Below are 57671 nucleotides of genomic sequence, written 5' to 3'. Positions count from 1 at the left end.
ACTGAATAAAAAGCAAAAAAAAGCCGGATGATGAATCCGGCCACAAAAGAGTGTGTGTGAGCAATGTCGTGCTTGCAAACTCAGGAGCACTTTAACAACGTCAGATTACCAGTCATCCGTGTTAAAGATGAGTTTTGGAACGCAAGTTAACGATAATCATTCTCAATTAGGTTTGCAAGCTATTTCTCGCAAAAAATGCACATTTTTATGTAAATCGCTTTTAAGCAGTCGCAATCGACTTGCTTAAATGCAGTTTATGGTCGATCAGGCTTTGCGGATCAGCCTTCAGTTCAGTAATCAAATACTGGTTTCTAATCAAAAGATTGAGCATGGCTGGGAAGCGATTCATGGTTTTTACTTGGATCAGCTTGTAGCCTTGGCGGCTCGCCCAGGTTTCTTGGTATTCCAATAGGCTTTGTGCCAGACCTAAACGTCTAAAGTCGGTCGCAACACCGCCTAACCAACTGTAAAACACGGCATCAGCCTGCTCGTATCCCAGTTTAAAGCCTGCCAATTCACCTTCCACATAGGCTAAGAGAATCAAGCAAGTCTTATCCGAGAGACGTTCTGCCAGTGTTTCGCTGGTCAGCGGACGGTCGAGTTCAGGGATTTGCTTGCTCAGTTCGATAAGCTGTGTGGTCAACTCAGGTGTCAGAGCTGTCAGTGCTTTGATTTCAATTGAATACATAATTTTCTCTCACAGAAAATCAGCCCCAAATGCGCATAAACACAGTGGGGCTGAACTAAAAACTGCTCAAATTATAACAGGTCTGGCCAGTTGAGTTAATCAGGAAAATGATTTTTGTGGACTGGTTTGCAAGATCTTGTCTTGTAAGACCTTCAGCAGGACGCCGTAGGCGGGCAGGAATAACCCTAAGCTCACGAGTAATTTGAAGCTGTAATCCACGGCCGCGATTTCGGGCCAGTTGGCCGCCATAAAGCTGTCTGTTGAGGCATAAAAAGCGACACTGAAGAACACTAAGGTGTCGACTAAGTTACCGACAATGGTCGATGCCGCAGGCGCGACCCACCAAGAACGGCTCTGGCGTAGGCGAGCAAAGACTGTGATATCCATCAGTTGACCAATCAAATACGCCGCGAAGCTGGCGAAGGCGATGCGAAACACAAAAGTGTTCCATTGGCTTAAGGAATCAATCCCTTGGAAGCTGCCTTGATGGAATACCACACCCATGACATAGGAAATCATCAACGCGGGCACCATGGCTTTGAGAATGATGCTACGGGCAGGTGTTTGTCCAAAGATGCGCACGGTGAGATCGGTCGCCAGATAGACAAAGGGAAAACTAAACGCGCCCCAAGTGGTGTGAAAACCAAACAATTGAAACGGTAGTTGTACCAAGTAGTTGCTGACGCAAATAATCAGTATGTGAAATCCCACTAATAGCAGGAGTGCGCGGCGAAGCTGCGCAGGGGTTAACATTAACATATGTGGCCTTTTTAGTTGTGTAGGGCGGGGTGAGGGAACCCGCTAAATGATCTGTTGTTATTTTACCCAATATCAGCGTGCTGAAATCGGGGTCGCCATTATAGTGACCAGGTTCGAAGATGCAAGCTTACTGTTTATATTCCAAGCAATTTAGCCCTGAGTTTCGAAGAGGAGTGGTCGATAAGGTCACAGCACAGGCAGGGAAATTATCCTACACTGTTAAGAAATGGGAGGAGAACGCGATGCGATCATTTCTTGCGGCCTTGTGTTTTAGTTTATTGAGTGTGTGTTCCTACGCGACACCGGCTAAACCCGTGGTAATTCATCTGGTCACCGCTTCGTGGCTAGGTTTCTCCAATCCCGACGAAACGGGTTATTACTTCGATATTCTCCGCAAGGCGTTTCCTGCTCCCGATTGGCAACTCGATGTGCAGTTTATGCCCTTTGCCCGCACGCTTTATATGGTTGAAACTAGCAGAGTGGATATGATCCTCAGTGTTTACAAGGGGGATGTGAAAAACAGCCTACTGAGTGAAAACCCCGTTGAACTTGATTCTATCGATGCCGCAGTTACCCCACAAATTGCGGCGACTTGGTCGGGGATGGAGAGCTTATCTCACAAGAAAGTGCAGGCCATGCTGGCCTATCGCTATAACATGCTGACGACGATCCCGATGTTTTATGAGGAAGGCAGCGACATCTTAAGCATGCTAAATAGTGTGAATGCGGGACGAACCGATGCCGTGCTGGATTACAGGAAGAATATGGAGACTCTCGTCCCTCAATTGAAGGCGCCGCAGCAGTTTGTGATTATTCCTGGAGTGCTCACCGCCGAAACCTATTTCGCCTTTGCCAATACGGAAAAAGGGCGGATGCTAAAGCAACATTTTGATATTGAGCATAAAAAGCTGATTGATTCCGGTGAGCAAGAACGACTTTATGCAGAGACAAAAGCAAAAGGATTTTAGGGTTTATCAGTAGCTTATAGCTCAATCAGAATAGACATAATCGTTGCTAGTTTATTTTCCAGCTCTTGCCATTCTGCCTCAGGGTCAGAGCCAGCAATAATCCCCGCGCCAGCAAACAGATTGATCTTGCCGGGTTCAATCAAGGCGCTGCGAATCGCCACCGAAAATTCACTCTCAAACTTATTAAAATAGCCACAGGCTCCAGCGTACCAGCCGCGCATATAGCCTTCGCGTTCGCGAATAAAGCGCATCGCCGACTCGCGGGGAAGGCCGCCAACTGCTGGGGTTGGGTGCAGTGCCTGTAGCAACTGGAAGTCATTCACGCCCTGCTTTAACTCGGCGCGAATGGCGCGGTGCAAGTGTTGAATATGATTCAACTTAAAAATTGTAGCTGCTTCTTCTGCGCCCACATGTTGGCTCAAGGGGGAGAGCATACTGACGATATGACGGCGAACCAGCTGGTTCTCTACGCTATTTTTATTGTCCTCGAGCAGTGCGTTGGCTAGCGCCGTGTCTTCCTCTTGGTTTAAGCCACGTACTGTGGTGCCGGCAAGTGCCTCGGTAAACAGTTCCTGCTGGCGACGGCGAAATAACCGCTCTGGCGAGCAGGAGATATAAGTGCGATCTGGGCTAAATTGGAAGCCAAACTGAAAACTATTGGGATTACGCCCCTGCCAGCAGGCCAATACCATCCAAGGGTCAACCTGCGCATTAACCTCAAGCTCAGTGTGGCGCGATAGCACCACCTTGGGCGTCTCTTGATTAAACTTCGGCTCAACCACTTGTTCGACTAAGGTTTTCCAGCGTGGAAAGTCGGGAGTATCGTTGCGACTCAACAGGGTGAGTTTATTCGGTGGTGCTAAAGGCCTCGCAGGCATCACGGCTTCAATCGCGGCAATGGCGAGATCGATTTCCTCTTCGGGATGCCTATCGGCAAAGTTCAGATTCACCCGTAAACTGAACTGATTGTCGCTGCGCCTAAATTCGATACGCGGTAACACAAAACGACTGTTACCAAACTCGGGCCAAGATTCGATGCTGCGGTCAAACGCCACGCCGCCGTAGTAGCGGATCTCAGGATTGCTGGATAAGGTGCGCTGCTGTTCGTAGACGTTCGCTAATGTTTTATCATCGACACCGGTTTCAAACTTAAAGTCTTTACAGGCGCCAATCGCCGCGACTTCTTCAACCTTGTCACGTCCATGCCAGTAAATGCGTGGATATTGGTTTTGGGATGCCAACCACGAAATCAAAGGGATAGAGACAGTTGTTAAGGATAACTGCACTATCGGCTCCGTCGGTGGAACCTGCTTCAATTGAATGAGTTTGTCGATGAGAGACTTAAGGTCTTCAGACAGGGCGTGAGCGGGCAAATAAAACTCCAAAGGTAACGAGATGAAGGTGGTGGCTGAAGTTCCGGCAGTCAGCGGTAAGTTAATCCATTCTTTTTAAAGTCATTTACACTAAGTGGCCGAGAACGTGTAAATAAGAATCTTTCGCTCAAATTAAAGGCCGAGGCCGCGAGTGTCAAGATGCAACCCACGAGTGTGTGACTTTTGCCATAGTCTCATTTTGAGGTGCAAAAAAATGTGACCTATATGGGTCTTTTTGTCGATACCGTAGTCTGTGTTGGACATTTTGTCTATTTGTGACAGAAGGCGTTTTCCATTTGTTGCAATTTATCGATCTGAGTTGGTTTTTGATTGTTTTTCAGTTGAGGCAAAAGTTACTCAGACCACAATAGGATACACATCCTAAACCTTCTGTATGACAACAATAAAATGATTACCAGAAATACCTATTTTAGAGTGTTGTCTTCTGCGCTTGGGCCGAATTTTAAACCAAGCGCCGATGAAATCGCCCGCTATCCCCTGCTAAATATGCCGCAACTACTTGTTGTCCGTGGCGACCAATTGGCTTGCAGGGATTGGCGCGGACACAACGCTAAAATTAGTATTTCAGCTTGGTGGTCATTTCTTTGTGCAAACTGGCATATTTAAGATGAAATTACTCGAGCTCGAAGGCGTCAGTTTTAATTATGGTAGCCAATTTACCCCCGTATTGCAGGAGATCGGGCTAAGCATTCGCACAGGCCAATGTCACTGTGTTAGCGGGCCGACGGGTTCGGGTAAATCGAGTCTATTAAACCTGCTTGCGGGCGTACAGAATCGCCCGCATGAGGGAGATATTTGGCGTCATCCCGAGTTGATCACTGGCTTAGTGATGCAGGATCCTCAAACTCAGTTACTGAGGCAAACCGTGGGCGGTGAAGTCGCCTTCGCTTTAGAGGAACGTGGAATTTCCGCCGAGAATATGTTGCCTAAAGTGCAGTTAGCGCTGCGACACGTCGGGTTGTTTCTGCGGCTCGATACCCCAGTCAGTACTCTTTCCCTTGGCCAAAAATACCGTTTGATGATCGCCGCTCAGTTGGTGTGCGAGCCGCACTTATTGCTGCTCGATGAGCCATGGGCGCAGCTCGATGATCAGGGTGTGGCTGAGCTATTGGTGGTGCTGCGCAATCTTATTGCCGAAGGCATGGCATTGGTGCTGGTGGAGCATAATGCGGCGGCGTTTGCCGAGATTATCCAGCATTATTGGCAATTGGAGGCTGGCCGTTTATCCACAGGTATCTACACAGTTAGCGATACTCAACCGATTGATACGCCAGTTAAACCTTGGGGTTCTGCTCATGTTGGTAAAGTGCTGGTCAGTGCCGAGGCGTTTGATTTCTGTTTCGACGGTAGTCAGCCATTATTTAGCTGTCCGCAGGGATTTCAGTTACATGCGGGTGAGATAGTGACTCTGGTCGGGGATAATGGCTCCGGTAAAACTAGCCTACTAAAATCCTTAGCCGGGATGCTCAACCTAAAGCTGCGTTTGCCGCTTAAAGTCTTAGGTCGTAAACCTAAATTGGGCATCTATGGTGCCGAGTTAGGATTATTAATCCAAAGACCGAGTCGACAACTGTTTGAAACCAGCGTGCTAGCCGAGATGCAGTTTAGCTTGAATCGTTTTGGACTCCCTAAAGAGCGTGCCGAGCAAATGCTCGTTGAACTTGAATTAATGGAGCTTGCCAATCAATCTCCCCATAAATTGTCCTACGGGCAGCAGCATTTGGTTGCTTTGGCATCCTTGGCCTGCTTGCAGCCTAAGGTACTGCTACTTGATGACCCGCTAGCAGGCATGGATAAGCACTATTACCGAAAAGTGTGGTTCTTGCTCAAGCGTCTTAGGGCGCAGGGCTGTGCGATTCTAATGAGCAGTCACAGAGTGGTGGAGCATAGTGCCGTATCTAGGCAACTGAGTTTACACAATGGCTTGCTGACGGAAGACACCGTGGGGATGGAGGAGCGCTATGTGAGTTAGGTGCCATTGTTAGGGGGCAATGGCTTAGAAACCAAGTAAGGCGTGGTATTACTTTTGTTAGTCTTTTTGTCTTATATCGAAATGTGCACTTACACTCGCAACAGGTAATTCTTTTTCCACAAGTACAGGTTTGATAGAACAAACCACATTCGGCCTCAACACACCCTAGAAATATTAACCTCCCAATTTGGTTGGTTTTTTGATCAACTCAGTCTTTGTCACCATATAAGTGTATGGCGAATTTGCGCTTCACGGCTTAGAATGCCAAATGTATATTGTCTATACTACCTAAAGTAAGTTATCGCACAGTGAGCTACATCCGCTGATATGTCGTATGGTGGTAAGGCGTCTATTAAGTCATCCTTGGGGTTGCAGATATGAGTGAGTCGGCAGAATCGGTTGACCTAATCAAATTGCCTGTGTCGAAATTGACACTGGGAATGTTTGTCACGGCAATTGACAAAAAAGATCAAGGTCGGCTTGCTATCGCAAATGCTGGACAAATCAAGCACAAGGATGCGATTTCTAAGTTAACTAATAGTGGGATCAAATTCGTTTGGGTGGATACCGAGCGTTCAGCGGATCATTGTGGTTTTAAACGCAAAGCCAATAATGATGGTTTATCTGATCCCAAGAAAACCTCTGTGACACGTGAGAAACAGCAAGAGCAAGCTCAGATTATTTTGACTGAAGCTAAGGATCTTATCCGTAAAGTTCTCTCCGAAACCTTCGAAGGTAAAGCGATAGAAGTGGCTCCCTTTGAAGCTTTAGCCGATAGCATGATCGAATCAGTGCTCTTGGATGAAGACGCCCTCAAGTGTATGTCAGCACTGCGCACAAAAGATGCTTATTTGTTAGAGCACTCAGTGAATGTCGCCTTCCTGCTGGTGACTTTTGGTAAATACCTTAAACTCGACCGCAATATGCTGAGGGAAATGGCTGTCGGTGGCATTTTGCATGATATCGGCAAGATTAAAGTTGATAACAAAGTCCTGCACAAACCTGGCAAACTCACCCCTGAAGAGTTCGAGCATATGAAGTTGCATCAAGTGTATGCGCTTGAAATTATGAGTGAAACTAAAGGGTTGTCTCAAATAAGTCGTGATGTATGTTTGATGCATCATGAAAAATTAGACGGTCGGGGTTATCCTAGGGGATTAAAGGGAGATGAAATCCCGCTCCATGGACGCATGAGCTGTATTGTCGATATCTTCGATGCCTTAACTGCGACTCGCTGCTATAAAGAGGCAATGAGTCCTGCCGCCGCCTTTAAGATTTTACTGAGCTTGACCCCGTTTCATTTAGACCAGCAGTTAGTCTACGAATTTATCCGTTGTATCGGTGTTTATCCTGTTGGATCTTTAGTAGAGCTGTCTGATGGACGTGTAGGGATCGTTTGGGTTTCAAAGGATAGAGATGCATTAAACCCGATAGTTAAATGTTTTTATTCTTTAAAAGCAAAACGTTATACAGAAGTCGTTATGGTAGATCTGCTCAAATCAGATTTATATATTGAGCGTGGTGTGTCGCCAAGCTCACTCGATATCGATCCGACTCCTTTCTATTGATCGCTTACTGCACTTGATATCCACCGAGATGTCAGGTGCCATTCATTTCCTTCACTGCGTTAAAAGCCGTACACTGGGACAAACTTCCTCTGGGCCTAGTTATGAACAGTGTACGCAATTCTCTTCTTCCCATTCTCGTTATTCTACTGTCTTTGGCGCTGTTAATTCCCGGCGTGACTCAACCCATTTTGAGCCTCAATGGCAGCATAGATAAGGCCAAACTCACCGAACAAGGGATTGAGCAGGTCGCACAAAGTTTCGATGAGGATTCGGGGCGCGACAGTGCCCGCGGCATGTTGAATATGGTCAGTGGCCTGTTGGGGCTGAATAATCTCAAGGGCGAGGTGGAGGTATTACAGCAAACCCGCAGTATTTGGAGCACAGTCACCGAACTATATAATACCGGCAATGGCTTAGTGGCTGGGCTGGTAATGCTGTTTAGCATCGTTATCCCTGCAGTGAAACTCAGTCTGATGTTGGTACAACAAAGCGTGAGTTCGGTTGCGCTGCAGTGGCGCATTCATCATCTAGTGTCTGCGTTGGCGAAATGGTCGATGGCCGATGTGTTTGTGGTGGCCCTGATCATTACCTTTTTGGCGGGCAATGCCTCGGGTGGCATGGGCGAAATGCTCAAGACCAAGGCGCAGTTTGAGAGCGGATTCTACTTCTTTACCGCCTACTGCATTCTCTCAATCGCCAGTGGTTACTTAGTGCGTCGCCCAACACCGATTCTATAGTTAATCAAAGGGCATACAGCAGGTTCCGTATGCCCTTTATCGTTAGGAAAGCGTGCCGTTTTGATAGATGGGCATAATCCAATAACGGCAAGGGTTGTGTTTACAGACCTTTGCTAGTGCTTCAAGCAGGGCGCTTTGCTGGCTTGCAGGGTGCATAATCTCAAACTTACAAAACTCCCGATAACCTTCCACTTGTTCCTTGATATTGAAATGGCTGTGCTCTCGGCTAAATCCGCAAATATTGCCCAGGCTAAAGCCGGATAAAAACTCCAACTCAATCAGAGTATCGACTATATCGTCCTTAATATCGTTTTGGGCGATCAGGACTAGCAGTTGTTCCGTGCTCATCGGCGTTTCTCCAGCCAAAAATACAACATGGGCAGTAAATACAGGGTCGTAATGGTCGATGTGAGCAATCCGCCGATCACCACAATGGCCAAGGGTTTTTGGATTTCAGCACCGGGGCCCGAGGCGAACACTAAGGGGATCAAACCAAACATGGCGGTGGTGGCTGTCATCAGAATGGGTCTGAGTCGCCGGGCGGCACCCTGTTCGACCCGTTCCCTAAGGCTACCGAATAAGTATTTGGTTTGTTCGTAATAACTGACCATCACTACGCCGTTAAGCACGGCGACACCTAGCAGGGCGATAAAACCTACCGAGGCGGGCACCGAGAGGTATTCCCCCGAGAGATACAAGCTGACGATACCGCCCATCATGGCAAACGGGACGTTAGCGAGGATTAATCCCGATTTTGCTAGAGAGCCGAAGGTGGTGAATAAAATCAAAGTGATCAGTGCGATAGCTATGGGGATCACCAGTAACAAATTGCTGGTGGCGCGTTGCTGGTTTTCAAACTCGCCACCGAAGCTGACGCTATAGCCGCTGGGCAGTTTGATTTCATTGGCGATTTTGCTATTAAGCTCCTCCACAAAGCCCACAATATCCCGCCCTTGCACGTTGGTAGTGATCACCGAAAAGCGATTTCCCTGTTCCCGCTCGATCAGGATTGGGCCCTGTTTATAGCTCAATACCGCCACGTCACTTAGGCGTTTTAGGGAATGATCCGGCATCACCAATAGCTGATTTTGCAGTTCGTTGATATTGCTGATCTGCGCCTGATTATTGGCGATAAGCACGGGCGTGCGTTTCTTCCCTTGCAGCACTTCGGTAACAACCACGCCTTCGAGTTGGCTCTTGAGGTAGCGGGCAAACTCCATAGTGCTCATCCCAAACCCTCGGGCCAGCTCATTATCTAAGGTGAGATTAATAAAGGGGCTGCCTTCAATCATCGCCATCTTAACGTCGACGCTGCCCTGAGTGGCGGTGACCAGTTGTTCTATCTCTCCGGTGAGCTTGCCTAAGGTCTCGATATCATTACCGAATACTTTAATCGCGACATCGCCAATACTGCCGGTGAGCATTTCGGAGACGCGCATCTGTATCGGTTGCGTAAAGTTAAAGTTCACGCCGGGATATTTAAGCAGCACAGTGCGGATGGCATCGATAAGCTGCTCTTTGGTTGCAAAACGCCATTCGCTGCGGGGCGCCAGCTCTAAAAACACATCGGTTTCGTTCAGTCCCATGGGATCTAAACCTATCTCATCGGCGCCGGTGCGCGCCACCATCTGCTTGATTTCGGGGATTTGGATTAGCAGGGTTTGTTGGATCTGTTTATCGATAGCGATGGAGGCATCGAGGGAAATCGAAGGGGATTTCTCTAACTGGAGAATGATGTCGCCCTCATCTAAGGTCGGCATAAAGGTTTTCCCCACCAGACTAAACAGGCCGAGACTGATGATCAGCAAGCTAAAGGCGATGAGCATAAAAGGTTTTTGCCAACCAAAGCAGGCCTTTAGGCTGCCAAGATAAAGATGCTTGAGCTTTTCGACGGCCTTAGGTTCTTTCGCGGCCTTCTCATTGACTAGGTACGAGGCAATCACGGGGATCACTGTCAGCGATAGCACCAGCGCCGACAACATGGCAAACACTATGGTGATGGCGACTGGGGTAAAGAGTTTGCCCTCTAAACCACTGAGGGTAAGCAGTGGTGAGAACACTATGATCACGATAACCGTGCCCGAGACCACAGGAATGGCGACGTCTTTGGTGGCGCGAAAGATCAAGTGCAAACGCGGCAAACGCTGTTTAGTGGCGATTAAATTCACCATGTTTTCAACCACGACCACGGAGGAGTCCACCAACATGCCGATGGCGATAACGAGGCCACCGAGGCTCATCAAGTTAGCGGAGAGATTGAAGTGATCCATCATCAAAAAGGTGAACAGTGCGGCCAGCGGCAGCGATAGTGAGACCACTAGCGCGGCGCGCACATTTCCTAAAAACAGCGCCAGCAATACGATGACCAACACAACGGCCTCGAATAGCGCATTGGAAATGGTCTCGATAGCGGTGTTGATCAGGTTGGCGCGGTCGTAAAAGGTATTTATCTGGCTGCCTTCGGGGAGAGTTAGGCTGATTTGCGCCAGCTTTTCCTTAATGTTGTTAACCACTTGTGCCGTATTGGCGTCCTTGAGGGCGATGATTAAGGCTTCGGCGGTTTCGTTGCCATCCTTAGTGACGGCGCCGTAGCGCGCAAGGTGGCCTATCTGGACATCGGCAAGATCCTGCAAGCGGTAGACCTTGGCATTATCGGCTTTGATCACTAGCTGTTTAAGCTCGTCGATATCATCGATGCGTCCCTCGGAGCGCACTATGATGGTGTCTGTACCTATGGTGAGCTTACCTGCACCTTCGTTGTGATTATTCTCCACAATCGCCTGTTGCAGCGTGGCAAAGCTCACGCCCGCAGCCGACATTGCCGCAGGATTGGGGCTGATACTAAAACTCTTGGCATAACCGCCGAGGATATTCACATCGGCAACACCGGGCACTGTGCGCAGCAGCGGCCGAATTTCCCACTCGAGTAATTGACGTCGCTCCAGCAGGGAAAGATTGGGGTTTTCGAGTGAAAACATAAAGATTTCACTGAGCGGCGTGCTCATGGGCGCCACACCGCCACTTACGCCTTCGGGAAAACTGTCCCAGACCGCTGAGAGGCGCTCGCTCACCTGTTGGCGCGCCCAATAGATATCCGTGCCTTCTTCAAAATCGAGGGTGATATCGCTAATGGCGTACTTAGTGGTCGAGCGCAGAATCGATTGCCGCGGAATACCTAAAAGCTCGGTTTCAATCGGGACAGTAATCTGGGCTTCGATTTCCTCCGGCGTCATGCCCGGAGCCTTGAGGATAATCTTCACTTGGGTTGGGGAAATATCCGGAAAGGCATCCAAGGGAATGGCAAACCAAGCCCGTGCACCAGCCAACATGAGGATCAGCGCTACTATCAGCACAAACAGTCGCTGAGTGAGCGAAAAACGGATCACAGAGGTGAGCATCTTATTCGCCTCCTAAACCGAGCATGATGCCTTTCACGGCGGCAACCGACTGGGATAGGACTTGTAGCTGACTCAAGTCTTGATCGCTGGCGACAATATATTGCTCCGGGGTTGAGCCTAAGATATCGACCGTTAGCGCATTGAGCTGGCTATCGGACTTGGTGAACACTTGGCTGTCCTGCTCCCAACTAAACACACTGTTTTTGGGCAGTAAATACACGGCCTTTTGATACTCGGGAACCACAGTCATTTGCTGACCTAACAATAGGTTACATTCCTGCGGCACCGCCGATGACCAAGCCGTAACAAAGGCGCCTTCGGCAATCGCCGACAATGACTCAATCGCGATATGGCATTGATTAATGTTGATGGCCGACAGGGAGTGTGACTGGCCCGTCGGCACATTCACTTTGACGCGGATGCTGTTATTGGGCACCAGAGAAAACAGCTGATCCCCGGCCATATAAGGGCCGCTGATGGCATTGAGTTTAACGATACCGTCAACGGGCGCGGCGACAACTAAGGAGTCGGTAGCCGCATCCGTGCTGTGGACGCGTTCCATAAAGTGCTGCATATGCTCGTATTCGAGGTGGGTCGTGAAATAGTCCTGACTGATCTCACGCCATTTTTCGGCGCTTATACTGCCATTGGCGAGCAAAGGTTTGTTGCGCTCATAACGACTCTTAGCGAGTTGATACAGGCTCGCCGCGGCCTCGACTTGGGCGAGGTAGTGGAATACTTCTGGCCCTGTGAGTTTGACTATCGCTTGGCCTTTACTGACGCGCTGACCTTGGCCGACGAGAAAGTGCACCTGCTGGATATTCTCGGGCGTGCTGATCCAGTAATCATTGCCGGGGAGGATTTCAACCTGCGCCGGCAGTGGGCTGCCCTCATAACTGGCGACCCTTTGTGGTTGGGTGTAACTGAGGTCGAGATTGCCTAAGGCGCTAATGGCTAAGCTTTCGGCCTGCGCCGAACCTACAACACTCGCGGATAAACAGAGAAGGCATGCGCCGTACTTGGCCATCATAATGAAATTCCTAAGGCTTGGAGTTGTTGAGAATGCAGTTGTTGCAAGCTGACGCGGTTGAGCGCCAAGCGGGATTCGGTGTCGAGCGCCTCCATATAGCGGCGCAGCCAGACTTCATAACTCACCTGATCTTGATCTTTTACCTTGGCGAGTTCCTCGGTAATGGTGCGACTGAGGGCGAGTGCTTGGGTGAGTAAGCGCTGTTGCTCGACGAGGTTTGTTTGTTGGCGGACTAATTGATCCCACTGGTTTTTAAGCTCGAGTGCGCTGCGGTCAAGATTGAGACTTTGCTCGGTATTCGCTTGTTGCCATTGGGATAAATCGCTCTGGGACAGCGCCGAGCCCAAGGTTAAGGGCACTGACACGGCTATGCCTAACTGCTGATCATCCACGCCCGTATCCGCGGTATTTTTTGCTGTGAGTGAGACGGTCCAAGGATCGCGCTCACCCGCTTGCTGAGTTTGGATCAGCAGCAGGTGTTGCTGTTGTTGCAGCTTTAGCAATTGCCATAGGGGATGTTGGGCTAAGGTCTCGGCGCCCTTGCCAAGCGGGCGGTCAGTTTCTTCTATAGCGCTCGGCATTTGGTCTTGACCCGTCAGCTGTTGATACAGGGCTAAAGATTGGGCTTGTTGCTGCAGAATGTCGGCGCGGCTTAAGGCGATATCGACACTTTCCCGCTCCAGTAGCAGAGTGTTGGCCAGTGGCAGTTCCCCCGCATCGGTCAGTTGTTTTTGCTGGTGATGGAGTTTATCGAGCAACTGCTGTTTACGCTCAAGCTGCGACAGTTTGACTTCGCTCTGGCGGTAATCCCACAGGCTCTGCCTTAATAATCCCGAGAGATACAAGCCTTGCAGCGCCGTTTGTTGTTGATGAATTTGCTCGGCGAGTTGTTTTATTTGCTTATCGCTGCTGTGTAGCGCGGGCGATTTAAATGGCAAATTGACTGAGAGTTCCTGCTCGTAGCTGTTACTATTATCCAAACTCCCGAGGTGACTTAAGCTAATGCTCGGCAGGCCAGTGAGCCAGGTCGAGCTGGATAAATTTGCCGCTTGGGTATTCGACGAAGTGAGATGAGCCAACCTAGCTTGGCTGCTCGACAGCGCTTGGGAAAGTTCGGCTTCCGCCGCAAGACATAGGAAACTAGTGCCGACTAAGCTGGTCAACAGACATAACTTGATACAAGACGAACTGACAGACATGAGATGATTCTGTGGTATTAAACAATGCTGTCAGTGTAGGGATTGACGGGTGAAAGTCGTCGGGGACCTGTATCATAAATCCGCCTATGGTACATATGTCCCATAAAATAATTGATTGATTTTGCTTTTATTTAGGAGTTTTAAATGAAGGATATTGTCATTATTGGTCTGCTGGCACTGATCATGTGCTTTAAGCTTTTTGACATTAGTTCCGACATTCAATTAGGCATTCCGCAATGGCATTTAGTGCAGGAAGCCATACTCTTAGTGCTCACCGCAGTCGGGGCCATCTACCTCAGTTACGATTTAATTCGCCGCTCACGCGAGGTTAAAGCCTTAGCAAAACGCCTCGAGTACGCCGATAAAAAAATCGACAATATGTCGACCCAAATGCGTTCCGCCAGACAGGAATACAGCCAAGCCGTTGCAAACCAGTTTGATACTTGGGGTTTTACCAAGAGCGAGCAGCAAGTCGCATTTTTATTGCTTAAAGGGCTGAGTTTTAAAGAAATTGCCGAAGTGAGACAGACAAAAGAGAAAACGGTGCGCCAACAGGCGTCGACCATTTATGGCAAGGCCGCCGTTGATGGCCGCCACACCTTTTGTGCTTGGTTTATGGAGGATTTTATTCAAGAACATAACCAAGAACTGGCGGCAAACGAGTCCGATAGCGCTCATAAAGCCGCTTAACCTAAACTCTCTGGCTTAGTTGTTATAGCTATTTGTTATTGAAAATCGATATTGGCTGGCTTTTTGGTTCTAAACAATAATGAGCATCCCCTAATTTTGTCGGAGGATGCAATTGAAAAACTCGTTGCTAATTGTGTTTTGCTTTATTGCCTTGGTTGCATCCACGCAAACCACTGGATTACTCCGCTCGCTGATTGAGTTTTCCGCCTTTTTAGGCGTACTGGGGTTGGCTTGGCGGATTAAACCCAACGCTGAATAGAGCTTCCCGCGTTAGTGCGTCAATCAGAGTCGTTAGACTCAAATCCAATCTATTGAAAATACAGAATATAACCTAAAGACGTTACCCCAATCGCCGCCCACAGGATCACGCCCAGCAGCAAAGGCTTAGGGCCGCTTGCCCGCATTTTTTGCACCGTAATCCCCGCGCCAATCAAGAACAGACACAGAACTAAGGTACGTTTCGATACCATAAAAAGCGTGTCGTAGAGCGGCTGAAACTGCGGCAACCAATGGGCGATTGCAATGGCTAAACAGTAAAATCCGATAAAATACGGTAGGTTAAGCTTACGTTTATTGCCGCCAAAGATCAGCGCACTGACAAGGGCGATAGGGATAATCCATAGTGCGCGCGCCAGTTTAATGGTGGTGGCGGTTTTAAGTGCTTCATCACCATAGGCCGAGGCCGCGCCGACGACTGAGGAGGTGTCGTGAATCGCGATGGCACTCCACACGCCAAAATCGTATTGGCTCATATTGAGCAAATGCCCGAGGGCGGGGAATAAAAACAAAGCCACCGAGTTGAGTACAAATACACAGGCTAATGCGGTAGCGGTTTGGTCTGGTTTGGCATTAATGGCGGGCGATACGGCAGCAATGGCGCTGCCGCCACAGATGGCGGTGCCAGAGGCGATTAAGTGCCCTGTGATCGGGTCAAACTTTAAAGCGCGAGTCACCAAAAAGCCCAAGATCAGCGTAAAAATAATCGAGCCGACAATTAATCCGAGGTTATGGCTGCTGGCCTCAATCGCGGCGTTGAAGTTAATCCCAAAGCCTAAACCAATAATCGAATAGGACAGTAATTTTTTGGTGAGGGCGGCGATATTCCAGTCGTTTGGCACCCAACCTAGGCTGGCCAAGGTAAAACCGAGCACAAGCGCCATAGGGGATGAGATAACAGGCGCGAGACACAGTAGCGCAGCGCAGACAAACACAAGGCGATGGGGTTGCTTAAGTTGCGAGACTATCGATGAAAAATTCATAACGCCTTAGGTTTGCGACTGAGTGTTATCGTTCCAATCTTGGATTGTCGTATTCATCCACATAGGCATGGATACTCGAATAAGCCAATCGAATAAGCATTGGGACGCTGACAAAGACGGGCATTATAACGATTGGGTTTATCTTCAATAAAATCAATTTAATTTATTTTGTAAGTCAATTTTATTGAGTCTTAATGGGCAGGTAGGTTTGAAGCTAAAAAAAGGAGAGCTGCCGACGGCGACTCTCCGGTGAAAATACGCGGAATTTAGAGATTTACGATACGTTGCAGACTGTAGTCGCCACCATCTTTAGCGGTAAACAGCTTGTCTTGAATATCGTTAGCGCTTGGCATTCCCGCATGTAACAGGCTTAACCAGTGGCGCGAGGTGGTGTTGCGTGTCTCAGTGGGTTCGGCGGCTAACTCAACGGGCGCTTCGATTTGCACATCTTCCAAATTCGCTAAATCCCGCGCACCTATCATGCCAGTGCGGTCAAAACACAACTCCACATGGCAGCCTTGGTCCTGTAACACTATGGCGCTTGGCGCATCTTTAGTGCCGTTGAAGGCAACAAACTGCTTGGTTTGGCGTAATCCGCTGTGGCTGCCGTCGGCAAAAAATGCCAGCAGGTGTTGGTAGTAAACTACATAGCTGATCACATCCTGATGCGAACCCGTATCCAGTGGGAAATGACGGTCGAGGAACTGCTTCGCCTGGGCTAGTTTTTCATGCTCGGCCACGTTCACTTGGGCGACGGCAAGCACTTCTTCTGCGATGAAGCTGTTTAGATTCGGTTGGATCTGGTGGCTATTGATAATTGACATATTCATCGCTGTATCCTCTACACATTCAAATTAAAAATTAGGGCCTTGATTTCACTTCTAATGGTTCAACGTTTGTCTTCAATTTGGTTTGTCCGACAGAGTTAATGGTTAAGCAGTGTCAGGTGGATAACCTGCCTCGATTGCTTAATTTGTAGTCTAGTCTTTTTTTGACTACAATTTCACAATAAAAATTTTACAATGTGAATTTTACAAAATGCGCAATGACCAGAGCTTGATGAGAAAGTCACATTTCCTAGGAACAAAAATACGTAACCTACGGAAACGTAACAATTTAACCATGGAAGATTTATCGGCACGTTGCATCCGCGTCGATGCGGGCAGTGCGCCCTCTGTGTCATATTTGTCGATGATCGAGCGTGGAAAACGCGTACCCAGTGCTGAAATGTTGGCCGTGATTGCCACGGTTTTTCAAAAGGACGTTGACTGGTTTTTAGATGACGTGCCCGAGGAAAGTGCCATCACGCCGGACAAAGGCCGTCGTGGTGGGATTAGCGGCATGGCGCTCGAACCCAGCTTTTTGTTTTCAAATGATATTTTGCAAATAGCCATCCCTGAAATGCTATCCCAGACGGGGATTTCGGGTCGACAATTCGCCCACTTATTAATCCGCGCCCATCAGGAACATCATCAAAACCATTTCCCCGATCTTGAACGTGCCGCCGAAGAGGTTGGGTTAAAACGTATACCCTTATCCCTCGAGGAGATGCTGGATATTGCCAAGGGCGTAGGCTTAAAAATCAAATGGATAGATAGTACGCCCCAGGAAGTGATCGACGAGCGCGGCGTAAGCTCGCATCAGTTAGTGACTTCTTTCTTCGAGCCGCCCAGCACCATTTACATCAATAAAGTCCTTAAACATCGCCCCAGTCGACTGAAGTACGATCTCGCCGCCCATATCGGCCATTGTGTGTTGCACAACAAGGATGGGCTTAAGAGTGTGATGATTTCTGGCCGAAAACTTGAGATGGACGAAGAAGTGACGATGCAGTCTAATACCCTGAACGCGCAGGATATTTTGCATGCGTGGCGCGACTTTGAGTCCAGCTTTTTTGCCGGAGCCCTGTTATGTCCTAAGGTGCCGTATCGACAATTGCTCGACCGCCACGGTTACGAAATTGAGGTGCATAAACAGCTACAAGTGTCGGCCTCGGTCGCCATGCGGCGGATGACGGTCGTATCGCCTTATCCCCATTGGCATTATTTTGATGCCTATGCGCCGGGCAAACTCAAGGCCGTATACCGTGGCAATGGCATTCCCCTGCCTTGGGGCAATATGCGGCTGGTGGAAGACCCTTGTCAGCACTGGGCGGTGTTTAGAATGATCAGCGAGCCCAAGGTCGGCACCTCGGCGCAAATTTCGATTTTAAATGTGGGCAATGAACCACGGATTTACTGCTGCGAGTCGATTAAAGTCGAAGACTCGGCGGGCAACCCCCATGTGCTCTGTGCCGGTATCGATTTGAATCCGGCCATCGAAGCCCAAGGCAAAGATGCACTCTCTATCGCCCATGATTTAAAAGCCGCCTGTGTCTCTGGCGGCGGCTCAGTCGCGATTCCCAAGCATATTAAAAGTGATCTAGTAAGCGTGGCTAAGATATTGAATATCAACTGGATTGAACGCGGTATTAAAAATGATGCCCGGCTTATCTGCTCTCGCGGCGCCGTCTGCCCACGGCAACCCAGCTGTTATCAAGCGGGTAAATCCCAGTGTGGTGGGGTGGAGTAAACTATGCCGCGAAGTTTTGCATAGGGTTTAGTAAATGGCTGCGATTAAGCACTCTCACTTCAGTGACACGCCATGAACTCATCCCTGAGGGCTCGACGGCGGCATCCATGCCGCCAACGGTCACTGCCGCGAGAGTGCTTAACTCTGCGAACTCAGTTGTCTGTATTGCTCATTGAGTTGATAGTGCACACATTATGACTTTATTCTGAAGTATGAGTAACTGATTAATAAAAAGGGATTTTATGTCTGATGATATTGTAGATTTTAACTGGAAAGAGCCCGTGTTATGTGCAGAAGGAACTGAATTATTTCCAAGAGATACATTAGATCGCGCTAGATACGCTTCTTTTTTACACAATTATTTGGCGATTAATGCTATCGATGGTGGCTATGTTTTAAACCTAAATGCGAAGTGGGGCTCGGGTAAAACCTACTTTATTAATCGCTGGATTGAGAGCATTAAAGATACGCACCCTGTTGTTTACATTGATGCATGGAAGCAGGATTACTCTGATGATCCTATGCTTACCGTTATTTCATCTTTGATAAATGCTTTAAGTGAGCAACTGCCTCCTGAAAATAAAGCTGTAGTAAATATTGCCAAGAAATCTGCGCGTTTTATCAAGGCCGCAGCACCTGCTTTGCTCAAAGGATTGGTGAAGAAGGCAACTGGTTTGAATCTTGATGATGTTTCAATCGAAGACGAAGATAAAATATCGTCTGAAAATAAAAGTGACGGCAAAGGTTCATCGGATATTTTCGGCGAGTCAGGTGCGGCAATTGCACAATGCTTAGTGAAGGACCACAACGATAAATTGCAGTCAGTCGAATATTTGCGAAACGAAATTAAAGAATTAATTACTGCAGTTATTGCACATAAGCAAGGTGCTTTAAAAGTGCCAGCTTTTATCTTTATTGATGAGCTTGACCGCTGTCGACCTAGCTATGCCGTAGAAATGTTGGAAATTGTTAAACACTTTTTTGAATTAGATAACATTGCCTTTATCGTGGCGACAGATACTGAACAATTACAGCATGCGGTGAAAGCTGTTTATGGTGAAGGCTTTGATGCCCAAACCTATTTAGGTCGCTTCTTTAGGCGACGTTACTCGTTAACTGAGCTTTCACGCTATGAGTTTGTCAGCCATATTGTAGAAAGCAAAGTTACTTACAATCCTAAGTGGAGGGAATTCGTTCCTAGCTTAGCCGAGTTAGATGACTTCACTAATGTGGTTTCTATTGTGGCGGATAGATTTAGGCTTTCTCTAAGAGAAACTGAACAGTTAACGGAAAAATTTATAGCTGTTTTAAGTAATACAACAAAAACATTAAATCCTTATTTGCTGCTTGTTTTGTTTGTAATTAGGGATAAGCACTTCTCTCTTTATAACGAGTGGGTTGAAGCAACTAATAAAGACCATGATTTTTCTCATTCTATATCAAGTATTGGATATTTTATAGACGTTTTTCCTATTTACTATCAGGATGAGGCAGGATTTGTACCTAAGGTAGTAACATTAACGCAAGTCCTTAATTTTGATTTAAGATTAAATGAATTACTAGCTGAAATGAATAAGATGTGTTCTAGTTGGAAGGCAAGAGATAGGATTAGGTTAGAAAATCAATTAGATGATAAATATAGTAACAGTGCATCATATCCTGTGAGAGTAGATTGTAATCGTCAAGAGAAATTGTTAAACCTCTCAGCAAGTAAATCGGATTATAAAAACTGGGTAGAGTTAGCAGTGTCTTTTGATAAATAGAAAGATGCGCTTATCTACACCCATAAATCATCTTAGAGCCAACAATTTATTAAGGTTTGGTGTTAATGTAAAAATTGTAAGCTACAAAAATACACCGAAATTAACGGGATTAAGCACTGGCATGTAAGTGACCGTTGGCGGCATGGATGCCGCCGTCGAGCCTATAGGGATATATTCACGGCGAGTCACTGGAATGCCAGTGCTTAATCATTTATCGGTCTACTATCAGTCTGGTTCTGTGAATAATCGCTAAGCTCTAATTTGCCCTGTGCCTGAAACCAGATATTTTTCAGTGGTTAGGGCTTCGAGTCCCATGGGGCCGTAGGCATGTAGCTTAGTGGTGGCTATGCCGATTTCGGCGCCGAGGCCGAGTTCACTACCATCGGAAAAGCGTGATGAGGCATTCACCATAACGACCGAGGCATCCACTGCGCGTTGAAAGCGGGCGGCGGTGAGTTCATTGTCGGTGCAAATCACCTCGGTATGGTGGCTGCCAAACTTTGCGATATGTTGGGTGGCGACCTCAAAACTGTCGACTTGGCGAATGGCGATTTCTAAGTCCAAGTATTCTTGGCCAAAATCCTCTTCTGCCATATAAGTGCAGGCGTCGAAATACGCGGCGGCCGGAGGACATGCATTGATTTTAACTTGATGCTCGGCTAGTGCTTTGGCGACGCGGGGCAAGAATCGCGGCGCGATATCCTTATGCACTAACAAGCCTTCGAGGGCGTTGCATACGCCTGTGCGTTGGGTTTTACCATTAAGCAGCAAATCCAAGGCGATATCTTGATTGGCGTCTTTATCCACATATAAATGGCACACGCCCTTAAAGTGCTGAATAACCGGAATGCTACTGTTTTCAGTGACGTAATTAATCAGTCCTTCGCCACCGCGGGGGATGATCACATCGATAAATTCCCGCTGCTGCATCAGTTCGAGCATTAGGGCGCGGTCAGGATCGGGGATCACGCTGATAAGTGCTTTAGGCAAGCCATAGGCGGTCAGTACCGCCTGTAAAATGCTGGCGATCACTTGGCTGGTGTGTAGTGCTTCCTTACCGCCACGCAGGATCACCGCATTGCCGGATTTAAAGCACAATGCGCCGGCATCGGCGGTGACATTCGGGCGCGCCTCATAAATCATGCAGACCACGCCGAGTGGCACGCGCATCTTACTGATAGATAAGCCATTGGGGCGCTTACCGATAAAACGCTCACGCCCAACGGGATCGGGCAGGGCGGCGATGGTTTCGATTCCTTGCGCCATTGCCTCAATACGATGCTGGTTCAGCGTGAGGCGATCGACCATAGCTGGGCTTAAGTTATCCTGAGTCGCTCGGTGCACGTCAATTAGGTTCGCGCTTTGGATTTCATAACTTTTTTCCCTTAATGAGCGCGCCATATCCAGTAATACGGTGTTTTTTAACGACTCATCGAGTTGGGCGAGTGTGCGGGCCGCATGGGCGGCATCGGCGGATATTTGTTTAATTAGGTTCATAGTTTCTCCACTCAAATGGATTTAAGAATGGCGATATTCTTATCGGAAATGATGGGGCCAGTTTTTTGTTGGAACTCACTGGCAAACGCCTGATCATCCTGCTCGGTAATAAAACTCAGTAGGCAACTGCTGTAGTTAGATTTGGCTTTCGCCAACTTAGTGCCATCGCCTTTACGCACCAGAATGGTGTCGCCCACTGAGAAATCCCCTTTGACTTCAACCACATCATCGCTAGTTAATTGCTCGCTGTGCTGATCGAGTGCTAGGTCAAAATCATCCTCGACGATCACTTCGCCCTGCGCTTGCGAGGTGTGGGTCATCCAATGCAAATGTTCCTGCATCGGTTTTTCGTAGGGGGTAAAGAGGGTGCCCGGATTTTGCCCCTTTAGCAGTTGGCTAAAGGAATCGGCATTAAAGCCATTGATAATAAAGGTCTCAATGCCGTGGGAGATGGCTTTCTCGGCGGCTTGGATCTTAGTGCGCATGCCTCCGGTGCCAACATCGCTGCTGACGCCTCCCGCCATGGCATAGATATCGGCATTGATTTCAGTGACTTGCTTTATCAACTTGGCATTGGGATGCTCGTGGGGATTTTGATCGTAGAGTCCATCCACATCCGAGCAAATCACTAAGGTGTCGGCATCGGCCGCAGCCGCCACCATGGCCGAGAGATTATCGTTATCGCCAACCTTGAGTTTGTCGGCGGTCACGGCGTCATTCTCATTGATAATCGGCATTAAACCGTGTTCGAGCAGGCTAAAAATAGTGTCTCGAATACTGATATAACGCTCGCGATTACGTAAGTCGCCATGGGTCAGCAGCAGTTGGGCGGTAGGAAAATCAAATAGCTTATTCCACGTCGCCATCATATCCGCCTGACCCGCGGCCGCCATGGCCTTTTTGACCGTGACACTCGGCTGAGCTTGGCCCTCAAAATGATGCCACCCAGCGGCAACCGAGCCGGATGAAACCAATACCACTTGAATACCTTGGACACGGCAATAAGTAATAAACTGCGCGATCCCCAAGAGATAATGACTACTGCAACCTTGCTTGTGGGGCGCGATTAAGGCGCTCCCCACTTTGACGACGATACGTTTACGGGGAGAGTCTGTCATAGCGCCTCCTTAGCTTTCCTCGGCCAATACACGACCGGCCTGATGGAATTGCTTAGTGGTTTTAGCGCACGGGTCGTTATCGAATTTGCTCACCAGATAAATCACTGTGCTGCTGACAACAAAGCCGGGGATCATCTCATACACTAAGCTACTCAATGCCTTACCATCGGAAAGCACGGGGGCGTAAATCCAAAAGAGTACCGTGAGCGCGCCCGAAATAATCCCCGCAATCGCCGCTTTATGGGTGAGGTTAGCTTTATACAAACTAAACAGCACCAGCGGACCGAAGGCGGCACCAAAGCCTGCCCATGCATTACTCACAAGGGAGAGGATGCTGTTAGAGCGATCAAGCGCCAATAGCGTCGCGACAATGGCAACACCTGCGACCCCGTAACGCCCCATTTTAACCATCTCTTGCTCGCTCGCTTGTTTCTTCGACAGCGTGCGATAAATATCTTCGGTCAGCGAACTCGAGGAGACTAATAGCTGCGATGAAATCGTGCTCATAATGGCCGCGAGAATCGCAGCGAGCAGGAAGCCGCTGATTAAGGGGTGGAACAGTAACTCTGAAAACACGATAAAGATGGTTTCAGGATCCGAAAGCTTCATGCCAAATTTATTGGCGTAGGCGATACCGACCAAGCCCGTCGCTAAGGCGCCGATAATGGTTACTGTCATCCAACTGATGCCGATACGGCGTGCGGTTTTAATGTCGGCGACTGAGCGGATCGCCATAAAACGCACAATAATATGCGGCTGGCCGAAATACCCGAGTCCCCATGAGAGGCTGGAGATTAAGCCTAGCAGCGTCACATTTTGCATCGCGTCAGTAAAATGCGGGATCGACTGATAGGCAAAGTTCATCATACGATCTGCGCTGGTAAATTCTTGATATGCCACGAAAGGCACTAAGACCAAGGCGACAAACATAATGCAGCCTTGCACAAAGTCGGTGAGGCTAACGGCTAAAAATCCCCCCAGCAGAGTGTACGACACCACGACGGCTAAGGTGACGACTAGGCCAATATCGTAGTTCAGCCCAAAGGCGGATTCGAACAACTTGCCGCCCGCGACTAATCCCGCCGAGGTATAGAGGGTGAAAAAGATCACTATGATGGCGGCGGCAATAATACGAATGCTGTTATCGGCCTGACCAAAGCGTTTAGCGAAGAACTCAGGAATAGTCAGCGCGTTATCGGCGACCTCGGTGTATACCCGCAATTTAGGGGCGACTACCAGATAATTGATTAGAGCACCAATTAATAATCCGAGGGCGATATACAGGGTTTCAAACCCCACTAGGAACATGGCGCCGGGCAGGCCCATCAGCATCCAGCCACTCATATCCGAGGCGCCAGCCGAGAGTGCCGTGACGTGCGGGCTCACTTGGCGGCCACCCAAAATGTAGCCAGAGACATCATCGGTCGACTTACGATAGGCGAACAAACCAATAGCGAGCATGGCAATAAAGTAAATTGCCAATGAAACGTAAGAGAGGGAATTCATCGATTATTTTCCTCCTAACGCTTTGTTATTTTGAATGAAGCTCGGTTTCAAAATGACAAAGAGATAGGTACTTAGAATGGCGAACAGGCAGAAATATTGTAGTGTTCCATGAAGGCGTTCCCGGGTGGAACGGATGATCTGTGAGATGGGGTTTTCATCTGTAGCATGCTGAGCTGACATAATGCCTCCTTGATTTATTTAAGATGAATAATAGTTAGTGCTATAACTATAATAAGATCTTTATTAGTAAGATATCAAGCTGAAATGCCCAGTTTGCATACTTTCGGTTGGCGTAAAGCAAGGGAAATTGATTTGAATACTGATAAATTTACCTGTGCTTTTAACCGAAAATTGGGGCGAAAGAGTGGGATGTTAAGAGCGGATAAATAGACGGAATGACCTAGCGTAGAACATAAAAAAGCGGCGCTGAGAATATCAGAACCGCTTCGATAAAATGTAACACTCACAGGCTATTGAGCCTGATTTAAGGCTTGAGTCATGCGCTTAGCGCATAGTCACAAATTCTTCAGCCCCTGTGGGGTGGATGGCGACAACGGCATCGAAATCGGCTTTGGTGGCGCCCATTTTCATGGCGACACCAAACCCTTGGAGAATTTCGTCCATACCAAAACCAATGCCATGAATACCCACGACTTTCTCTTCTTTGCCGGCGCAGACCAGCTTCATCTTACACGCCTGACGGTGGCTAGTGACGGCGGTATACATTGAGGTAAAGCCAGAGGTGTAAACCTTCACATTATCATCACCATATTGCGCGCGGGCTTCTGGCTCGGTTAAGCCCATAGTGCCAATCGGAGGATGGCTGAAGACCACGGTTGGGATTTGGCTGTAATCCATTTTGGCATCGCTCATGCCGTTGAATAGGCGCTCAGAGAGTAAACGACCCGCTTTAACCGCAACGGGAGTCAGCTCCACACCGCCCGCCATAATATCGCCCACGCAATAAATGCCTTTGTGGGTGGTATTTTGCTGTGCGTCGGTAATCACATAGCCTTTGCTATCCAGTTGCACATCGGTGTTTTCTAAGCCGATATTACCCGTCGCGGGTGAGCGGCCAATGGCCCAAATCAGGCAATCAACGGTCACGCTTTCGCCATTCTCGAGATTTAGAGTCAGGCTGTCGTCAGCATTTTTAACCACAGATTGTGGGACGCTGTTGGTGTGCAGGGTTGGGCCTTCGGTCTTCATGGCATCGACTAGGGCGTCGATTAGCATAGGATCGAAGTTACGCAGCGGCGCATGTTTACGCACAAACAGGTGAGTCTCACTGCCCAGTGCGTGTAAAACGCCCGCGACTTCGACGGCGATATAGCCGGCACCGACGACTGCGACACGTTTAGGTTGTTCGCGTAGGGCGAAGAAACCATCTGAATCAATACCGTATTCTGCACCAGGAATGTTTGGAATGGTGGGTGCGCCGCCAGTGGCGATCAGGATATGGTCAGCCGTGTAGTGCTCGCCATTTACTTCAATGGTGTTGCCATTAACGAAGCGGCCATAGCCATTCAGCAGGGTGACCTTGTTATTGGTAAAGCCTCGACCGTAGGCCTCGTGAATACGGCCTATATAAGCTTCGCGGCTGTTCACTAAGGTGTTCCAGTCGAATTTGTTGACTGAAACATCAAATCCATAATCTTTGGCGTAGAGGTTCATGGCTTCGGCGATATGCGCACCATACCACATGACTTTTTTGGGTACGCAGCCCACGTTTACGCAGGTGCCGCCGACGTGTTTTGCTTCGATGAGTAGAACTTTAGCGCCACGCATGGCAGCTCGGTTAGCTGAGGCGATACCGCCGCTGCCTGCGCCTAGGCAGATATAGTCAAAATGTTGAGCCATGAGTTTCTCCGTCTAACTCTAAGAATGAGGTGCTTATTAGCAGAAGGTCATTGTAGGTTGGAATGGATTTGCAGACCAGCCCATTAGGTTGCTTTGGTATAGACCTTGTTTTGCCGCCAAAAATCTCAGCAAAGCACCTACTTTATCTTTGGGCGGTTAGCTCAAACTTAACGGCGATATTGGCAGCGATAGTGATCGTCTTGGTTTGGCCCTTCGGCGCCGCATTTGAGACATTGCCACTCCTGCTGACGGGCACTGAGCTCATCGGTCTGATAGCTCGCGGCTTTGTCGGGGCGGTTGCCAATCTGAGTTTCGAGTTGTGACATGCGGGCATTGAGCCAGCGGCAACTAGGGTCGTTAGCGACTTTATCTCGACTGATGAGTTGTTGTTTGCGGCTCTGTTTTTTCTTTTTCGATGACGTCGACTTTGCTTTATTGGTATTTGTTTTCGCAGGCATATTGTCGGTGTCTATCACGGGAGATTGGTAATCTAAGGCGCTTTGCTGAGTCGGGAGCGGAAGCGGTTTCCCTTCACTGTCGAGTAAGGTTCCTAAAGGTAGGGGCTCAGTTGTGGTCGGTTTGGATAATGCTCCTAATTCAGGCTCGGCAGCAAATGATAATAAGCCGTAAAATATCAATAAGATAAATGCGTTAGGCAGCCATTTTATATGATGAGTTAACATTCCCTGTTCCTCGCCCATGCTGAGTCGTTCCATCGACTTCTTGAGTGTAGTTAGGGCGGGAGAGTTTGCAAACGGAGAAGCGTACTTAAAAACTTAGAAACTCATATTAAAGTGGACACCCGCATAGGTTTGATCTTGCGAGCTAAAGTCGCCGTTGGTGGCCGCTTCTTGCTCAATATCGTTCTGGGCAATGCTGTGGCTAATATGGCCACTGAGACTCATATTATCGGCCAGATCATAATTGGCTTCTAAACCAAATTGGAGGTGATTGCGGCCATTGTGGTCTTCTGTTCGATATTTAAAATCAAGTCCTTGGGTAATATAAGGCGCGAGAGTAAAGCCTTCACTCAGTTGCCAATAACTGTGTAGACTCAGCTCGACAAAATAGCCGGCAGCCTCGGTGGAATACACATAACTCACCGAAGGCACTAACCAAGGGGCGGCGGTGTAGGCTAATTCTGCGAACAGTTCGTTATCCTGACAGCGACTGCTGCTATAACCTTCAATCCGCTGATAGCCCAGATTCGCCTCTAAGTGTTCGCTGAGGTTTAACGCGTATTCGAGACCAATGTTCCACTCGGTATAGGCTTGGCTATCGCCGCGTCCGACCAGGGCGTAGGTGGTGAGATTGCCGTATTGGACGCTAGCATTTAGCCAATAAATTCCGCCCTCGGCCAGATTGTTACGTCCTTGGGACACATATTTGCTATCCCAACCTAAGTCTAGATTCGCGGCCCAAGGTGCTGTGGTTGCTGCGGGTAATACGCTGCTTGAGACACCTTCGGTTTGCACTAAGCTCTCGTTCGCCAAGCACGGGTGACTCAAGTAAATGACGCTAATCACGCCGACGGCACTAAGGATGGGATGAAGTGAAGCTGCCATATTTAAGCCAATCTGATAAAAGATGCGGAATATGTGCAGATATTAACTCAGGCGAATATGATCGTTAATGAGAATGGATTCGATTTGCGATCAGCTCGTCAAGATTGAATAAGTAAATTTGGTGTAAATCTTAATTGTGAACTGGTTCGCTTTTTTCTTTGTTGAATACGGCTAGGTGTATCTGCGAAGGGGGCAATCGGTTTTCTCGCCTTGATAAATAGTAGATAAGCCCTTATTTATTAGCTACACAGATTGTAGAGGAACCATTATGAGCAACCCTTTGCTTAACGGCGCAAAATTACCGCTTTTTTCCCAGATTAAACCTGAACACATTCAAGTTGCCGTTGAGCAGGCCATTGCTCAGTGTCGTGCCAAGATTGATGAAGTGCTGCAAACCCCAGGGCCTTTTACCTGGGATAACTTAGTCGCTCCGCTCGAGCAAGTGGATGATGAGTTAAGTCAGATTTGGTCGCCTGTCTCCCATATGAACTCAGTGGTGAGCACAGATGAATGGCGCGCCGCCCATGATGCTTGTTTGCCGCTGTTATCCGAGTACGGCACCTATGTGGGTCAACATCAAGGACTGTATCAGGCCTATAAATCCCTGCGTGCATCGGCAGATTTTGACCAATTAAGCCAAGCACAACAGATGGTGATTGAGCACAGCTTACGGGACTTCGAGCTTTCGGGTATTGGCTTAGATGATGGGCAAAAAGTGCGTTATGGCGAAATCGTTAAACGCCTATCCGAGCTGACGAGCGGCTTTTCAAATCAATTACTCGATGCGACCCAAGCTTGGACTAAGTTAATTACCGACGAGGCAGAATTAGCTGGTTTACCCGATTCAGCCAAGGCGGCCGCCAAAGCGATGGCCGAGGCCCGTGAATTAGAAGGTTGGTTATTTACCTTAGATTTCCCTTCCTATTTACCCGTGATGACCTACAGCGAAAACCGTAGCCTGCGTGAAGAGTGTTATCGCGCCTTCGTGACGCGCGCTTCGGATCAAGGTCCAAATGCGGGCGAATTCGATAATGGTCCCTTGATGGACGAAATCCTTGCGCTGCGCCACGAGTTGGCACAGTTGTTAGGCTTTGATAGTTTTGCCGAAAAATCCCTCGCGACGAAAATGGCCGAAACGCCAGCGCAGGTGATGGCATTCTTAAATGAATTAGCGCTGCGCTCAAAGGATCAAGCCAAGGCCGAATTAGCCGATTTAAAAGCCTTTGCACTGGAGCAGTACGGCGTGAGCGAAATGGCTTCTTGGGATTTGAGTTTCTACGCCGAGAAGTTACAGCAACATAAGTATGAGATTTCTCAAGAGTTGCTGCGCCCTTACTTCCCCGAAGATAAAGTGCTCTCTGGCTTGTTTTACACTGTCTCGCGCCTATTTGGCTTAAAGATTGTCGAGCAAACTGAGTTCGACCGTTGGCATAAAGACGTGCGCTTCTTCGATATTTTCGACGAAACGGGCGAACACAGAGGCAGCTTCTATTTAGACCTATACGCCCGCACGGGTAAACGTGGCGGCGCTTGGATGGATGATTGCCGAGTGCGTCGTCACACGCCTACGGGTCTACAAAAGCCCGTGGCTTATCTCACCTGCAACTTTAATGGCCCAGTAGATGGCAAACCGGCACTCTTCACCCACGATGAAGTGACGACGCTGTTCCACGAATTTGGTCATGGCATTCACCATATGCTAACCAAAATCGACGTGGCCGGCGTGTCAGGAATCAACGGCGTGCCTTGGGATGCGGTCGAATTGCCTAGCCAGTTTATGGAAAACTGGTGCTGGCAAGAAGAAGCCTTAGCGGAGATCTCCGGTCACTACGAAACCGGTGAGCCTTTACCAAAAGCCATGTTAGACAAGATGTTAGCGGCGAAAAACTTCCAATCAGGCATGATGATGTTGCGCCAGCTGGAGTTTTCACTGTTCGATTTTAGATTGCACCACGAATATGACCCCGCCAAAGGGGCGCGTATTCAAGAGACCTTGGACGAAGTCCGTCGTCAGGTAGCCGTGTTAATTCCGCCAGCATTTAACCGTTTCCAACATGGTTTTGCGCATATTTTTGCGGGCGGTTATGCCGCGGGTTACTACAGCTACAAGTGGGCCGAAGTGCTGTCGGCGGATGCGTTTTCTCGCTTCGAAGAGGAGGGCATCTTCAATCCTGACACGGGGCGTAGCTTCCTGCACAACATCCTCGAAATGGGTGGTTCAGCCGAGCCTATGGACTTGTTCAAACAGTTTATGGGTCGCGAGCCGAGTATCGATGCGCTGCTGCGCCACTCTGGGATTGCTGCTTAAGCCAGACTCAATAGGAATGCTTGAGCATAAAAAGGCGCCATTTGGCGCCTTTTTTGTGAGCCAGATCTCGCTTGCCCTCTGGTATGACCTCTGTTAGCCTGTGGCTCTTATTTTTAGGGCGACTGTATATGAATCTGTATTTCCGTTTGTTTTGGTTGTTGTTTTGGCGCACGCGTCACTGCCGTAAGATTGATTTTTTGGGCACGAGCCGTATTACTTACCGGGCATTGCCTAGCGATTGCGATATCAACTTCCACCTGACCAACTCCCGCTATCCGGCGTTTATGGATCTGGCGCGCACTTATATGTTGGCCGAAATGGGGTTGTTGAAGCGTTTCCTCAAATTGAAGTGGATGCCGATTGTTAACGCCGCCGAATTTACCTATATCCGCGATATCAAGCCCCTGAAAAAGTTTGAGATTGAAACCAAGGTCGTGGGCTGGGATGAGAAATATTTTTATATTGAACAACGCTTTGTGAGCGAACGCGGCTTGCACTGCATAGTGCATGTGCGTGGTGTGTTTGTCTGTAAAGGTAAGCAAGTCCCGCTAGATGTGTTAGTCAAAGAGGCGGGTTATACCGATCCTGCTCCTGAGTTGCCGCCAGAAGTCATTAAATGGAAAGCGTTTTTACAGTTGAAGAAAGAACGCAATCGCTAGGGCGTGTTGACGTTTCGAGATTAGATTTTGTTCGTTCTGGCAAGCTCGTGCTCGCGAAACGAGGAATGACGTGTAGTTATTCTACTCAAATGACGAGTGACAAAGAGAACGAGCTTGCTAGACGAACCCTTCGGGCAGCGTTTGGCTGACGTTTCTGCTGCGTTATCGTCCGTTTATGTAGAATAACTACACTGCACGGACTTCGCCTTGCATAAACGCCAGCCAAATTGCTGCAAAAATAACCCTGAAACGTCAACACGCCCTAATGTGTTGGCACTAGGGAATACTCCTAATGCCAGTGTCTTCCTCCATTTCGGCGAGTAGCACTTCTTCAAGCACCAGCATCCAGGCGCCGCGCAGCTGCGCCTGTTGCCAGTAGCGTACTAACTCATCTAAATCCAGCAGGTTTAAATGGGCAAAACTGTAGCTTAAACAGGGAATAAGTGCGCAGTCGGCCAAGGTAAAACTGTCGCCGCATACCCAGTGATTCTGGCTTAAATGGGCATCAAGGCGCTGAAACTGGATAAACATCTGCTTTTCTATCTGCTTGATCTCAAATTCATGCCCTTCGGGTGCATGCTTTAATTTTTCCAATTGAAATAACGGGTTATTGATATCGTTATCAATAATGCGATCGAATAAGCGCACAGCTAAATTGCGCTCGGGTTCGGCGGGCAGTAACTCGGTACCGTTTCGAAAATGCCTGTCTAAGTATTCGATGATGATGCTGGACTCTGGGAGCAGTTGGCCTTCGTGGGTTTTGAGTAACGGCAGTTTCCCGGGAGGATAAAATTGCTGGAATGTTTGGCGAGCAAATGGGTCGCGCAAATCGGTGATCCGCGGGTAAAAGTTCGCTTGTTTTTCATAGAGAGCAATCAACACCTTCTGTGAATAACGTGATAACGGATGATAGAACAGCTCCATAGGTGTCGACCCCACAACCCCTGCATTTGTTGACTCTACGACTTAACTTTAGTCGCTATCAAGGCGCTTGCTGTAGGATTTCCCTTAAAAGTAGTGGAAGTGGCGTAAAAGGGGTTTGCCATGCGGAATGAGCCGCTCGCGCTAAAATTCGGTACTATTAGCTTTAACATCGCAGTGAAATAGAGATAACCAAAGGTAACAGTATGAGCCAGTTAGAAAGTTTCTCATCCATCTATGCCAGAGCGAGTGAGCGCAAGGGCGGTAAAAAGGGGCTCGAAGCATTGTTGCCAAGCTGCCTGACCAGTGCCGAAATTCGCCAGTATGATGATGCCACGCTGCTCTCCGCCATGAGTCGGCAGGTATTTCAGAGTGGCTTTGTCTGGCGTGTGGTCGATAATAAGTGGCCCGCCTATGAGAAGTCTTTCTTTCATTTCGTGCCTGAAAAGGTATTGATGTTGTCGCCCGAGCAGATCCAAACCCGCGCCGCGGATGCGACCTTAATTCGCCATTTAAAGAAGACCCAAGCGATTTATGATAATGCCTTGATGATCCATGATATCGCCCGCGAACATGGCAGCTTGGCTAAGCTGATTGCCGACTGGCCGACCGAAGATATCGTCGGGCTTTGGGCACTCTTAAAGAAACGCGGCGCTCGCCTCGGCGGCAATACTGGACCGTATTTCCTGCGCGGCATTGGTAAGGATACCTTCTTGTTAACCGATGATGTGCAAGGTTATTTTAAGGCGCATAAGTTGGTGGATGCCGGTTTTAGCTCGCAAACGGCGCTAAAGCAGGTGCAGGCCGCTTTCAATCAATGGCAGCAAGAATCGGGTCGGTGTCTTGCGGATATTAGCCGGGTCTTAGCCTGTAGCTTGGGTGATAATCGTATTTAGATAAAAAAGGACCAGCCAAATTGGCTGGTCAAGGCTCGATATTTCAAGCAATTGGAGTACTGCAGGGAAGCAGCGGGATGAACGTATAAGCAAAAAACAGGATTAGAAACTTTTACTGATCCCAATGACGACTCTGTCATCGAAGATTTCAGTCTGTGTGCCATAGACTTTATGGTCACTGTCGACAGTACTGCCGTGGTAGCGCAGGTCGAAGTTGAGGCCGTAATAAGCTTTGCTCAAACCGATGTTCCAGTGGCCCCAACCTTCGGCGCCATCACCGCTGAGGTCTTGATAACCCACAGAGGCTGAGATTTTTACGCCATTGTCAAAGCTATAGCTTGGGTGCAAGGCATAGTTAACCCCGTGCCAGCCATCGACACCAAACCAATCATCAACCGTTGGGGTGACTTCGAGTTGCAGATTTGCGCGGCCAAATTGTTTACCCACTTTTAACCATAACTCGGTGTAGTTGGAGTAGGACGCACCTGGGTAGAGGTATGAAAACAACATCACATCATAGGTAAAACCTGAGTCGCCAAATTCCCCCGCTTTACCAATAAAAGGTGCAGTAACGATTTCTAAGTTAGGGTCGGCAAATTTGATGTTGGAGCTAAATACCCCCGCATACCAACCTTGGTTGTGATTCCAGCTCAGGGTGCCTTGTACGACGGGAATATCGCCGTCTAAGGTTTCTGATTCACCACGAAACACATAGTCGGATGCAAAGTTAAGGTTGCCGTTAATGGTGCCGCCAAAGAGTTGATTATCTTCGGCGCCGTGGGAGCTTGCCGCCAAAGAAAGCAACGCCCCTGTCAGCAAAAATTTAGTACGAGTCTTCATAATCATCATCTCAAAGTATTGGGAATTGTTAGCGCACCTTTATCGTAAAAATAAGTTGTGAATAGCGCTGCAGCTTGGGATGAACCAATGACGAAAAGATATGAATGAATGTGAACAAGCGGCGAAATAACCGAGTTTGCCGGAGATGTGTTTGTGATCTAATTAATAAAAATACGTTTTTTGGGAAGCAGAGTTTCATTAAATGGGGTGTAAAAAGCCATTTCAGATTTGCCCTCAATTAAGCTTGGTCATAAAATGTCGCGTTCAAAGAGTTGAGTGTCACTCATTTCTGCTGATATGTAGATTCAAGCGAATTTACATAAACCATACATCATTACCGTTACATCAATAGAATTAAGCATTCGAGTTTTGTAGCGTCTTGTTTGCATCACCATGAGTGAGAGAGCCATATTGGGCTCGGGCAAACAAGCCAAGCTAAACGACTGATGGTATATGCAAAAATGCTTATTTATTGGCGTAATGTAGTCGGATAAGTGTCATTTATATCGAATAGACTGTTATCAGGGTTTGCTTGATAGCAGCCTGTGGTGTCGAACAGGTTTGCAACATTTTCGATATAGAGTAGGCTGAATAAGTGTTTTGTATCGTACAACGCTAACAAGCTTATCCACTATTAACATATTTCTTAAATAGGATAACAATTCAATCAATAAGGTATTCGCGAAGGTGTGAATATTTTCATTAGTTTACACTTTAGTTTGTTTATCTTTCTTGTTCATCCTTATAGGGTATGCGATAAGTAACAGATTTGATTTTAGTTATAATTACGGCCGTCAGTTCACCTTTGAAAGCGTGAAAAAACGGTAGCGTTAATATTTAAAGGAGTTCTCATGCGGCAGACAATTAAACTTGCCTCAGTAATCAGCGTGGCGTTGTGGATGGCAGCTTGTAGCCCTCAAGAGGATAAGGCAGCTCAAGCAGGCGCTGGGCCGCAGAGTATGGAAGTTGGTGTAATCAACGTGGCGGCCAAGCCTCAGGTTATCCAAGTCGAATTACCCGGCCGCAGCAAGGCGTTCCTCGAAGCCGAAGTGCGTCCTCAAGTCAGCGGTATTGTTACCAAGCGTAGCTTTGTCGAAGGCGGTCATGTGAAGCAGGGCGAGTCCCTCTATCAAATCGATTCCGCGCCTTACAAGGCAGCACTGGTGAGCGCTAACGCCGATTTAGCCAGAGCGAATGCAAGTCTTGCTTCTGCTAAGGCCAAAGCGGCGCGTTATCAACAATTGGTAAAGACTAACGCTATCAGTAAGCAAGATTTCGATGAAGCCGAAGCGGCTTACAAAGAAGCGCTAGCAAGCGTGACAGTCGCTGAAGCGGCAATCAACACCGCCAAAATCAACCTCGAATACACCGAAGTGTTAGCGCCAATTTCTGGCCGTATCGGTAAATCGAGTGTGACTGCGGGTGCGCTGGTCACGGCAAACCAAAGCCAAACGCTGGCAACCATTCAACAGCTTGATCCTATCAATGTGGATATCGCCCAATCGAGTGCCCAATTGCTGCGCCTAAAAGCGAAATTACAGCAAGGCAAGCTGCAAGCGGCTGATAACGCTGACGTGCAGTTAGTGCTTGAAGACGGCACTGTTTATGGCCACAGCGGTAAGCTGCAATTTGCTGAGGTGAGTGTGGATGAAAACACGGGCTCAGTGATCCTGCGTGCTGAATTCCCTAACCCAGATGGCCTCTTACTGCCTGGCATGTATGTTCGCGCCGTGTTGAATACTGGTACCGATCCTCAAGCTATCTTAGTGCCACAAAAAGCCATTAGCCGTAACGCTAAGGGGCAAGCCGTGGCCATGGTGGTGAACGATCAAGGCGTAGTGGAAGCAAAAATTGTTACTACTGCTGAAGTTATCGACAATCAATGGCGTATTACTGCCGGTTTGGAAGCGGGCGATAAGTTGATTGTGGAAGGATTACAAAAAATCCGTCCAGGTGCACCAGTCACTCCCAAAGTTATTTCTGAAACCCAAGCACAATAGGGCATAGCTATGGCACGTTTTTTTATTGATCGCCCCATCTTTGCGTGGGTGATCGCCTTAATCATTATGTTGGCGGGGGTTCTATCGATCCGATCCCTGCCAGTCTCGCAGTACCCCAGTATTGCGCCACCGACAGTGGTGATCAGTGCGAACTACCCAGGTGCATCTGCCAAAATCGTTGAAGACTCAGTGACTCAGGTGATTGAGCAACGTATGAAGGGTATCGACCACCTACGTTATATCGCATCGACCAGTGATAGCTTTGGTAACGCGTCTATTACCTTAACCTTTAACGCGGAAGCCGATCCGGATATCGCGCAGGTTCAGGTACAGAACAAGTTACAGGGCGCTATGACTCTGTTACCACAAGAGGTGCAATCTCAAGGGGTTAACGTTAACAAGTCAAGCTCAGGCTTCCTGATGGTACTGGGCTTCGTCTCGACCGACGGTTCTTTAGATAAGGGTGACATCGCCGACTATGTGGGCGCTAACATCCAAGATCCTATGAGCCGTGTACCTGGCGTGGGCGAAATTCAGATTTTCGGTGCTCAATACGCGATGCGTATATGGTTAGATCCATTGAAGCTGACCCAATACAATCTCACCAGCTTAGATGTGGTGAGCGCTATCCGTGCGCAAAACGCGCAGGTATCAGCGGGTCAACTCGGTGGTACGCCATCACTGCCAGGGCAAGAGTTAAACGCGACTGTATCGGCACAGAGCCGTCTGCAAACGCCAGAACAATTCCGCAAGATCATCATCAAATCCGATACTTCGGGTGCGAACGTGTTCTTGGGTGATGTGGCGCGTGTTGAACTAGGTTCTGAAAGCTATGCGGTAGAGTCTCTATATAACGGCAAACCCGCTTCTGGTATTGCGATTAAGTTGGCTACTGGTGCTAACGCCTTAGACACGGCAGAAGCCGTTCGCGCTAAAGTTGAAGAGTTACGTCCCTTCTTCCCTGCTGGGTTAGATGTGGTTTACCCCTACGATACAACGCCATTCGTTGAGAAATCGATTGAAGGCGTAGTACACACTCTGCTTGAAGCTATCGTACTGGTGTTCGTCATCATGTACCTCTTCCTGCAAAACTTCCGCGCGACGCTGATTCCAACCATCGCAGTACCTGTCGTATTGCTGGGAACCTTTGCGATTCTGTCGGCAACGGGCTTCTCCATCAACACCCTCACCATGTTCGCTATGGTGCTGGCAATTGGTCTGCTCGTGGACGACGCGATTGTGGTGGTGGAAAACGTTGAGCGGGTAATGGCTGAAGAGGGCTTAAGCCCACTCGAGGCGACCCGTAAGTCGATGGATCAAATTACTGGCGCGTTAGTCGGTATCGGTCTGACCTTGTCAGCGGTATTCGTACCTATGGCGTTTATGTCGGGTTCAACCGGGGTAATTTACCGTCAGTTCTCGATCACTATCGTGTCTGCGATGGCGCTGTCTGTGCTGGTAGCCTTGATTTTAACGCCTGCACTCTGTGCGACCATGTTAAAACCTTTGAAGAAGGGCCATGGCCATATCGAAACCGGTTTCTTCGGCTGGTTTAACCGTGGCTTCGATCGCTTAACGAACCGTTATGAATCGAGCGTGGCTGGTATTATAAAACGTAGCTTCAGAGTCATGATGATTTACGCTGCATTAGTTGTGGCAGTGGGCTGGATCTTCATGCGCATGCCAACGGCATTCTTACCCGACGAAGACCAAGGTATCTTGTTCACGCAGGCGATTTTGCCAACTAACTCAACCCAAGAAAGTACGCTTAAAGTGTTGGAGAAAGTCTCTGATCACTATCTGGCAGAAGAGGGCGTGAGATCGGTGTTCAGCGTGGCGGGCTTCAGTTTCGCGGGTCAAGGCCAGAACATGGGTATTGCCTTCGTTGGCTTGAAGGATTGGTCAGAGCGTGAAGCGCCAGGTATGGATGTGCAATCTATTGCGGGCCGCGCGATGGGCGTATTCAGTCAAATGAAAGAAGCCTTCGTATTCGCCTTCGTACCGCCTGCGGTAATCGAGCTGGGTACGGCTAACGGTTTCGACATGTACCTGCAAGATAAGAATGGCCAAGGGCACGACAAGTTAGTCGCAGCGCGTAACCAATTGTTGGGTATGGCGGCACAGAATCCAAACCTCGTGGGCGTTCGTCCAAACGGTCAGGAAGATGCGCCAATCTATCAGTTGCATATCGACCATGCCAAACTGAGTGCCTTAGGCATTGAGATTGCGAACGTGAACAGTGTACTCGCAACCGCATGGGGTGGCTCTTATGTAAACGACTTTATCGACCGTGGTCGTGTGAAGAAGGTTTACGTACAGGGTGATGCACAATACCGTATGCAACCTGAAGACTTAGACACTTGGTACGTGCGTAACAACAAGGGCGACATGGTGCCATTCTCGGCCTTCGCAACGGGCGCATGGGAATATGGTTCACCTCGTCTAGAACGCTTCAACGGTTTACCTGCCATGAACATTCAAGGCGCAACGGCTCCTGGTTTCAGTACCGGTGCGGCGATGAATATCATGGAAGACATGGTGAAGCAGTTACCACCTGGCTTTGGTATCGAGTGGAACGGCTTATCCTATGAGGAACGTTTATCCGGTAACCAAGCGCCAGCGCTGTATGCTCTGTCGATTCTGGTGGTATTCCTCGTACTGGCAGCACTTTATGAGAGCTGGTCTGTACCGTTCGCAGTAATCCTAGTGGTTCCGCTCGGTATTATCGGTGCCCTGCTGGCGATGAATGGTCGTGGCTTGCCAAACGACGTGTTCTTCCAGGTGGGTCTGTTGACGACGGTCGGTTTGGCGACGAAGAACGCCATCTTGATTGTGGAATTCGCCAAAGAGTTCTATGAAAAAGGTGCGGGTCTTATTGAGGCGACCTTACATGCGGTCCGCGTGCGTTTGCGTCCAATTCTGATGACGTCACTCGCCTTCGGTCTGGGTGTTGTACCGTTAGCGATTAGTACGGGTGTAGGTTCTGGTAGCCAGAACGCCATCGGTACTGGGGTACTCGGCGGTATGATGAGTTCGACCTTCCTAGGTATCTTCTTCGTGCCGTTGTTCTTCGTGATTGTGGAACGTATCTTTAGTAAGCGCGAGAAGAAAGGTAAAGAAGAAAAGCCGACCTCGGCGGAGTAATCTAACCTAACACTCTTAAAGCCCTGCACATGCAGGGCTTTTTGTTGGTGTATCGTTACTACGATGGATAGCCAGCATTAGCCAATTCAGGCATATTGGTGGAATCATAATGGATGGAGAGCTTGGTATGTCGGCACAGGAACTTGCGGCACTGGATAAAGCCATAGCCAAGGGAAAGTGGTTTTTTATCCTAGTGGTTGGCGTGTTGTTTTGGGGTTGTATGACTTCAGTCGTGGTCGCCACTATCCATTATTTGACCTCAGATACATCCTTTTGGGGTGAATTAGCTCGGGCACTCTATCTTTATCCTGCGGCAGGTATTTTATTTGGTTGGTTTGCTTGGGTGCGGCTACAACGTAAAAGAGATAGACTGCGCGCCGAATATTATCAGCTGCATAATGAGTAACAGTGCGTTGGCTTTAGGAGCAAAGTGTGTCATCGGTGAGAGGTTTTATGACTAAGCAGCTTATCATGGCCGTCGTTTGCCATTGCATCGCCGTGGGCATGGTCGCCTATGGCGCCTATGAGTTTTATCTTGAGCAGCTGGCCGTTCCTGAGCTGACTCGCCTCTTTGCCGTCGCAGTATTTTTTATTGGCATGGGGCTCGACCCTAATATGTTTTATACTCCTCTCAACCAAGTGATGAGTCAGGCGGAGGATAAATCGCCTAAGGCAAAATTACAGACCGTGGTGTTTAATCTGGGGGTTTTCTTGCTGATCTGTAGTTTTTTAATGGAATGGTTATACGACTGAGGCCGTTAATCCACCCAAGAATTCAAACATCAAAAAGGGCGTCGAGCTTAGCTTCGACGCCCTTTGGGTTAGGGATGGAGGTAAACCTCGGCTTAAGGCGTGTAGTAAGTGGCTGCACCTGGCCCCACTGGCAGACCAAAGCCAAACACCCACAGGAAGAAGAACGCCGTCCAGCCAACGAAAAACACTAAGGTGTACGGCAGCATAGTGGCGATAAGCGTGCCTATGCCAAGGTTTTTTTGGTAACGGCAAGCCACGGCCAAAATCAGCCCGAAATAACTCATCATAGGCGTGACTAAGTTAGTCACTGAGTCGCCAATACGGTAGGCCGCTTGAATGGTTTCGGGCGCATAGCCGACTAACATCAGCATGGGCACAAAAATCGGTGCGGTAATGGCCCACTGGGCCGAGGCGCTGCCCAGCATCAAGTTGATAAAGCCACAGAGCATAATAAAAAACAGGAACAGGATTGGCCCGGTTAAGCCAATGGATTGCAGGGCATCGGCACCCAGCACGGCTAACACGGCGCCCAGATTACTCCAGTTAAAGAAGGCCACAAATTGCGCCGCAAAGAACACCAGTACGATATACAGTCCCATAGTGCTCATACTGTGCGACATGGCATTGATAACGTCTTTATCGTTTTTAATGCTGCCAACGACCTTACCGTAGACAAAACCTGGGATAGCAAAACAGATAAAGATAAAGGCGACTATGCCTTTGAGGAAGGGCGAACCCGAGACCAGACCGGTTTTAGGATCGCGCAGTGGCGCACCCTCTGGCACGACGGACAGCGCAAGGAATACCGCTAGCACCAGCATAGATAATCCCGCCCACTTGAGGCCGCGTTTTTCCAGCTCGGTGACATTGTCCATGGATTGGAGCACGGTTTCATCGGCATCATCGCCTTGATATTTGCCCAGTTTCGGCTCGACAATTTTCTCGGTCACAAAGGCGCCGAGGAAAGTGATCACAAAGGTCGAGACAAACATAAAGTACCAGTTAACCTCGGGGCCGACGTTGTAGTCGGGATCGATCATTCGCGCCGCCGCTTCAGTGATACCCGATAACAACGGATCGACAGTACCGAGCAATAGGTTGGCGCTGTATCCCCCTGATACCCCGGCAAATGCCGCGGCCAAGCCCGCCAGTGGATGACGACCTAAGGAGTGGAAGATCATCGCCGCCATGGGAATTAATACTACATATCCAAGCTCTGCGGCGGTGTTCGACATAATGCCGGCAAATACGATAGTTAACGTCACCAATCGCTTAGATGCACCCATAACGAGTGCCCGCATCGCCGCGGATAACAATCCAGAACGCTCGGCGATGCCCACACCCAGCAGGGCGACCAGTACAGTGCCTAGGGGCGTAAAGCCGGTGAAGTTAGTGACTAAGTTGGACACTATCATCCGCAAGCCTTCGGCATTCATCAGGCTGACGACGTGGATAAGTCCATCGGCGCCACGTCCGTGGGCGCCTTCGGGGCGCGGATCGGTGACCGTTAATCCAAAGTAGCCCGCAATGCCAGATACTAAGATCACGGCGACACAGAACAGGGCGAACAAGGTAATAGGATGGGGGAGTAGGTTCCCTAAGCGTTCGACAATATTAAGAAAACGGACAAACCAGCCGCGAGAACTCATGTCGTCGGCCTGTGGTGAATTGACGGGAATATCGTTGGATTTCGAACTCATTCTCTTGCCTCTGTCGACCTTTGCTAGCGCATTCTTTACCCGGGAGCAGAATCGATGCGGCGTACTTGGCAGAGCTATGTCTGGCCCAAGTGGTTGGATTAACGCTAAGGTGAAAGTTAAAAAATTGGCCGAAAAGTATGATGGTTAAGCTTTAATTGAAACTTAAATGTTGCAACTGCGGCTGTGCGGCGGATTATGGGGGAAATGCGGGGTAAAAAAATGGACTCACTAGGAGTCCAGTATTCACGAGCAAAAAGGTTGCTCTTAACGTTGTGCATATACACTATAGCCTAGTTTTTCTGTATCCAAGCTGAATAATCTCGCTGGTCATTTTGTTGCTTAATGCTCTGACCAGAGTAGCTAAAGCTAATATTTCATTGCGTTAGCTATCGCTTTAGATGAAATTCTTGGCCATTTATGTTTAGCTGTACCCGTTGAGACTAAGAACAAACCCTAAGGATGGAAGATGGACAAACTGTTATTAGGATTAGCGCTGATTTTTATCGTCACCTACCTTTGGTACGTCAGCCTAGTCAAAAAGCGCAATACCGCCCTCGAAGCCCTGTCGGGAATCGATGTGCAGTTAGCCAAGCGCGCCGATCTTGTGCCCAATATCCTCAAAATCGCCAAGCGATTTATGGATCATGAAAAGTCATTACTCACTGAAATCACTGAGCTACGCACGCAATTAACCCGCAATTACAACAAGACAGATCCGAATGCGGTGAAAGAGCATATTGCGCAAGCCGAGAAGCTGAACGATAAAATGGGTGCCTTGATGGTGAGTGTTGAAAGCTATCCCGAGCTGAAGTCGGACAATACTATGCTCGAGGCGATGCAAACCTATAACGAGGTCGAAGCCCATATCTCTGCTGCCCGTCGTTTCTATAATTCGGCGGTGTCTGAGTTAAATACTGCCGTTGAGATTTTCCCCGGGTCGATTATTGCGTCGATGGCAAACATTAAGGTGATGCCATTCTACGAGGTGAATGAAGCCTCTAAAGCGCCGATAGACGCGGCGGATTATCTGTAATCCTTCGATATTTGCGGGGCCAAGATAGGCTCCGCAAACATATTAACTGAATGAATATACTCACCTTTATCTTAGGCAGTCCTATCAAGGCTCAGCGGCAGGCGGCAAGATTGTCGGCCGACGCTTCGGATAGGGAGTCGCTACAGGAGTACTACGATACCCAACTGGCGCCGCTGGCCGCCCGCTATGAAACCAAGCGCGTCAACAGCCTTAAGGCTACGCGTAAACGCTTATATCTTAGTTTGGCGATTGTCGCAGGTCTTGTGCTGTTAGCGCTATTGGGGCATAGCCGTGGACTCATGCTGTTTCCGCTGCCGTTAGTCGCGCTATTGGGATTAGGTTTTTGGAGTTTTACACCGACTCGGCAGTTTAAGCGGCAAGTGCAGCAAGATATTTATCCCATCATGTTTAAGTACTTTGGTGAGGATTTTATCTACAACCGCGAGATGCGCCTCGACATGAATCGCCTCACTGCGGCTAAGGTGCTACCCAATTACGATAAGGCGAGCTTTGGTGATTATATTCAAGGTCAATACAAGGGCATTGAGTTAGTCGTCAATGAGTTAACCCTGACCAAAGACGTGCGAGTGGAGGAGTGGGACGGCAATAAACGCCGAACCGTGACTCGCACCGAGACTCGCTTTCGCGGCACTGTGGTTGAGCTGAGTAGCCATAAGCAATTTATTGGTCATACCGTGGTATTAAAGGATCGCGGCGGACTGGCAAATTTCTTATCCGACAACCACTCAGGGCTGCAAAGGGTGAAGCTTGAAGATCCCCTGTTCGAAAAAGAGTTCGATGTGTTTTCAACGGATCAAATCGAGTCGCGCTATTTGCTCAATACCGCCTTTATGGAGCGCTTGCAGCAATTGGCAAAGTCCTTCGATGGGGAGATTCAATGCGCCTTCTTTCGCAACCGTTTGATCTTGTTTTTGCCTAATCGCCGCAGTCGTTTCCAGATGCGCTCTATCTTCGACAGTGCTCATTTTTCGGCGGAATTTAGCCAGTTAAACCGTGAGATGAAGCAACTCTTTGCTATTATTGAAGTACTTAAACTCAACGAACATACGGGACTTTGATGCCAGCAACGCATTCTTCGCCACTTTGCCTTAAGTCGATAGCCATAGCTAGCCTTGGTTTGTGCTTGGCTTGGGGAAGTGTTGCGGCCGCGTTTGCCGAAGAAGCCAAGCCTAAGCCCCGTATTGTGGCCCGTTATTCTGAAAGCGGTATTGTGAGTAACACTGGGCAAGAAAAAGTCAAAGTTTATCAATATCTACAGGCCAATGGTGTCACTGCTTTTACCGATAAAGCGCCGACCACCAATGAGTATCAAATCCTGCTCTATGACTGTTTTGCCTGTCGCCCAGATTCCAAAATTGACTGGAATGGCATTCGGTTGTTTACCCGCAATTACGATAGTTTGATCAGCCGTGCGGCTCATAAACATCAATTAGACCCTGCACTTATCCGCGCCGTGATCCACGCCGAGTCGGCCTTTAATGCCAGAGCCTTGTCGCGCACTGGCGCAATGGGTTTGATGCAATTGATGCCCGAAACCGCCAAAGAGATGGGCGTGACCAATGCCTTTTTACCGGAGGAGAATATTCTCGGCGGCAGTAAGTATTTGGCGCAAATGCTAAAACAGTTTAATGGTGATATTGCATTGGCCTGCGCGGCCTACAATGCTGGGCCAACCACAGTGACCCAATACAACGGTATTCCTCCCTATCCAGAAACCCAAGCCTATGTGGAACGGGTGCAAATTCTGCTAAAACGTTACCGCAGTGCCAAAGTCTAGCGGCACTGCCACTCTCTATTTAACCTGAACTCGGGTTAACGAGTGTCGAAAAGATGCCTATTCAGTAGGTTATTTAATGCTTAAAAAACAAAAGCAGCGTACCTAGGAGGTGACGCTGCTCTGCTACATGCGATTATGACGCAATAGGATTTGCTTATTCGCCGACTTCCCATTTGACGATGACATTGCCATCCGCTTGGCCTAAGTTTTTGCCAAGATAGTCGAGCATTTCAGTCGCGATTTCATCCAGTTGCCAAGGTGGGTTAATCACCCATAGGCCTGCGGCGGTCATGCCAAATTCATTGGAGTCGGGTTTGATTGCCTGCTCGATACGCAGCTGGCGCTTAATACCGCTGCCAGCTAAGCGGGCAAGCATTTCTTCCGTCTGCGCGCGGTTAACTACGGGATACCAAAGCATAAATACGCCCGTAGCAAAGCGTTTATGTGCCTTGATTAAGGTCTCGGCGACCGTTTGATAGTCGGTCTTAATCTCATAGCTGGGGTCGACAAGTACCAGTGCTCGGCGCTCTAGTGGCGGTACCGCAGCAATCAATCCTTTAAGGCCATCGCCCTTGATGACTTTTACCTGCTTATCCTGCTCGAAATACTCATCCAGCAGCAGATGATCGGTACCGTGCAGCTCGTGCAACAGCATACGATCCTTCGGCCCCAGCTCCATATCGATAATGGCGGGAGAACCTGGGTAAAAGTTGAGTTCTTCTGGATTGTCTTCATTAAAGTGACGCACCGCATCCACATAATCCTGCAGGGATTTTGGCAGATCGGTTTTATCCCAAAGCTTGGCCACGCCTTCGAGGTATTCACCTGTCTTCTGAGCAAACTCATCCGTTAACGCATAACCACCCGCACCCGCATGGGTATCGATGTAGACTAAGGGTTTGTCTTTCTTATGCATTAACTGCAAGGTTTGCAGCAAAATAGCGTGTTTCAACACATCGGCATAATTGCCGGCGTGATAACCGTGGCGGTAACTTAACATCGGATCTTCCAAGGTGAGCAGTACAGGTGAAATACCCGCATTCAATGGGGCAATTATAGGGATAATACTCCTTGGGGTAAATTAGCCACACTATGCACTACCCTGAATTCGCCATGAAGAGAGTATTCAGCTCTGCTCGCTTTTGGCATAATGGCGGCAATTTCTACCTGTCAAACAGTGATCCCTTTGCCTATACCAGTCTTTTTTAATCAGCAATTTCCAACTCTTGTGGATATCTGTGCTCGTTGGCAACTGGTGTTTGATGCCGATGCGCCATTCGAATTGCGTTTTGAATCAGACACCTTGACGCTACATAAGCGTGATGAACCTAAGCTCGATGGCATAGTAGTGGATTTTGTGACTGGTGCGGTTGCCCATAGACGCAAGTTTGGTGGCGGTCGTGGGCAGTCGATTGCTAAGGCTGTTGGGTTAAAGCAGGGCGTTACCCCAAAAGTGGTCGATGGTACTGCGGGCTTGGGTCGCGATGCTTTTGTGCTGGCAAGCTTAGGTTGCACTGTGATTATGGTAGAGCGCCATCCTGTGGTGGCTGCATTATTAGAAGACGGTCTGCGCCGCGCCTATCAAGATGCCGAAATCGGCGATTGGATGCGTGAACGTATGCAGCTTTTCCATGGCTCCAGCCTCGAAGCACTCGCCAAATTGGAGCAAGAGGTTGATGTCGTCTACCTCGACCCTATGTACCCCCACCGCGACAAATCGGCCTTGGTTAAAAAGGAAATGCGGGTCTTCCAAACCTTAGTCGGTGCAGACCTCGACGCCGATGGTTTGCTCGCCCCCGCCATGGCCCTAGCCAGTAAGCGTGTGGTGGTGAAGCGCCCCGATTATGCCGAAGACCTCGCCGGTGTTAAGCCCAGCATGGTTATTGAGACTAAGAAAAACCGCTTCGATGTTTATGTTAAATCGGCAATGAAGTAACTCTTTAACAAATCAAAGTTTTCACAATGGCGTATAAAAGAAATGTCGATAGAAGCGCAAGTCTTCTATCGACATTTTACCGCCAAGTTTAATGTGCGTGATGCAATAAGCCTGTCGCTATCATGGCTGTCGTTGCTATTGATTGGCATTTGGCGGACTCTACGCAGCTTCCGGTATTAGCATTGACTTGATCATCACGTTTATAGACAGTTTGGCCTTCTTTAATCGTTTCTAATATCTGAATATCGGCAAGAGCTTCGGGGGCAACTTGCAGTGGGTTATCGGATAAAATCACTAAGTCTGCCAGTTTACCCACTTCCAGCGAGCCCTTGTTTTTTTCCTCTTTATATTGAGTTGCTGCCCACAGGGTTTGAGATTTCAATCCCTCCAATGGAGAGGCCTTTTGTGCCGGGCCGAGTACGCGCCCAGTGCGGCTGATACGATTAACTGTAGCGGAGTAAACTCGCATTGAGTTGGGTAATGCGACTGGCGAGTCATGGTGTGAGGTATAAATCATCCCCAGTTCTCGCGCCCAGCCCGTTGGCGAGATATTTTGAGCGCGCTCACCGCCTAGCACTGAGTCCATATGCCAATCACCCCAGTAAAAGGTGTGCATTGGGAAGAAAGATGGAAAAACCCCAAGGCGTTTAAAGCTCTCCACCTGATCCTTGCGTGCCGTTTGTGCATGGATGGCGACAAAGCCCCTATCTGGCTTGCCGTGTTTTTTCTCACTGGCTTCAATGCCTTTAAGGAGCTGATCGATGGCGGCATCGCCATTCACATGGGTCAACAATTGCCAACCTTTGCTCTGGGCGAGTTCAATATATTCCGCCGCCTTCTCATCGGTCATGCTCGGGTAACCCTTGTATCCCGGCTCTTGTCCAACGGGGGGAACCAAATAGGGCTGAGTTAACCAAGCGGTTTTACCCTGTGGTGAACCATCAAGGTTGAGTTTAGCGCCTGCTACACGGAAGCCATTGTTGTAATTAGTAGAATAGTAGGGTGGAACAATCACATCCTGTGCGCTTTGAATATCAGGGTAGGCAGCCACATCGATAGGTAACTTTTGTTGCTGCGCAACGTTATACATGGTTTTTACCGCAGCGCTAGAGGCGCGGCCTTCCTGCGCTGTGGTGTAGCCAAAGCTGGAATAGAGCTTCATGCCAGCAGCAAAGATGGTTTCGTTTTCCTTTTCATTGAGCTTGGCAAACAGCGGGAGCAGCATGCCAAAGAAGGCGGTTTCTTCGAGTACGCCATTGGGGGTTTTGCCATCGGCCTCGCGGCGCAGTTTTCCGCCTTCAGGATCCTGAGTTTCGGCGGTAAAACCTACGAGCTCCAGCGCTTTAGTATTCAGTGTGGCTAAGTGGCCAGATTGATGGATGATAAGTACTGGAATGTCCTTAGCAACGGCGTCTAATTCCTGGCGGGTTGGGTGGCGCTGTTCCGCCAGCTGTGAGTCGTCGTAACCAAAGCCGAGAATGATGCCGAGCTTGCTGTTTTCAGCTTTGCCTGCCCATGCCTTTAACGCTTTCTGTAGATCGGCAATATTACCGACATGTCCATCAGGAGCCGCGAGCAGATTTGCCGATAGCGCTTGGATCCCTGTATTGAATACGTGACCATGACCATCGATAAAACCTGGGATTAGTGTCTTACCATTGAGATTGATTACTTGAGTGTCATTCCCTTTGAGTTTTAGCAGTTCCGATGCTTTGCCAACGGCAAGAATGCGGCCATTTTTTATCGCTAATGCCTCTGCTGTGGGGGCAGAGTCATTCACTGTTATTATGTTGCCACCCATATAAATTGCTTCGGCATTGGGTTTTGGTGGACTCGATGCTTGTACGAATGAACTCAAACTGAAACAGACTATGGCTGATGATATCAATTTCATCGAATACTCCCTGTAATAATGCACATAAACGTTTATAGGCGTTTGATATTGTAGTCCAATAAATTTCGATGGCTGAGATTGTCGTCGTTAAACGGTACTAAAGTATTGGGGTGACGCTAGTCATACGGCAATAAAAAGCGCTAACCTAGGTTAGCGCTTTTGTTTTTGAATAAAGGTTATATTTATCGCACTAAGGTAAACAGTGGGGTTTGACTGACCGCTTGAAAATCCAGCGCCATGGTTACACTGAGTGCTGTGATGGTAATAATTGAAAAACCAAACACTTGTCTGGCCCAACGTGGCATATCCACATCTTGACGATAACCTTTGAGGGCCATAGTTAGCCACCAGAGGCTGGTGGCACAGGTCACGGCCATAAAGGCGGTGCCTGTGTAACCTGCGAGTGGCAGCATGGTGCTGACCAAGGCGAACACTGCGATATAGAGCACTATATGGTGCTTCGCCTTGGCCATCCCTTCGGCGACGGGCAGCACGGGGATCTTCGCGGCTGCATAGTCATTAAAGCGGAAAATCGCGATTGCGTAGGAGTGTGGCATCTGCCAGAGACTGAACATCAGCAATAAAATCACTGCGCCCATATCCATTTGCCCCGTCACGCTGCAATAGCCCACCACGGGCGGTACTGCGCCCGAAAAGCTGCCGACTAAGGTGCCGTAAACCGAGTTTCGCTTCATATAGAGGCTATAAATCCCGACATAAACGACATAGCCAATGGCGGCAAACAGCAGGGCTAAGGCATTGGTGAACAGGGCTAAGATGCCAAATCCAAGCACGCCTAAGGCGATGCCAAACAGCAAGACATGGCTTAGGGGGATTTCGCCCGTGACGGTGACGCGTTTGCAGGTGCGCTGCATTTTTGCGTCAATATCACGGTCAATACAGTTATTAATCGCACAGCCTGAGGCGACGACTAAGGATAATCCCACTAAGCTTGCCAGCATCAAGACCAGATCCACATCGCCCTTCGCGGCCAATAGGAAACCGCCAGCAACGGAAATCAGATTCCCGAAAATGATGCCAGGCTTAGTTACCTGTACATACCCTTTGAAGCGTGCTTTCCATTGCGTCGATGTCAATCTAGCTTGTGTGTTCATTTGCTGTGTCTCGTTACATCATCAAAGCGTTAGCTTCGAGAATGATCCATACCGACAAGCCAACCACCATCACGATGATCAGCGCGGTAAATAGGAAGGAGAAGGTGTTGATCTTGCCTTCCTTAGAGAAGTCCAAGTGCAGGAAGTACTTAAGGTGTACCAAAATCTGCACCAGTGCCGTGACAATAACGATGGCAAGCGTCGTCGATTGTTCGAAGTGATGGGTCATTACCGCCCAGAATGGGATGGCAGTTAACACCACTGACAGCACAAAACCGACTAAGTAGGACTTGATGCTGGCGGCCAGATCGTCTGCGCCATGGCTATGGTCATGTGATTGAGTATGTGCGCCCATTACAGTGCTCCCAATAAGTACACAACGGTGAATACACAAATCCACACGATGTCGAGGAAATGCCAGAACAAGCTTAAGCAGCTCAGGCGAGTGATGCTGCGGTTACCTAAGCCCGTTTTGGCGACTTCAATCATCATGATTGCCATCCAAATTAACCCAGCGGTCACGTGCAAGCCGTGCATGCCCACTAAGGTGAAGAAAGATGACAGGAAGGCGCTGCGTTGTGGACCGTTGCCATGTTCGATCAGGTGATGGAACTCATAGACTTCCATGCCGATAAACACACAGCCCAGTGCAAAGGTAATGGCTAACCAAGTGAGGGTTGCCGCCTTGTTGTGGCGCTTAGCGAAAATCAACGCGAAGCCATAGGTAATACTACTGAGCAGCAGGGCTGCGGTTTCGATCAGCACAAAGTCCAGTTCGAAAATGTCTTTACCCGAGACACCGCCGTCTGTGTTCATATAGAGCACGGCGTAGGTGGCGAATACCGATGCAAACAGGATGCAGTCGGTCATCAGGTAGAGCCAAAAACCAAACAGGGTGTTGCCACCCGTGTCATGGTGCTCGTGGTGCTCCTCGGCGTGAGCAACTTCTAAATCAGCTGGGATTGCAACACTCATATCAGCCCCTTACTACATTGTTTAAGTGAGCATTTTCAATGCGTGCCACTTCATCGGGTTGAACGTAATAGTCGACATCGTTGTTATAAGCACGGAATAAGAACACGATAAACGCGCCCACCATGCCCACAATCGCGAGCCACAGAATGTGCCAAATCGCAGCAAAACCAGCGGCAGTAATACCCAGTGCCATTAAGATACCGCTCGGAGTATTTTTCGGCATATGGATTGGCTGATAGTGTTTGAGGCGTTGATACGCAGTGCCTTTCTCTTTGGCATCGGTAAAGGCATCGATATCAGACACTTGTGGCAACTTAGCAAAGTTGTAGAACTGTGGTGGTGAGGCGGTTGACCATTCCAGTGTGTGGCCATTCCATGGGTCGCCCGTGGTGTCACGGTTTTGGTCGCGGTCACGGATACTCACGTACAGTTGTACGAATTGCAGAATGATACCGACCATGATGATGCAAGCACCCACGGCAGCGATATAGATCCACATGTTCCATGCTGGGTTATCAATGTGGTTGATACGGCGAGTCATACCCATAAAACCGAGTACATACAGCGGCATAAAGGCCACATAGAAACCAATCTGCCAGCACCAGAATGAGGCTTTACCTAAACGCTCATTTAAGTGGAAACCCGTCGCTTTCGGGAACCAGTAAGCAAAACCGGCTAAGTAACCGAACACGGCACCACCGATAATGGTGTTATGGAAGTGAGCGATCAGGAACAAGCTGTTGTGCAGTACGTAGTCGGCTCCAGGTACGGCCAATAACACGCCCGTCATACCACCAATGGTGAAAGTCACCATAAAGCCTAAGGTCCACAGCACTGGCACAGTTAAGCGCAGGCGGCCGCGGTAAATAGTGAACAACCAGTTAAACAGTTTTACCCCTGTCGGGACCGCAATCACCATGGTCATCACGCCGAAGAAGGCGTTGACGTTGGCGCTCGAGCCCATGGTAAAGAAGTGGTGTAACCACACGATGAAGCCGAGGATCGAAATCGCGCCGCTGGCCCATACCATGGAGGAATAGCCGAACAGACGCTTAGAGGTAAAGGTTGAAATTACGTCTGAGAAGATACCGAACGCAGGTAAAATCAGGATGTACACTTCAGGGTGACCCCAAGCCCAGAACAGGTTGATATACATCATGGCGTTACCACCACCATCATTGGTGAAGAAGTGGAAATCCATGTAACGATCGAGTGTTAACAGTGCTAAAACCGCGGTCAGGATCGGGAACGAAGCCACGATCAGGATGTTGGCCCAAGTACAAGTCCAAGTGAAGATTGGCATTTGCATCAACTTCATGCCTGGAGCGCGCATCTTAAGCACAGTCGCGATAAAGTTGACCCCGGTTAAGGTTGTCCCTATCCCCGAAATCTGTAGTGCCCAGATATAGTAATCGACCCCAACGCCCGGACTGTAAGCCAGCTCAGATAAAGGCGGGTAAGCCACCCAACCGGTACGGGCGAATTCACCTAAACCTAATGAAATATTGATCAGCACGGCACCAGACGCGGTTAACCAGAAGCTGAGGTTGTTCAAGAAGGGGAAGGCAACGTCGCGGGCACCGATTTGTAGTGGCAGCACTAAGTTCATTAGACCGATCATAAATGGCATCGCCATAAAGATAATCATGATCACGCCGTGGGCAGTGAAGATTTGGTCGTAATGTTCAGGCGGCAGATAACCTGCGGCGCCATTGGTGGCCAGTGCCTGTTGGGTACGCATCATGATGGCGTCGGAGAAACCGCGGATCAACATGATGAAGGCAAGCACTATGTACATGATACCGAGGCGTTTATGGTCAACCGAGGTTAACCAGTCGTGCCAAAGCACGCCCCATTTTTTGTGTTTAGTGATCAAGGCTGCGACGTACAGGCCTATCACGGCAACAACCGCAAGGGTCACCATGATGATAGGCTCATGATACGGGATCGCATCTAAGCTTAATTTACCGAGAAAAGACATGATTACTCCGCCTCCACTTGGTGAGTGGATGAGTGTTCTGTAGATGAAGTGTCAGAATGGGTTGAGCCTTCCATGTCGGCCATCTTCTGGTCGCTCGCCATATGCGCCATATCGTGGTGCATGCCAGCCATATTGTGGTCGGCACTCATGTGTTCCATGCCTTCATGGCCTGCCATGTTCTCGTTTGAGTCCATGTGCATGTATTGCATCACGATTTGATCGAACATGCCGTGACTCACTGAGCCAAAGTATTCAACAGGATTGTTTTCACTCTTCTGTGCTAAGGCTTGATAAGTCGCAGAGTCTAAGGTCTTAGTCGCCTGTTGTTTGGCCTTGGCTACCCAAGCATCGAAGTCGGCTGCCGTTGGCGTGGCAATGGCTTTAAACTTCATGCCCGCAAAACCTGCGCCGCTATAGTTAGCGGAAATACCGTCATAGGTACCGGGTTCGTTGGCAATCAGGTGCAACTTAGTCGTCATCCCAGCCATTGAGTAGATTTGGCTACCTAACTGCGGGATAAAGAAAGAGTTCATGGCGGTATCAGAGGTGATCTTAAAGTTCACAGGTACATTCGCTGGGAAAGCCAGTTCATTTACCGATGCAACACCTTGTTCTGGATAGATAAACAACCATTTCCAGTCCATAGAAACCACTTCAACCGTAATCGGCTTGGCGTCGTGTTCGAGTGGTTTGTAAGGGTCGAGATCATGGGTTGAACCCCAAGTGATCACACCTAAAATCACGACGATCACAATCGGCACAATCCAAACCACGGTTTCAATCGCACTTGAGTGGGACCATTTAGGGGCAAAAACCTCATGATCTCGGCCATCGCGGTATTTCCATGCGAAGAACAAAGTCATGAAGATCACGGGGATAACCACAATCAGCATGAGTAGGGTAGCGATGATGATCAGGTGCTTTTCATCGACACCGATCTGGCCCTTGGGATCCAATACGCCGCCATCACAGCCTGCGAGCATCAGGGCAAGCGCCGCGAATGCTACTTTACTTAAATTTCGAATTAACAAAGGAAGATTCCTCTAACCCTAAGGTTTACAACTCTGCCCAGAGAGATAGGCAGTAGCATTGAGCGGCGTTATCCGAAGGCAAATCCGAAAGTGGCTCGAGCGCGGCACAAAAAATGCCTGCCACCCCAATACGAGATTGAGGATCGACTTTCAGCGCTTAATGCTAAATTTGAATTTTAAAACAGAGAGTTACAATGGTGGGGCGCGACAACCGTGCGCAAGGTGCTCGAGGGATTTTAGCCTTGGGGGTGCTAAAAACTGGCCAGCATTAGTGAGGTCTAAGCTGTTGAAAAACTTAAAGCCATTGTCGAACAGATTCCACAATTGCTTAATTATCTGGGGGTTGAGCAGCAATACGCTCAGTAACGTGGCGCCGAAGAACTCAATTAAAAAGCCATCGCTTAGGGTGATTAACTCGCCAATATCGATACAGCCACCAACCATCACCGACACTAGGTCAGCTGCGGGCAGCACAAACAGTAACCCAAAGAGTAGGGTTAGGTTTGTCATACTGAAGTGGGAGAACCTCGCAACGAGATTCAATCCTTCAGCGATAAATTGGCTGAGTGCGAATTTCAATTAACAGGTCCGGCTGAACGGGAGGAAATCGTTGGCTGAATAAAAATTCAAGCTGCAACTTTTTTGTGCGGGCGGGAGGATAACAAGAAGCGGGGATTGATTGAAAGTGGATCACTGGCTCAAAACGGCTTTTGCATTAAAAAAACCTTAATTAAAACTAAATTTAAACATTTTATTAACTAATTTAACTGAATTTATATCGATTACACTCGCAAAAAATAGGGTTAATGTGAGCTGAATCAGAAAACGCCTTGGGTTAAATGTGAACAGTTTTAGGCAAGTTTTGATGGCTTATCCAGCGGATTTTGTCGTCTGTCTTGGCTAAAATTAGCGACAGCTTATTTAGATTGAATATGAAATGTTGAGCCGTCATCAAGGCTGTAGAAGGTCGATGGCTTTTGTGCCTAGTCGGCGAAATTGGCGCGAGTTTACCAGATAGATGCCTGCAAAAAGAACCTCCACAAGCCGATTTTTAGGGGACTTTTCAATACTGAGTCTGTTATCAGCTTGAGATTGATTTGCGGATTAAGGCATTATGGTGCCTGTCAGAGTTCCGGCTTAGTAATAAAAAGGGATTGTATATCAAAGCATTTGCTCATTATCTTAAGGTCAATATCCTCGTTGCCTTGGCTTATTTTGTCGTTGGCAAAATAGGCTTGTTGATTGCCCTACCGCCAGGTTACTCGGCCGCCATCTGGCCCGCGGCGGGGATTGCCATCGCCTCCTGCATTATGTGGCGCCAATATGCCCCTTGGTTTGGGGTGCTGCTTGGGTCTTGGCTGATTAATATCAATATCGGCGGAGCGCTTCACTTAGGTTGGCTGCCCATAGCCATTGCCTCTGCTTCGAGCTTACAAGCCTATGTTTCGGCCAAGGTGATCCGTCGTATCGACCCTGTTTTTACCTTAGATAAACCCAACACAGTGATTAAATCCTGCCTCAGCCTCGCGCTGACCTGCATGATTGCCACGCTGTTTGCGAATGCAGCCTTGGTAGTTCACGGCACCATTCCGCTCAAGGATGCCTTGGGTAGTACGGTTAATTGGTGGATTGGTGATTTACTCGGGGCGGTGATCTTTATTCCGCTCACTATGTTGATCTTCGATCAGCGCTCAATTTGGCGCTCGAGGCGTGTTCAGACAGGACTGCCGCTGTTGGTTGGTTTTTTATTCTGCGTCGGGATTTATTACTACTCGGATATGAACCAGCGGCAACAACTGCAAGATAAGTTTCAAATCCAATCCAATGCCATTATCAGCAGTGTGGAGAGTTTCCAAGAGTCTAACTTACAGCAAGTGATTGCCTTGGCCAGCCTGTTCGATAATAGCGAACAAGTGTCCGAGGACGAGTTTATTCAGTTTGGGAAGCGTAACCAACTGCAACTCGATGGTTTTCGGGCCTGGGCTTGGTCGCCACTGATTGCCGCGAGCGATAAAGACAGTTTCGAGACCGAGACCAGTACCGAGCTCGGTGAGCCCTATAAGATTAGATATTTAGAAGGCGGTGCACCGAATGCCGACGGTTGGCTGGTGCCCGTTAAGTTTGTACAACCTATGAATACTAGCCGCGCCGCACTCGGGCTAGACATCAATGGCGAGCCCTCAAGGGCGGCGGCGATAGCAAAAGTGCGCGCGACCCTATCACCTGTGATGACGGGTAAAATCCAGCTGGCGGAAGATCCTAATGGCCCAGGTGGTACTCTGTTCCTCGCGCCCGTATTCGACCGCTTAGGCAATATAGTCGGCTTTTGTTCGGCGGTGATCGATCTCCAGTCGATTATCAATGAGGTCGAGCAGGTCAAAGGCTTGCATTGGCGCCTGACGGACATGAGCGCCAAGGGCGCCTTGCTTTACGCCAATAGCCAGAAGACGTTTCCTGATTTTGAAGGCAATATCCATAGCGACAAGATGGGCCAGTACTTTCAGGCGAACCTTATGCTGGCCGACAGGCACTGGCATATAGTGATCTATGAATCCTATTCCTCCTTGATGGGGGATACTTTTAGCCTGTCGCTGCTGATGTTACTGCTCGCCTTTATTACCTGCGCCGTAGTTGGCGGTATGACCTTGGTTTCATCGGGAGAGCGACACCGCATCGCCGAAAAGGTCGCGGAAAAAACCATGGCCCTCTCGAAGGAAATTGCCCGCAGCCAGACCTTCCAAGCCACCTTGATGGAGAGTGAGCAAAGGTATCGCACCTTATTCGATAAGGCGCCCGTGGGGCACGCCTTAAAACGGCTAGAGGACGGGCAGTTTGTCGCCATCAATCAAGCCTTTATGGAGATAACCGGCTACACCCTCGAAGAGTTGCAAGCCATTGACCCATGGGAACTCACCCCCATTCGTTATCAATCGAGTGAGACCGAGCAGCTCGAACGTCTCAAGCAAACCCGTCGCTATGGCCCCTATCAGAAGCATTATCGCCATAAAGATGGTCAGCTAGTGGCCGTGAGGTTGAATGGCTCCCTGGTCACCGCTGCCAATGGTGAACAGCTGATCCTGTTTATTGTCGAAGACATTACCGAGCAGGAACGCACAGTTGCTCGGGTTAACCTACTGGCTCAGGTGTTCCAGCAAAGTGGTGAAGGCATCACCATCATGGACGCCAATGACATCATAGTGGATGTGAACAGCGCCTTTACTCAGATCACTGGCTACTCAAGGGACGAGATTATCGGTAAAAATTGCCGTTTCCTCGAGGCCGAGCGCACCGACCGTAGTATCGATGCACAGGTGCGCGCCGCCCTCGAACAGACCGGATTCTGGCAGGGGGAAGTGTGGGACAGACACAAAGAGGGTTTTGATTTCCCGAAATGGTTAATGATGTCGATAGTGCGGGATGAGACGGGCGCGATCAGCCATTACATCGGCAGTTTTACCGATATCAGCGAGCGTAAGGTGAATGAGGAGCGTATCCACTTTTTAGCTCACCACGATTCGCTAACCTTGCTGCCGAATCGTTTGAGCCTGCAATCGCGTCTGGAGAAGGTCTTTCAAGAGGCGTTTATCTCCCAAACTCAGATTGCCGTGATGTTTATCGATATGGATCATTTCAAAAATATCAACGACACCTTGGGCCACCATGTCGGTGATATGTTGTTGCTCGAAGTGGCGCGGCGCTTAAAAAACATTATGGGTAATGACGATATCGTCGCGCGTCTCGGCGGCGATGAGTTTGTGGTGGTGTTGTCCGATACGGATCACGATAGGGTCGCTAAGGTGGCAGAAGCGCTACGTAGTGGTTTGAATCAAACCTATCTCATTGATAATAAGCCGTTACACTCATCGCCGAGTATTGGTATCAGCCTGTTCCCAACCGATGGTGACAGTGTTGAAGCGCTTATGAAAAATGCCGATATGGCCATGTATCGTGCTAAGGCGGCGGGACGTAACAACTACCAGTTTTTCACCGCTGCGATGAACACCTTAGTGACTGAGCGCCAGCAAATCGAAACAGGGTTAAGGCAGGCGATCGCCTGTAATGAGTTGCTCCTATATTACCAACCGCAGGTGGATATTAGTTCCGGGCAAGTGGTTGGGGTCGAGGCGTTGATCCGCTGGCAACATCCGGAATTAGGGTTAGTCGCGCCCGATCGTTTTATCCCGATCGCCGAAGAAATTGACATGATTATCCCTATCGGCCAATGGGTATTAGAAAACGCGTTAGCACAGCTGGCCGAATGGCGTGACAAGGGCGCTAAAGGATTGCGGATGGCGGTTAATCTCTCGGCGCATCAATTACGTAAAGACACTATAGTTGCGGATATTATCAACGTGCTGACCAAGCATAAGTTGGGTAAGGGGGCGCTCGAGCTTGAAATTACCGAGAGTGTCGCCATGCAGTATCCCGAGCAAAATGCCAAGTTACTGGCCGAGTTGCGCCAGCATGGCATCGAATTGGCCATCGATGACTTTGGGACGGGTTATTCATCACTCTCTTACTTGAAGTTATTGCCATTAGACAGGCTCAAGTTAGACCGATCCTTTGTGAAGGATATTGAGAGCGATCCGAACGATGCCGCCATCAGCGCGGCGACGATTTCAATGGCACATGAGTTGGGGCTGACCGTAGTGGCCGAAGGGGTCGAGAATGAGGCGCAACTGGTGCTGTTATCGGGCATGGGCTGCGATTTAGTACAGGGATATTATTTTAGTAAACCACTGGCTGCCGATGACTGTTTCCGCTTTATCGAGCGCAATTTTTAAGCCGTTTTTTTATCCATTTAGAACTATACTTGGCTAAATCCGGCGATGGAAAGATGGATAAACTAAGGACGGCGTCATGCAAGTTATCTTCACCAAAGGTTCGAAGCGTTACGGGCAATTGCGTTGTGTGCGCATGGATGGCAGTGCGACCCAGACTCAAATGCCCGAGCAGGGGATAGCACCCCACGATATGATCCACTATGTTGTTGAAAAACGTCTGCATATTCAGGGGGCATTTTTTGCCCAAGTGCGAGCGGGGGCCGATATTAGCTTCTCCCTCGAACATAACGAAGCCTCCTTAGCCGTCGCAGATAAGACCTTAATTTGGCAGACCGAGTCGATTGTCGAATCCCTGCAATCT

At 48.8% G+C, this 57671-nt stretch carries 47 protein-coding genes (1 of these 47 cut by a window edge); 20 read left to right on the top strand and 27 right to left on the bottom strand.

Features of this window, described 5'->3' with window-relative positions:
• Nucleotides 1–220 precede the first annotated feature (220 nt).
• Both SHEWANA3_RS21285 and SHEWANA3_RS21280 read right to left on the bottom strand, forming a co-directional pair.
• Nucleotides 221–688 carry a GNAT family N-acetyltransferase gene (locus SHEWANA3_RS21285; RefSeq protein ID WP_011718785.1) on the bottom strand — a complete coding sequence of 156 codons (468 nt, stop codon included), beginning with the start codon at nucleotides 686–688 and terminating at the stop codon, nucleotides 221–223.
• A gap of 99 nt (nucleotides 689–787) precedes the next feature.
• A complete protein-coding gene (locus SHEWANA3_RS21280) occupies nucleotides 788–1447 on the bottom strand; it encodes a 7-cyano-7-deazaguanine/7-aminomethyl-7-deazaguanine transporter (RefSeq protein ID WP_039977624.1) in 660 nt (219 codons plus the stop codon).
• A gap of 242 nt (nucleotides 1448–1689) precedes the next feature.
• On the opposite strand from SHEWANA3_RS21280, the gene SHEWANA3_RS21275 reads away from it, so the two are divergent.
• Entirely contained in the window at nucleotides 1690–2415 is a 726-nt protein-coding gene (locus SHEWANA3_RS21275) for an ABC transporter substrate-binding protein (protein WP_011718784.1), read from the top strand.
• Between the two features lie 14 nt (nucleotides 2416–2429).
• Here the strand turns inward: SHEWANA3_RS21275 and SHEWANA3_RS21270 are convergent, their stop codons facing one another.
• Nucleotides 2430–3788: an isochorismate synthase gene (locus SHEWANA3_RS21270; RefSeq protein ID WP_011718783.1), complete on the bottom strand. Its 1359-nt coding sequence runs from the start codon at nucleotides 3786–3788 to the stop codon at nucleotides 2430–2432.
• A 628-nt stretch (nucleotides 3789–4416) separates the two neighbouring features.
• Here SHEWANA3_RS21270 and SHEWANA3_RS21265 point away from each other — a divergent pair.
• The 3 genes from SHEWANA3_RS21265 to SHEWANA3_RS21255 all read left to right on the top strand — a co-directional run bounded on the left by SHEWANA3_RS21265 (nucleotide 4417) and on the right by SHEWANA3_RS21255 (nucleotide 8086).
• On the top strand, nucleotides 4417–5781 hold the full coding sequence (locus SHEWANA3_RS21265) for an ABC transporter ATP-binding protein (protein WP_011718782.1): 1365 nt from the start codon (nucleotides 4417–4419) through the stop codon (nucleotides 5779–5781).
• A gap of 377 nt (nucleotides 5782–6158) precedes the next feature.
• On the top strand, nucleotides 6159–7349 hold the full coding sequence (locus SHEWANA3_RS21260) for an HD-GYP domain-containing protein (protein ID WP_011718781.1): 1191 nt from the start codon (nucleotides 6159–6161) through the stop codon (nucleotides 7347–7349).
• Between the two features lie 101 nt (nucleotides 7350–7450).
• Nucleotides 7451–8086: a paraquat-inducible protein A gene (locus tag SHEWANA3_RS21255; RefSeq protein ID WP_011718780.1), complete on the top strand. Its 636-nt coding sequence runs from the start codon at nucleotides 7451–7453 to the stop codon at nucleotides 8084–8086.
• Nucleotides 8087–8128: 42 nt separating this feature from the next.
• On the opposite strand, the gene SHEWANA3_RS21250 is transcribed toward SHEWANA3_RS21255, so the two are convergent.
• Genes SHEWANA3_RS21250 through SHEWANA3_RS21235 form a run of 4 tightly spaced genes read right to left on the bottom strand, consistent with a single transcriptional unit; the run spans nucleotide 8129 to nucleotide 13713 of the window.
• A complete protein-coding gene (locus tag SHEWANA3_RS21250; protein WP_011627657.1) occupies nucleotides 8129–8434 on the bottom strand; it encodes a DUF3240 family protein in 306 nt (101 codons plus the stop codon).
• Nucleotides 8431–11484, bottom strand: coding sequence for a CusA/CzcA family heavy metal efflux RND transporter (locus SHEWANA3_RS21245; RefSeq protein ID WP_011718779.1), 3054 nt, complete (start codon nucleotides 11482–11484; stop codon nucleotides 8431–8433). Before SHEWANA3_RS21245 ends, SHEWANA3_RS21250 begins: the two co-directional genes overlap by 4 nt.
• A gap of 1 nt (nucleotide 11485) precedes the next feature.
• Nucleotides 11486–12514, bottom strand: coding sequence for a hypothetical protein (locus tag SHEWANA3_RS21240; protein WP_011718778.1), 1029 nt, complete (start codon nucleotides 12512–12514; stop codon nucleotides 11486–11488).
• A complete protein-coding gene (locus SHEWANA3_RS21235; protein WP_011718777.1) occupies nucleotides 12511–13713 on the bottom strand; it encodes a hypothetical protein in 1203 nt (400 codons plus the stop codon). The genes SHEWANA3_RS21240 and SHEWANA3_RS21235 overlap by 4 nt, the downstream gene beginning before the upstream one ends.
• 144 nt (nucleotides 13714–13857) lie before the next feature.
• Between SHEWANA3_RS21235 and SHEWANA3_RS21230 the strand changes: the two genes are divergently transcribed.
• Complete coding sequence (locus SHEWANA3_RS21230; RefSeq protein ID WP_011718776.1) at nucleotides 13858–14403, top strand: LuxR C-terminal-related transcriptional regulator; 546 nt, start codon at nucleotides 13858–13860, stop codon at nucleotides 14401–14403.
• Nucleotides 14404–14711: 308 nt separating this feature from the next.
• Here the strand turns inward: SHEWANA3_RS21230 and SHEWANA3_RS21220 are convergent, their stop codons facing one another.
• On the bottom strand, nucleotides 14712–15662 hold the full coding sequence (locus tag SHEWANA3_RS21220; protein ID WP_011718774.1) for a putative sulfate exporter family transporter: 951 nt from the start codon (nucleotides 15660–15662) through the stop codon (nucleotides 14712–14714).
• A 266-nt stretch (nucleotides 15663–15928) separates the two neighbouring features.
• Complete coding sequence (locus SHEWANA3_RS21215) at nucleotides 15929–16492, bottom strand: malate synthase (RefSeq protein WP_011718773.1); 564 nt, start codon at nucleotides 16490–16492, stop codon at nucleotides 15929–15931.
• Nucleotides 16493–16700: 208 nt separating this feature from the next.
• On the opposite strand from SHEWANA3_RS21215, the gene SHEWANA3_RS21210 reads away from it, so the two are divergent.
• On the top strand, nucleotides 16701–18233 hold the full coding sequence (locus tag SHEWANA3_RS21210) for a DUF3612 domain-containing protein (RefSeq protein ID WP_011718772.1): 1533 nt from the start codon (nucleotides 16701–16703) through the stop codon (nucleotides 18231–18233).
• Between the two features lie 242 nt (nucleotides 18234–18475).
• Nucleotides 18476–19996: a KAP family NTPase gene (locus SHEWANA3_RS21205; RefSeq protein ID WP_011718771.1), complete on the top strand. Its 1521-nt coding sequence runs from the start codon at nucleotides 18476–18478 to the stop codon at nucleotides 19994–19996.
• Nucleotides 19997–20245: 249 nt separating this feature from the next.
• Here the strand turns inward: SHEWANA3_RS21205 and SHEWANA3_RS21200 are convergent, their stop codons facing one another.
• From SHEWANA3_RS21200 to SHEWANA3_RS21175, 7 genes are all read right to left on the bottom strand, one after another.
• The gene (locus SHEWANA3_RS21200; protein WP_011718770.1) at nucleotides 20246–21493 is read right to left on the bottom strand and encodes a glutamate-5-semialdehyde dehydrogenase; all 1248 of its coding nucleotides are present in this window, start codon (nucleotides 21491–21493) and stop codon (nucleotides 20246–20248) included.
• Between the two features lie 11 nt (nucleotides 21494–21504).
• The gene (gene proB, locus SHEWANA3_RS21195) at nucleotides 21505–22611 is read right to left on the bottom strand and encodes a glutamate 5-kinase (RefSeq protein WP_011718769.1); all 1107 of its coding nucleotides are present in this window, start codon (nucleotides 22609–22611) and stop codon (nucleotides 21505–21507) included.
• 9 nt (nucleotides 22612–22620) lie between these two features.
• The gene (gene putP / locus SHEWANA3_RS21190; RefSeq protein WP_011718768.1) at nucleotides 22621–24117 is read right to left on the bottom strand and encodes a sodium/proline symporter PutP; all 1497 of its coding nucleotides are present in this window, start codon (nucleotides 24115–24117) and stop codon (nucleotides 22621–22623) included.
• A gap of 3 nt (nucleotides 24118–24120) precedes the next feature.
• Nucleotides 24121–24297, bottom strand: coding sequence for a hypothetical protein (locus SHEWANA3_RS23670; RefSeq protein ID WP_166485368.1), 177 nt, complete (start codon nucleotides 24295–24297; stop codon nucleotides 24121–24123).
• 324 nt (nucleotides 24298–24621) lie between these two features.
• On the bottom strand, nucleotides 24622–25977 hold the full coding sequence (gorA, locus tag SHEWANA3_RS21185; protein ID WP_011718767.1) for a glutathione-disulfide reductase: 1356 nt from the start codon (nucleotides 25975–25977) through the stop codon (nucleotides 24622–24624).
• A 167-nt stretch (nucleotides 25978–26144) separates the two neighbouring features.
• Nucleotides 26145–26660 (bottom strand): hypothetical protein, encoded by a 516-nt coding sequence (locus SHEWANA3_RS21180; RefSeq protein WP_011718766.1) that lies wholly within the window; start codon nucleotides 26658–26660, stop codon nucleotides 26145–26147.
• A 93-nt stretch (nucleotides 26661–26753) separates the two neighbouring features.
• The gene (locus SHEWANA3_RS21175; RefSeq protein ID WP_011718765.1) at nucleotides 26754–27542 is read right to left on the bottom strand and encodes a hypothetical protein; all 789 of its coding nucleotides are present in this window, start codon (nucleotides 27540–27542) and stop codon (nucleotides 26754–26756) included.
• Nucleotides 27543–27810: 268 nt separating this feature from the next.
• On the opposite strand from SHEWANA3_RS21175, the gene prlC reads away from it, so the two are divergent.
• On the top strand, nucleotides 27811–29850 hold the full coding sequence (gene prlC / locus SHEWANA3_RS21170) for an oligopeptidase A (RefSeq protein ID WP_011718764.1): 2040 nt from the start codon (nucleotides 27811–27813) through the stop codon (nucleotides 29848–29850).
• 128 nt (nucleotides 29851–29978) lie between these two features.
• Nucleotides 29979–30509 carry a thioesterase family protein gene (locus SHEWANA3_RS21165; protein WP_011718763.1) on the top strand — a complete coding sequence of 177 codons (531 nt, stop codon included), beginning with the start codon at nucleotides 29979–29981 and terminating at the stop codon, nucleotides 30507–30509.
• 276 nt (nucleotides 30510–30785) lie between these two features.
• Here the strand turns inward: SHEWANA3_RS21165 and SHEWANA3_RS21160 are convergent, their stop codons facing one another.
• Nucleotides 30786–31433: a glutathione S-transferase family protein gene (locus SHEWANA3_RS21160; protein ID WP_011718762.1), complete on the bottom strand. Its 648-nt coding sequence runs from the start codon at nucleotides 31431–31433 to the stop codon at nucleotides 30786–30788.
• 203 nt (nucleotides 31434–31636) lie between these two features.
• On the opposite strand from SHEWANA3_RS21160, the gene SHEWANA3_RS21155 reads away from it, so the two are divergent.
• Nucleotides 31637–32326 (top strand): DNA-3-methyladenine glycosylase I, encoded by a 690-nt coding sequence (locus SHEWANA3_RS21155; protein WP_011718761.1) that lies wholly within the window; start codon nucleotides 31637–31639, stop codon nucleotides 32324–32326.
• 102 nt (nucleotides 32327–32428) lie between these two features.
• Here SHEWANA3_RS21155 and SHEWANA3_RS21150 read toward each other — a convergent pair whose 3' ends face one another.
• Complete coding sequence (locus SHEWANA3_RS21150; RefSeq protein WP_011718760.1) at nucleotides 32429–33175, bottom strand: TorF family putative porin; 747 nt, start codon at nucleotides 33173–33175, stop codon at nucleotides 32429–32431.
• A gap of 842 nt (nucleotides 33176–34017) precedes the next feature.
• Here SHEWANA3_RS21150 and SHEWANA3_RS21145 point away from each other — a divergent pair.
• The 4 genes from SHEWANA3_RS21145 (at nucleotide 34018) to SHEWANA3_RS21130 (ending at nucleotide 39063) form a co-directional block, all read left to right on the top strand.
• Nucleotides 34018–35166 (top strand): efflux RND transporter periplasmic adaptor subunit, encoded by a 1149-nt coding sequence (locus SHEWANA3_RS21145; protein ID WP_011718759.1) that lies wholly within the window; start codon nucleotides 34018–34020, stop codon nucleotides 35164–35166.
• A gap of 9 nt (nucleotides 35167–35175) precedes the next feature.
• Complete coding sequence (locus SHEWANA3_RS21140) at nucleotides 35176–38310, top strand: efflux RND transporter permease subunit (protein WP_011718758.1); 3135 nt, start codon at nucleotides 35176–35178, stop codon at nucleotides 38308–38310.
• 109 nt (nucleotides 38311–38419) lie between these two features.
• Nucleotides 38420–38716, top strand: a complete 297-nt coding sequence (locus tag SHEWANA3_RS21135; protein WP_011718757.1) for a hypothetical protein — start codon at nucleotides 38420–38422, stop codon at nucleotides 38714–38716.
• Nucleotides 38717–38763: 47 nt separating this feature from the next.
• Nucleotides 38764–39063, top strand: a complete 300-nt coding sequence (locus tag SHEWANA3_RS21130; protein ID WP_011718756.1) for a hypothetical protein — start codon at nucleotides 38764–38766, stop codon at nucleotides 39061–39063.
• A gap of 92 nt (nucleotides 39064–39155) precedes the next feature.
• Here the strand turns inward: SHEWANA3_RS21130 and SHEWANA3_RS21125 are convergent, their stop codons facing one another.
• Complete coding sequence (locus tag SHEWANA3_RS21125; RefSeq protein WP_011718755.1) at nucleotides 39156–40763, bottom strand: AbgT family transporter; 1608 nt, start codon at nucleotides 40761–40763, stop codon at nucleotides 39156–39158.
• Nucleotides 40764–41229: 466 nt separating this feature from the next.
• On the opposite strand from SHEWANA3_RS21125, the gene SHEWANA3_RS21120 reads away from it, so the two are divergent.
• Genes SHEWANA3_RS21120 through SHEWANA3_RS21110 form a run of 3 tightly spaced genes read left to right on the top strand, consistent with a single transcriptional unit; the run spans nucleotide 41230 to nucleotide 43594 of the window.
• The gene (locus SHEWANA3_RS21120) at nucleotides 41230–41796 is read left to right on the top strand and encodes a LemA family protein (RefSeq protein ID WP_011624553.1); all 567 of its coding nucleotides are present in this window, start codon (nucleotides 41230–41232) and stop codon (nucleotides 41794–41796) included.
• A gap of 50 nt (nucleotides 41797–41846) precedes the next feature.
• On the top strand, nucleotides 41847–42875 hold the full coding sequence (locus SHEWANA3_RS21115; RefSeq protein WP_011718754.1) for a DUF3137 domain-containing protein: 1029 nt from the start codon (nucleotides 41847–41849) through the stop codon (nucleotides 42873–42875).
• Nucleotides 42875–43594, top strand: a complete 720-nt coding sequence (locus tag SHEWANA3_RS21110; RefSeq protein ID WP_011718753.1) for a lytic transglycosylase domain-containing protein — start codon at nucleotides 42875–42877, stop codon at nucleotides 43592–43594. The genes SHEWANA3_RS21115 and SHEWANA3_RS21110 overlap by 1 nt, the downstream gene beginning before the upstream one ends.
• A gap of 154 nt (nucleotides 43595–43748) precedes the next feature.
• On the opposite strand, the gene rlmJ is transcribed toward SHEWANA3_RS21110, so the two are convergent.
• The gene (gene rlmJ, locus SHEWANA3_RS21105; protein ID WP_011718752.1) at nucleotides 43749–44594 is read right to left on the bottom strand and encodes a 23S rRNA (adenine(2030)-N(6))-methyltransferase RlmJ; all 846 of its coding nucleotides are present in this window, start codon (nucleotides 44592–44594) and stop codon (nucleotides 43749–43751) included.
• Nucleotides 44595–44744: 150 nt separating this feature from the next.
• Here rlmJ and SHEWANA3_RS21100 point away from each other — a divergent pair, with 150 nt between their 5' ends.
• On the top strand, nucleotides 44745–45530 hold the full coding sequence (locus SHEWANA3_RS21100; RefSeq protein WP_011718751.1) for a class I SAM-dependent methyltransferase: 786 nt from the start codon (nucleotides 44745–44747) through the stop codon (nucleotides 45528–45530).
• A gap of 88 nt (nucleotides 45531–45618) precedes the next feature.
• On the opposite strand, the gene SHEWANA3_RS21095 is transcribed toward SHEWANA3_RS21100, so the two are convergent.
• From SHEWANA3_RS21095 to SHEWANA3_RS21065, 7 genes are all read right to left on the bottom strand, one after another.
• Nucleotides 45619–47424, bottom strand: a complete 1806-nt coding sequence (locus SHEWANA3_RS21095; RefSeq protein WP_011718750.1) for an amidohydrolase — start codon at nucleotides 47422–47424, stop codon at nucleotides 45619–45621.
• Between the two features lie 182 nt (nucleotides 47425–47606).
• Nucleotides 47607–48539 carry a heme o synthase gene (cyoE, locus tag SHEWANA3_RS21090; protein ID WP_011718749.1) on the bottom strand — a complete coding sequence of 311 codons (933 nt, stop codon included), beginning with the start codon at nucleotides 48537–48539 and terminating at the stop codon, nucleotides 47607–47609.
• Nucleotides 48540–48552: 13 nt separating this feature from the next.
• Nucleotides 48553–48894 (bottom strand): cytochrome o ubiquinol oxidase subunit IV, encoded by a 342-nt coding sequence (gene cyoD / locus SHEWANA3_RS21085; protein WP_011718748.1) that lies wholly within the window; start codon nucleotides 48892–48894, stop codon nucleotides 48553–48555.
• Complete coding sequence (gene cyoC / locus SHEWANA3_RS21080; RefSeq protein ID WP_011718747.1) at nucleotides 48894–49514, bottom strand: cytochrome o ubiquinol oxidase subunit III; 621 nt, start codon at nucleotides 49512–49514, stop codon at nucleotides 48894–48896. The genes cyoD and cyoC overlap by 1 nt, the downstream gene beginning before the upstream one ends.
• A 1-nt stretch (nucleotide 49515) precedes the next feature.
• Nucleotides 49516–51495: a cytochrome o ubiquinol oxidase subunit I gene (gene cyoB / locus SHEWANA3_RS21075; RefSeq protein ID WP_011718746.1), complete on the bottom strand. Its 1980-nt coding sequence runs from the start codon at nucleotides 51493–51495 to the stop codon at nucleotides 49516–49518.
• A 2-nt stretch (nucleotides 51496–51497) separates the two neighbouring features.
• Entirely contained in the window at nucleotides 51498–52526 is a 1029-nt protein-coding gene (gene cyoA / locus SHEWANA3_RS21070) for a ubiquinol oxidase subunit II (RefSeq protein WP_011718745.1), read from the bottom strand.
• Nucleotides 52527–52715: 189 nt separating this feature from the next.
• Nucleotides 52716–53036 (bottom strand): hypothetical protein, encoded by a 321-nt coding sequence (locus tag SHEWANA3_RS21065; protein WP_011718744.1) that lies wholly within the window; start codon nucleotides 53034–53036, stop codon nucleotides 52716–52718.
• 644 nt (nucleotides 53037–53680) lie between these two features.
• On the opposite strand from SHEWANA3_RS21065, the gene SHEWANA3_RS21060 reads away from it, so the two are divergent.
• A complete protein-coding gene (locus SHEWANA3_RS21060) occupies nucleotides 53681–57310 on the top strand; it encodes an EAL domain-containing protein (protein ID WP_041412873.1) in 3630 nt (1209 codons plus the stop codon).
• A 76-nt stretch (nucleotides 57311–57386) separates the two neighbouring features.
• Nucleotides 57387–57671, top strand: the 5' portion of a protein-coding gene (locus tag SHEWANA3_RS21055; protein WP_011718742.1) for a hypothetical protein. Its footprint extends 192 nt past the window's final position; the window shows 285 of its 477 coding nt (coding positions 1–285); its start codon is at nucleotides 57387–57389; its stop codon lies beyond the right edge, outside the window.

Origin of the sequence: Shewanella sp. ANA-3 (assembly GCF_000203935.1) — a bacterium.
In the GTDB taxonomy this organism is placed as follows: domain Bacteria; phylum Pseudomonadota; class Gammaproteobacteria; order Enterobacterales; family Shewanellaceae; genus Shewanella.
Note: the sequence above shows the minus strand (reverse complement) of the source record. Positions and strands in the feature narration are given on the sequence as shown.

Coding starts and splice junctions, on each gene's coding strand:
- SHEWANA3_RS21285 (WP_011718785.1), bottom strand. CDS start 688: ATGTATTCAATTGAAATCAAAGCACTGACAGCTCTGACACCTGAGTTG.
- SHEWANA3_RS21280 (WP_039977624.1), bottom strand. CDS start 1,447: ATGTTAATGTTAACCCCTGCGCAGCTTCGCCGCGCACTCCTGCTATTA.
- SHEWANA3_RS21275 (WP_011718784.1), top strand. CDS start 1,690: ATGCGATCATTTCTTGCGGCCTTGTGTTTTAGTTTATTGAGTGTGTGT.
- SHEWANA3_RS21265 (WP_011718782.1), top strand. CDS start 4,417: ATGAAATTACTCGAGCTCGAAGGCGTCAGTTTTAATTATGGTAGCCAA.
- SHEWANA3_RS21260 (WP_011718781.1), top strand. CDS start 6,159: ATGAGTGAGTCGGCAGAATCGGTTGACCTAATCAAATTGCCTGTGTCG.
- SHEWANA3_RS21255 (WP_011718780.1), top strand. CDS start 7,451: ATGAACAGTGTACGCAATTCTCTTCTTCCCATTCTCGTTATTCTACTG.
- SHEWANA3_RS21250 (WP_011627657.1), bottom strand. CDS start 8,434: ATGAGCACGGAACAACTGCTAGTCCTGATCGCCCAAAACGATATTAAG.
- SHEWANA3_RS21245 (WP_011718779.1), bottom strand. CDS start 11,484: ATGCTCACCTCTGTGATCCGTTTTTCGCTCACTCAGCGACTGTTTGTG.
- SHEWANA3_RS21240 (WP_011718778.1), bottom strand. CDS start 12,514: ATGATGGCCAAGTACGGCGCATGCCTTCTCTGTTTATCCGCGAGTGTT.
- SHEWANA3_RS21235 (WP_011718777.1), bottom strand. CDS start 13,713: ATGTCTGTCAGTTCGTCTTGTATCAAGTTATGTCTGTTGACCAGCTTA.
- SHEWANA3_RS21230 (WP_011718776.1), top strand. CDS start 13,858: ATGAAGGATATTGTCATTATTGGTCTGCTGGCACTGATCATGTGCTTT.
- SHEWANA3_RS21220 (WP_011718774.1), bottom strand. CDS start 15,662: ATGAATTTTTCATCGATAGTCTCGCAACTTAAGCAACCCCATCGCCTT.
- SHEWANA3_RS21215 (WP_011718773.1), bottom strand. CDS start 16,492: ATGAATATGTCAATTATCAATAGCCACCAGATCCAACCGAATCTAAAC.
- SHEWANA3_RS21210 (WP_011718772.1), top strand. CDS start 16,701: ATGCGCAATGACCAGAGCTTGATGAGAAAGTCACATTTCCTAGGAACA.
- SHEWANA3_RS21205 (WP_011718771.1), top strand. CDS start 18,476: ATGTCTGATGATATTGTAGATTTTAACTGGAAAGAGCCCGTGTTATGT.
- SHEWANA3_RS21200 (WP_011718770.1), bottom strand. CDS start 21,493: ATGAACCTAATTAAACAAATATCCGCCGATGCCGCCCATGCGGCCCGC.
- proB (WP_011718769.1), bottom strand. CDS start 22,611: ATGACAGACTCTCCCCGTAAACGTATCGTCGTCAAAGTGGGGAGCGCC.
- putP (WP_011718768.1), bottom strand. CDS start 24,117: ATGAATTCCCTCTCTTACGTTTCATTGGCAATTTACTTTATTGCCATG.
- SHEWANA3_RS23670 (WP_166485368.1), bottom strand. CDS start 24,297: ATGTCAGCTCAGCATGCTACAGATGAAAACCCCATCTCACAGATCATC.
- gorA (WP_011718767.1), bottom strand. CDS start 25,977: ATGGCTCAACATTTTGACTATATCTGCCTAGGCGCAGGCAGCGGCGGT.
- SHEWANA3_RS21180 (WP_011718766.1), bottom strand. CDS start 26,660: ATGTTAACTCATCATATAAAATGGCTGCCTAACGCATTTATCTTATTG.
- SHEWANA3_RS21175 (WP_011718765.1), bottom strand. CDS start 27,542: ATGGCAGCTTCACTTCATCCCATCCTTAGTGCCGTCGGCGTGATTAGC.
- prlC (WP_011718764.1), top strand. CDS start 27,811: ATGAGCAACCCTTTGCTTAACGGCGCAAAATTACCGCTTTTTTCCCAG.
- SHEWANA3_RS21165 (WP_011718763.1), top strand. CDS start 29,979: ATGAATCTGTATTTCCGTTTGTTTTGGTTGTTGTTTTGGCGCACGCGT.
- SHEWANA3_RS21160 (WP_011718762.1), bottom strand. CDS start 31,433: ATGGAGCTGTTCTATCATCCGTTATCACGTTATTCACAGAAGGTGTTG.
- SHEWANA3_RS21155 (WP_011718761.1), top strand. CDS start 31,637: ATGAGCCAGTTAGAAAGTTTCTCATCCATCTATGCCAGAGCGAGTGAG.
- SHEWANA3_RS21150 (WP_011718760.1), bottom strand. CDS start 33,175: ATGATGATTATGAAGACTCGTACTAAATTTTTGCTGACAGGGGCGTTG.
- SHEWANA3_RS21145 (WP_011718759.1), top strand. CDS start 34,018: ATGCGGCAGACAATTAAACTTGCCTCAGTAATCAGCGTGGCGTTGTGG.
- SHEWANA3_RS21140 (WP_011718758.1), top strand. CDS start 35,176: ATGGCACGTTTTTTTATTGATCGCCCCATCTTTGCGTGGGTGATCGCC.
- SHEWANA3_RS21135 (WP_011718757.1), top strand. CDS start 38,420: ATGGATGGAGAGCTTGGTATGTCGGCACAGGAACTTGCGGCACTGGAT.
- SHEWANA3_RS21130 (WP_011718756.1), top strand. CDS start 38,764: ATGACTAAGCAGCTTATCATGGCCGTCGTTTGCCATTGCATCGCCGTG.
- SHEWANA3_RS21125 (WP_011718755.1), bottom strand. CDS start 40,763: ATGAGTTCGAAATCCAACGATATTCCCGTCAATTCACCACAGGCCGAC.
- SHEWANA3_RS21120 (WP_011624553.1), top strand. CDS start 41,230: ATGGACAAACTGTTATTAGGATTAGCGCTGATTTTTATCGTCACCTAC.
- SHEWANA3_RS21115 (WP_011718754.1), top strand. CDS start 41,847: ATGAATATACTCACCTTTATCTTAGGCAGTCCTATCAAGGCTCAGCGG.
- SHEWANA3_RS21110 (WP_011718753.1), top strand. CDS start 42,875: ATGCCAGCAACGCATTCTTCGCCACTTTGCCTTAAGTCGATAGCCATA.
- rlmJ (WP_011718752.1), bottom strand. CDS start 44,594: ATGTTAAGTTACCGCCACGGTTATCACGCCGGCAATTATGCCGATGTG.
- SHEWANA3_RS21100 (WP_011718751.1), top strand. CDS start 44,745: ATGGCGGCAATTTCTACCTGTCAAACAGTGATCCCTTTGCCTATACCA.
- SHEWANA3_RS21095 (WP_011718750.1), bottom strand. CDS start 47,424: ATGAAATTGATATCATCAGCCATAGTCTGTTTCAGTTTGAGTTCATTC.
- cyoE (WP_011718749.1), bottom strand. CDS start 48,539: ATGAACACACAAGCTAGATTGACATCGACGCAATGGAAAGCACGCTTC.
- cyoD (WP_011718748.1), bottom strand. CDS start 48,894: ATGGGCGCACATACTCAATCACATGACCATAGCCATGGCGCAGACGAT.
- cyoC (WP_011718747.1), bottom strand. CDS start 49,514: ATGAGTGTTGCAATCCCAGCTGATTTAGAAGTTGCTCACGCCGAGGAG.
- cyoB (WP_011718746.1), bottom strand. CDS start 51,495: ATGTCTTTTCTCGGTAAATTAAGCTTAGATGCGATCCCGTATCATGAG.
- SHEWANA3_RS21065 (WP_011718744.1), bottom strand. CDS start 53,036: ATGACAAACCTAACCCTACTCTTTGGGTTACTGTTTGTGCTGCCCGCA.